General features: G+C 59.9%; 53 protein-coding genes (2 of these 53 running past the window's edge). 32 read left to right on the top strand and 21 right to left on the bottom strand.

The features are described from left to right. Positions 1-455, bottom strand: partial view of a PilM family type IVa pilus assembly protein TapM gene (gene tapM, locus ACB042_RS10115; RefSeq protein WP_005335023.1) — the 5' end (the start) only. Its footprint begins 607 nt before the window's first position; only the first 455 of its 1,062 coding nucleotides appear in the window; its start codon is at positions 453-455; its stop codon lies beyond the left edge, outside the window. A gap of 300 nt (positions 456-755) precedes the next feature. Here tapM and ACB042_RS10110 point away from each other — a divergent pair, with 300 nt between their 5' ends. Next, on the top strand, positions 756-3,227 hold the full coding sequence (locus ACB042_RS10110; protein ID WP_371178341.1) for a penicillin-binding protein 1A: 2,472 nt from the start codon (positions 756-758) through the stop codon (positions 3,225-3,227). 52 nt (positions 3,228-3,279) lie between these two features. Here ACB042_RS10110 and oxyR read toward each other — a convergent pair whose 3' ends face one another. From oxyR to ACB042_RS10090, 4 genes are all read right to left on the bottom strand, one after another. Further along, positions 3,280-4,176, bottom strand: coding sequence for a DNA-binding transcriptional regulator OxyR (oxyR, locus tag ACB042_RS10105; protein ID WP_371178340.1), 897 nt, complete (start codon positions 4,174-4,176; stop codon positions 3,280-3,282). A gap of 156 nt (positions 4,177-4,332) precedes the next feature. Continuing rightward, positions 4,333-5,970, bottom strand: a complete 1,638-nt coding sequence (locus tag ACB042_RS10100; RefSeq protein WP_371178339.1) for a methyl-accepting chemotaxis protein — start codon at positions 5,968-5,970, stop codon at positions 4,333-4,335. 176 nt (positions 5,971-6,146) lie between these two features. Then, entirely contained in the window at positions 6,147-6,791 is a 645-nt protein-coding gene (locus ACB042_RS10095; protein ID WP_371178365.1) for a DsbA family protein, read from the bottom strand. Between the two features lie 75 nt (positions 6,792-6,866). Then, positions 6,867-7,727, bottom strand: a complete 861-nt coding sequence (locus ACB042_RS10090) for a Vmh family MBL fold metallo-hydrolase (protein WP_257124965.1) — start codon at positions 7,725-7,727, stop codon at positions 6,867-6,869. A gap of 126 nt (positions 7,728-7,853) precedes the next feature. Here ACB042_RS10090 and ACB042_RS10085 point away from each other — a divergent pair, with 126 nt between their 5' ends. Continuing rightward, complete coding sequence (locus ACB042_RS10085) at positions 7,854-8,753, top strand: LysR family transcriptional regulator (RefSeq protein ID WP_371178338.1); 900 nt, start codon at positions 7,854-7,856, stop codon at positions 8,751-8,753. Between the two features lie 66 nt (positions 8,754-8,819). On the opposite strand, the gene ACB042_RS10080 is transcribed toward ACB042_RS10085, so the two are convergent. Then, on the bottom strand, positions 8,820-9,599 hold the full coding sequence (locus ACB042_RS10080) for a BPSS1780 family membrane protein (RefSeq protein WP_101529519.1): 780 nt from the start codon (positions 9,597-9,599) through the stop codon (positions 8,820-8,822). Positions 9,600-9,901: 302 nt separating this feature from the next. Here ACB042_RS10080 and ACB042_RS10075 point away from each other — a divergent pair, with 302 nt between their 5' ends. Beyond that, entirely contained in the window at positions 9,902-10,723 is an 822-nt protein-coding gene (locus ACB042_RS10075; protein WP_108541832.1) for a peptidoglycan DD-metalloendopeptidase family protein, read from the top strand. A gap of 88 nt (positions 10,724-10,811) precedes the next feature. Here the strand turns inward: ACB042_RS10075 and ACB042_RS10070 are convergent, their stop codons facing one another. Continuing rightward, positions 10,812-12,149 (bottom strand): MATE family efflux transporter, encoded by a 1,338-nt coding sequence (locus ACB042_RS10070; protein ID WP_371178337.1) that lies wholly within the window; start codon positions 12,147-12,149, stop codon positions 10,812-10,814. Between the two features lie 155 nt (positions 12,150-12,304). On the opposite strand from ACB042_RS10070, the gene mscM reads away from it, so the two are divergent. The 10 genes from mscM to ACB042_RS10020 all read left to right on the top strand — a co-directional run bounded on the left by mscM (position 12,305) and on the right by ACB042_RS10020 (position 24,725). Beyond that, positions 12,305-15,586 (top strand): miniconductance mechanosensitive channel MscM, encoded by a 3,282-nt coding sequence (gene mscM / locus ACB042_RS10065; protein WP_021229779.1) that lies wholly within the window; start codon positions 12,305-12,307, stop codon positions 15,584-15,586. Positions 15,587-15,610: 24 nt separating this feature from the next. Then, positions 15,611-16,294, top strand: coding sequence for a glycerophosphodiester phosphodiesterase (locus ACB042_RS10060; RefSeq protein WP_371178336.1), 684 nt, complete (start codon positions 15,611-15,613; stop codon positions 16,292-16,294). A gap of 155 nt (positions 16,295-16,449) precedes the next feature. Then, positions 16,450-18,327, top strand: coding sequence for a methyl-accepting chemotaxis protein (locus tag ACB042_RS10055; RefSeq protein WP_021229777.1), 1,878 nt, complete (start codon positions 16,450-16,452; stop codon positions 18,325-18,327). 509 nt (positions 18,328-18,836) lie between these two features. Further along, a complete protein-coding gene (gene frdA / locus ACB042_RS10050; protein WP_005335056.1) occupies positions 18,837-20,621 on the top strand; it encodes a fumarate reductase (quinol) flavoprotein subunit in 1,785 nt (594 codons plus the stop codon). After that, positions 20,614-21,348, top strand: a complete 735-nt coding sequence (locus ACB042_RS10045) for a succinate dehydrogenase/fumarate reductase iron-sulfur subunit (protein ID WP_005335057.1) — start codon at positions 20,614-20,616, stop codon at positions 21,346-21,348. Before frdA ends, ACB042_RS10045 begins: the two co-directional genes overlap by 8 nt. Positions 21,349-21,364: 16 nt before the next feature. Then, positions 21,365-21,763, top strand: coding sequence for a hypothetical protein (locus tag ACB042_RS10040; protein WP_005335058.1), 399 nt, complete (start codon positions 21,365-21,367; stop codon positions 21,761-21,763). 10 nt (positions 21,764-21,773) lie between these two features. Further along, on the top strand, positions 21,774-22,130 hold the full coding sequence (frdD, locus tag ACB042_RS10035) for a fumarate reductase subunit FrdD (protein WP_040066869.1): 357 nt from the start codon (positions 21,774-21,776) through the stop codon (positions 22,128-22,130). Positions 22,131-22,382: 252 nt separating this feature from the next. Beyond that, positions 22,383-23,111: a nucleoside recognition domain-containing protein gene (locus tag ACB042_RS10030; RefSeq protein ID WP_005335061.1), complete on the top strand. Its 729-nt coding sequence runs from the start codon at positions 22,383-22,385 to the stop codon at positions 23,109-23,111. Further along, a complete protein-coding gene (locus ACB042_RS10025) occupies positions 23,108-23,575 on the top strand; it encodes a YjiG family protein (RefSeq protein WP_058059223.1) in 468 nt (155 codons plus the stop codon). The genes ACB042_RS10030 and ACB042_RS10025 overlap by 4 nt, the downstream gene beginning before the upstream one ends. A gap of 25 nt (positions 23,576-23,600) precedes the next feature. Next, positions 23,601-24,725, top strand: coding sequence for a M20 family metallopeptidase (locus ACB042_RS10020; protein ID WP_335811858.1), 1,125 nt, complete (start codon positions 23,601-23,603; stop codon positions 24,723-24,725). Positions 24,726-24,814: 89 nt separating this feature from the next. On the opposite strand, the gene ACB042_RS10015 is transcribed toward ACB042_RS10020, so the two are convergent. The 3 genes from ACB042_RS10015 to ACB042_RS10005 are packed head-to-tail and all read right to left on the bottom strand — an operon-like array spanning position 24,815 to position 27,595. Beyond that, the gene (locus tag ACB042_RS10015) at positions 24,815-25,600 is read right to left on the bottom strand and encodes a substrate-binding periplasmic protein (RefSeq protein WP_371178335.1); all 786 of its coding nucleotides are present in this window, start codon (positions 25,598-25,600) and stop codon (positions 24,815-24,817) included. Between the two features lie 55 nt (positions 25,601-25,655). Next, entirely contained in the window at positions 25,656-26,882 is a 1,227-nt protein-coding gene (locus ACB042_RS10010) for a winged helix-turn-helix domain-containing protein (protein ID WP_371178334.1), read from the bottom strand. A gap of 53 nt (positions 26,883-26,935) precedes the next feature. After that, the gene (locus ACB042_RS10005) at positions 26,936-27,595 is read right to left on the bottom strand and encodes a class I SAM-dependent methyltransferase (protein WP_371178333.1); all 660 of its coding nucleotides are present in this window, start codon (positions 27,593-27,595) and stop codon (positions 26,936-26,938) included. Positions 27,596-27,739: 144 nt separating this feature from the next. Between ACB042_RS10005 and ACB042_RS10000 the strand changes: the two genes are divergently transcribed. The 7 genes from ACB042_RS10000 (at position 27,740) to ACB042_RS09970 (ending at position 34,345) form a co-directional block, all read left to right on the top strand. After that, positions 27,740-28,414 (top strand): thermostable hemolysin, encoded by a 675-nt coding sequence (locus ACB042_RS10000; RefSeq protein WP_100645294.1) that lies wholly within the window; start codon positions 27,740-27,742, stop codon positions 28,412-28,414. Continuing rightward, complete coding sequence (locus ACB042_RS09995; RefSeq protein ID WP_371178332.1) at positions 28,411-29,907, top strand: AMP-dependent synthetase/ligase; 1,497 nt, start codon at positions 28,411-28,413, stop codon at positions 29,905-29,907. Before ACB042_RS10000 ends, ACB042_RS09995 begins: the two co-directional genes overlap by 4 nt. After that, entirely contained in the window at positions 29,904-30,557 is a 654-nt protein-coding gene (locus tag ACB042_RS09990; RefSeq protein WP_371178331.1) for a TenA family transcriptional regulator, read from the top strand. The genes ACB042_RS09995 and ACB042_RS09990 overlap by 4 nt, the downstream gene beginning before the upstream one ends. Positions 30,558-30,591: 34 nt before the next feature. Beyond that, positions 30,592-31,461, top strand: a complete 870-nt coding sequence (locus ACB042_RS09985) for an SDR family oxidoreductase (RefSeq protein ID WP_371178330.1) — start codon at positions 30,592-30,594, stop codon at positions 31,459-31,461. Between the two features lies 1 nt (position 31,462). Further along, entirely contained in the window at positions 31,463-32,095 is a 633-nt protein-coding gene (locus tag ACB042_RS09980) for a tetratricopeptide repeat protein (RefSeq protein ID WP_236284757.1), read from the top strand. A 130-nt stretch (positions 32,096-32,225) separates the two neighbouring features. Further along, complete coding sequence (locus ACB042_RS09975; RefSeq protein ID WP_005335091.1) at positions 32,226-32,912, top strand: response regulator; 687 nt, start codon at positions 32,226-32,228, stop codon at positions 32,910-32,912. Then, on the top strand, positions 32,909-34,345 hold the full coding sequence (locus tag ACB042_RS09970) for an ATP-binding protein (RefSeq protein ID WP_371178329.1): 1,437 nt from the start codon (positions 32,909-32,911) through the stop codon (positions 34,343-34,345). Before ACB042_RS09975 ends, ACB042_RS09970 begins: the two co-directional genes overlap by 4 nt. Positions 34,346-34,383: 38 nt before the next feature. Here the strand turns inward: ACB042_RS09970 and ACB042_RS09965 are convergent, their stop codons facing one another. Beyond that, positions 34,384-34,878, bottom strand: coding sequence for a RimK/LysX family protein (locus ACB042_RS09965; protein WP_081990717.1), 495 nt, complete (start codon positions 34,876-34,878; stop codon positions 34,384-34,386). A gap of 381 nt (positions 34,879-35,259) precedes the next feature. Here ACB042_RS09965 and ACB042_RS09960 point away from each other — a divergent pair, with 381 nt between their 5' ends. The 5 genes from ACB042_RS09960 (at position 35,260) to ACB042_RS09940 (ending at position 40,309) form a co-directional block, all read left to right on the top strand. After that, complete coding sequence (locus ACB042_RS09960) at positions 35,260-36,303, top strand: GMP reductase (RefSeq protein ID WP_005348017.1); 1,044 nt, start codon at positions 35,260-35,262, stop codon at positions 36,301-36,303. Positions 36,304-36,501: 198 nt separating this feature from the next. After that, positions 36,502-37,698, top strand: coding sequence for an elongation factor P maturation arginine rhamnosyltransferase EarP (gene earP / locus ACB042_RS09955; RefSeq protein ID WP_371178328.1), 1,197 nt, complete (start codon positions 36,502-36,504; stop codon positions 37,696-37,698). A gap of 45 nt (positions 37,699-37,743) precedes the next feature. Beyond that, on the top strand, positions 37,744-38,310 hold the full coding sequence (gene efp, locus ACB042_RS09950; RefSeq protein WP_005362323.1) for an elongation factor P: 567 nt from the start codon (positions 37,744-37,746) through the stop codon (positions 38,308-38,310). A gap of 134 nt (positions 38,311-38,444) precedes the next feature. Then, a complete protein-coding gene (locus ACB042_RS09945) occupies positions 38,445-39,209 on the top strand; it encodes a DUF3530 family protein (RefSeq protein ID WP_144714433.1) in 765 nt (254 codons plus the stop codon). 143 nt (positions 39,210-39,352) lie between these two features. Next, positions 39,353-40,309, top strand: coding sequence for a D-2-hydroxyacid dehydrogenase (locus ACB042_RS09940; RefSeq protein ID WP_279505654.1), 957 nt, complete (start codon positions 39,353-39,355; stop codon positions 40,307-40,309). Positions 40,310-40,405: 96 nt separating this feature from the next. On the opposite strand, the gene ACB042_RS09935 is transcribed toward ACB042_RS09940, so the two are convergent. Both ACB042_RS09935 and ACB042_RS09930 read right to left on the bottom strand, forming a co-directional pair. Further along, positions 40,406-40,888 (bottom strand): YMGG-like glycine zipper-containing protein, encoded by a 483-nt coding sequence (locus ACB042_RS09935; protein ID WP_323876055.1) that lies wholly within the window; start codon positions 40,886-40,888, stop codon positions 40,406-40,408. A gap of 247 nt (positions 40,889-41,135) precedes the next feature. After that, on the bottom strand, positions 41,136-42,686 hold the full coding sequence (locus ACB042_RS09930; RefSeq protein WP_168797117.1) for a sensor domain-containing diguanylate cyclase: 1,551 nt from the start codon (positions 42,684-42,686) through the stop codon (positions 41,136-41,138). 248 nt (positions 42,687-42,934) lie between these two features. Between ACB042_RS09930 and ACB042_RS09925 the strand changes: the two genes are divergently transcribed. Then, positions 42,935-43,537 carry a nitroreductase family protein gene (locus ACB042_RS09925; RefSeq protein ID WP_005348028.1) on the top strand — a complete coding sequence of 201 codons (603 nt, stop codon included), beginning with the start codon at positions 42,935-42,937 and terminating at the stop codon, positions 43,535-43,537. A gap of 114 nt (positions 43,538-43,651) precedes the next feature. On the opposite strand, the gene ACB042_RS09920 is transcribed toward ACB042_RS09925, so the two are convergent. Then, positions 43,652-44,299, bottom strand: a complete 648-nt coding sequence (locus tag ACB042_RS09920) for an HAD-IA family hydrolase (protein WP_371178327.1) — start codon at positions 44,297-44,299, stop codon at positions 43,652-43,654. Positions 44,300-44,307: 8 nt separating this feature from the next. After that, positions 44,308-44,553, bottom strand: a complete 246-nt coding sequence (locus ACB042_RS09915) for a hypothetical protein (RefSeq protein ID WP_040066840.1) — start codon at positions 44,551-44,553, stop codon at positions 44,308-44,310. Between the two features lie 116 nt (positions 44,554-44,669). Here ACB042_RS09915 and ACB042_RS09910 point away from each other — a divergent pair, with 116 nt between their 5' ends. Continuing rightward, positions 44,670-45,578 carry a LysR family transcriptional regulator gene (locus ACB042_RS09910; RefSeq protein ID WP_371178326.1) on the top strand — a complete coding sequence of 303 codons (909 nt, stop codon included), beginning with the start codon at positions 44,670-44,672 and terminating at the stop codon, positions 45,576-45,578. Between the two features lie 94 nt (positions 45,579-45,672). On the opposite strand, the gene ACB042_RS09905 is transcribed toward ACB042_RS09910, so the two are convergent. The 4 genes from ACB042_RS09905 to ACB042_RS09890 all read right to left on the bottom strand — a co-directional run bounded on the left by ACB042_RS09905 (position 45,673) and on the right by ACB042_RS09890 (position 49,379). Beyond that, positions 45,673-46,611: a diguanylate cyclase gene (locus ACB042_RS09905; protein WP_371178325.1), complete on the bottom strand. Its 939-nt coding sequence runs from the start codon at positions 46,609-46,611 to the stop codon at positions 45,673-45,675. A gap of 199 nt (positions 46,612-46,810) precedes the next feature. Beyond that, positions 46,811-47,467: a cold shock domain-containing protein gene (locus ACB042_RS09900; protein ID WP_371178364.1), complete on the bottom strand. Its 657-nt coding sequence runs from the start codon at positions 47,465-47,467 to the stop codon at positions 46,811-46,813. Between the two features lie 132 nt (positions 47,468-47,599). Continuing rightward, the gene (locus ACB042_RS09895; RefSeq protein WP_371178324.1) at positions 47,600-48,166 is read right to left on the bottom strand and encodes an isochorismatase family cysteine hydrolase; all 567 of its coding nucleotides are present in this window, start codon (positions 48,164-48,166) and stop codon (positions 47,600-47,602) included. 49 nt (positions 48,167-48,215) lie between these two features. Continuing rightward, complete coding sequence (locus ACB042_RS09890; protein WP_371178323.1) at positions 48,216-49,379, bottom strand: FAD-dependent oxidoreductase; 1,164 nt, start codon at positions 49,377-49,379, stop codon at positions 48,216-48,218. 265 nt (positions 49,380-49,644) lie between these two features. Between ACB042_RS09890 and miaB the strand changes: the two genes are divergently transcribed. The 5 genes from miaB (at position 49,645) to lnt (ending at position 55,316) form a co-directional block, all read left to right on the top strand. Further along, positions 49,645-51,078, top strand: a complete 1,434-nt coding sequence (miaB, locus tag ACB042_RS09885) for a tRNA (N6-isopentenyl adenosine(37)-C2)-methylthiotransferase MiaB (RefSeq protein WP_279486658.1) — start codon at positions 49,645-49,647, stop codon at positions 51,076-51,078. 54 nt (positions 51,079-51,132) lie between these two features. Further along, a complete protein-coding gene (locus ACB042_RS09880) occupies positions 51,133-52,182 on the top strand; it encodes a PhoH family protein (protein ID WP_005362369.1) in 1,050 nt (349 codons plus the stop codon). Next, positions 52,179-52,643 carry an rRNA maturation RNase YbeY gene (gene ybeY / locus ACB042_RS09875; protein WP_005354089.1) on the top strand — a complete coding sequence of 155 codons (465 nt, stop codon included), beginning with the start codon at positions 52,179-52,181 and terminating at the stop codon, positions 52,641-52,643. Before ACB042_RS09880 ends, ybeY begins: the two co-directional genes overlap by 4 nt. Positions 52,644-52,738: 95 nt before the next feature. Continuing rightward, complete coding sequence (corC, locus tag ACB042_RS09870; protein ID WP_005354092.1) at positions 52,739-53,623, top strand: CNNM family magnesium/cobalt transport protein CorC; 885 nt, start codon at positions 52,739-52,741, stop codon at positions 53,621-53,623. Between the two features lie 148 nt (positions 53,624-53,771). Continuing rightward, complete coding sequence (lnt, locus tag ACB042_RS09865; RefSeq protein WP_302245438.1) at positions 53,772-55,316, top strand: apolipoprotein N-acyltransferase; 1,545 nt, start codon at positions 53,772-53,774, stop codon at positions 55,314-55,316. 68 nt (positions 55,317-55,384) lie between these two features. Here lnt and ACB042_RS09860 read toward each other — a convergent pair whose 3' ends face one another. Together ACB042_RS09860 and recJ are read right to left on the bottom strand one after the other, a co-directional pair. Then, positions 55,385-56,569 carry a MerR family transcriptional regulator gene (locus tag ACB042_RS09860; protein ID WP_371178322.1) on the bottom strand — a complete coding sequence of 395 codons (1,185 nt, stop codon included), beginning with the start codon at positions 56,567-56,569 and terminating at the stop codon, positions 55,385-55,387. 157 nt (positions 56,570-56,726) lie between these two features. Further along, positions 56,727-57,671, bottom strand: the 3' portion of a protein-coding gene (gene recJ / locus ACB042_RS09855; RefSeq protein WP_371178321.1) for a single-stranded-DNA-specific exonuclease RecJ. It continues 786 nt past the right edge of the window; only the last 945 of its 1,731 coding nucleotides appear in the window; the start codon falls outside the window, past its right edge; its stop codon occupies positions 56,727-56,729.

The following is a 57,671-nucleotide window of genomic DNA, read 5'->3' as shown; positions in this document are numbered from 1 at the left end:
TTGACACTCTCGGTGCGGGCTGCGCTCAGCAGCACATCTTGACGATCTTCGCTATTGTTGGTGCTCAGTACCTCAAAATCGAGACTCACTTCATCGAGGGGGAAGGGAATGATCTGCTCGGCCTCCAGTTGCACCTGATTCTCCAGCTCCTTGTCGCTGAGGCGGGCATCAATCTGGATCACCTTGGTTATCACGTTGGAGCCGGTCACCGCAGTGGCGGCATAGTCGCTGTGAGTTGGGATCAGGCGCTTGAGAGTCTTGAGAGATTGGCTGACGCGCTCGATATCCTGCAATTGATAGTCAACCAGCGTCCCTTTCGGGGTGGCAATATCGGCGACCGATTCGAGATGAAGCTTGCCGGGTCGGCCACTGAGGGTAACGGCCTTGATGGTCTGGCTGCCGAAATCAATGCCCACCAGAGGGAGGAGGGATCCCTTGTTAAAAAGCCCAAACATATACACATCCATGCGTTATTTGGTTTTATTCCTGAACAGAGTGTAGGACACCCGATCAGAGGAGTGCTTCACTCATCCTAAATGCTCTAACTATCAATGTCATAAAGTTTATGTCGAAAAGTGACCCATCTCGCTTTCTTCATGGCAAGTGGCCCTCCTTGGTTATTGCTCCCCGTAGTGCTAACCTCTCGCATCCTTTTGAGGTGGGTGGCTCGCCACAGGAAAACCTCGAATTCCCGATGGCAAAAGGGCTATACTCTGCGCCCGTTGGCTAATTTTAAGACGATTGGTAGTTCTTCCATGCTGAAATGGCTCGTTCGCCTGTTTATTGTCATGATGCTGGGTGCAGTGCTGGGTGTCGCCAGCCTCATCGGTATCTACTTCTATATCAAACCCCAACTGCCCGATGTCACCGCACTACGTGACGTCAAGCTGGCAACCCCGATGCGGGTTTACAGCCGGGATGGAGAATTGATCGCCCAATATGGCGAAATTCGTCGCATTCCGCTGCGTCTGGACGAAATTCCGCAACCCATGATCGATGCCGTACTGGCGACCGAAGATGCACGTTTCTATGAGCACCCGGGCATTGACCCGATTGGTATCATTCGAGCTGCATCCGTCTGGGCTGTTTCCGGCCATGCCCGTCAGGGGGCCAGTACCATCACCCAGCAGGTTGCTCGCAACTTTTTCCTGAGCAATGAGAAGACCATCATCCGCAAGATCAAGGAGGTCTTCCTGGCCTGGCGGATCGAACAGAATCTCTCAAAAGACGAGATCCTCGAACTCTACCTCAACAAGATCCCCCTCGGTTATCGCTCCTTCGGGATCGGTGCTGCGGCACAGGTTTACTTTGGTAAAGAGGTCAAGGATCTGGGACTTGATGAGATCGCCATCATTGCCGGTCTGCCGAAAGCCCCCTCCATGCTCAACCCCATCCGCTCCCCCGAGCGGGCCTTTGCGCGCCGCAACGTGGTGCTGGGCCGGATGCTGGAAACTGGCAAGATCACCCAGGCCCAGTTTGACGAAGCGTCCAAAATGCCGATCAAGGCCCGTTTTCACGGCGCCGAAGTGACCCTGCACGCCCCCTATCTCGGTGAAATGGTGCGCCAGAAGATGGTCGAGCAGTTCGGTGAAGATGCCTACACCATGGGCCTGCACGTCTACACTACCGTCTCTGCCGAACGTCAGCGGGCAGCAAGACAGGCACTGCTGGATGGCGTTTTTGCCTATGACATGCGCCATGGCTATCGTGGCCCGACGACTCAGTTGTGGAAGGCAGGCGAGACAGCCTGGGATTACGAGCAGATCGTCGCTCACCTTGGCAAGCAGCCCACTTATGATCCGCTGATGGCGGCGGTCGTGACCAAGCTCGGTGATCGCAGCGCCACGCTGGTACTGAAGAATGGCAAGGAAGCAGAGCTCGGCTGGAATGGCATCAAATGGGCTCGCTCCTTTATTACCGACGACCGTCAGAGCTATGCCCCTAAATCGGCGCGCGATGTGCTGAAAGTCGGCGCCCAGATCTGGGTGCGGGAAGAAGGCGAAGAGTTGCTGCTGGCCCAAATCCCGGACGTCAACGCCGCGCTGGTTGCCATGAACCCGAAAAATGGCGCGCTGGAAGCGCTGGTCGGTGGTTTCAGCTTCGAACTATCCAAATTCAACCGGGTCGATCAGGCGCGTCGCCAGATCGGTTCCAATATCAAGCCTTTCCTCTATGCGACCGCGCTGGAGCATGGCTATACCCTGGCGTCGCTCATCAACGATGCGCCGATCAACCAGTGGGATCCGTCAAAAGGGCCCATGTGGCAGCCCAAGAACTCCCCGGCCGTTTATGATGGCCCCACCCCGCTGCGTCTGGGTCTGGCCAAGTCCAAGAACGTGATGTCGGTTCGACTGATGCGCGCCATCGGTCTGGATACCTATATCGACGGTCTGACCCGCTTTGGCTTCCCCCGCGACTTCATCTCTCCCCATGAGTCGCTGGCGCTGGGCGCTGCCGAATTCACCCCCCTCGAGGTAGTGCGTGGTTACTCGGTTCTGGCCAACGGTGGCTTCCTGGTGACCCCATACTTCATCGACAAAGTGACCGACAGTCTGGAGAACACCCTCTATCAGGCCAACCCTGCTATTGCTTGCACCACCTGCGAACAGCAGGCCGCACCCGAGCAGAGCACACTGCCGCAGACAACTGTTGATGGAGCCTCACAAGATGGCACACAGACCCCTCTCGCGCCAACCATCGCACCTCATACCATCAGTGCCCAGAGCGCATTCCTGATCACCGACACCCTGAGCACAGCCATCTGGGGTGGCAACGGCTGGCGTGGTACCGGCTGGCGTGCAGCCCGCGACCTGAAACGTCACGACATCTCCGGTAAAACCGGTACCACCAACGAATCGCGGGATGCCTGGTTCTCCGGCTACACCCCGGACATCGTTGCTACTTCCTGGATCGGTTTTGACAACCACCAGCGTGGCCTTGGCCGTGCCGAGTTTGGCGGTGGCGCCGCGCAGCCTATCTGGATCGACTTCATGAAAGTCGCCCTCAAAAAGCTGCCGGAGCACAAAATGCCGGTTCCCGAAGGGATCATGACAGTGAAGATTGATAGCGAAACCGGCCTGCTGGCAACCAGTGGCGGCATCGACGAATACTTCAAGGAAGGGACCGAGCCGACCCGCTATGCAGCACCGAGCTCGGATGGCAATCAGGTCTACGGTGGTGACAACCCCGATGTGGAAGGGCCTGTCTCAACCGACGATATCTTCTAAGCTGCTCTCGCGGCAGAAGCAAAACCGGCAGCCTTGGCTGCCGGTTTTTTTATTAGGCCAACTGCTTGGTCATCAGCGTGGCGATCGAGGCGGCCAGCTCGTTGAAACAGGGGCGACGCACCGAGTAGTGGCGATAGAGCAGCGAGATGGTACGCCCCGGCACAGGGTCAACCACAGGTCGATAGCTCACCCCTCCCTCATCATGATCGGCAGGTACGGCCAACTTTGGCACCAGAGTCATGCCGCTACCGGCGGCCACCATGTTGCGCAGGGTCTCGAGACTGGTGCCCTTGAAGCGTTGATCCTCACCTATCCCGCCGGCGAAACAGAATCCCATCGCCTGATCCCGCAAACAGTGGCCATCGGCCAACATCAGTAATTTCTTGCCCTTGAGATTGCCAAGGGGCACCTGCCTTGCCTGTGCTTCGGGGTGATGGCAAGGCACAGCCAACCACATCGGCTCATGATAGAGCTGGATTGAACCAAACCCCTCCATCCCCGGCATCTCGGCCAGAATGACGCAATCCAGCTCCCCCTCTTCCAACCGCTTGAGCAGGGTTTGGGTCTGCTCCTCATAGAGGTAGAACTCCAGCTGGGGAAAACGCTCACGCAGGGTCTGGATAATGCGGGGCAACAGGTAGGGGCCTACGGTCGGAATAAAACCGATATGGATCTCCCCTGACATCGGCTCGGAGAAGTGCTGACCGATGCTCTTGAGCTCGCGCACCTCCTTGAGCACCCGACGAGCCTGATGGGCCATGGCATCACCAGCCGGAGTAAACAGCACCTTGCGCGAGGTACGCTCGATCAGAATGACCCCGAGTTCATCCTCCAGCTTGCGCAGCTGGCCGCTCAGGGTGGGTTGACTGACAAAGCAGCGTTCAGCGGCTTTGCGAAAATGTTTTTCCTCATCCAGCGCCACCAGATATTCGAGATCGCGAAGATTCATACAGCAAGAGTCCTGCCTGGAAAATGGGCCATCAGCATGCACAATATCGTCCGGCGGGACAAGTCATCAGCTCGCGGTGAACCTCTCTGGCTGCCCCTCCAAAACAGCAAAGCCCGATCACCTTGTGGTAATCGGGCTGTTTGACTCACCGAGGGATTACACCCTGAAACGGCGCACCATATCTTGCAACTGGGTAGCCAGATGGTTCAGCTCGTTACACGCCTGAGCCATCTGGGTGGCACCGGCGGCCACCTCTTCGGAAGCATGACTGATATTGACCACGTTACGGTTGAGCTCCTCGCTCACCGCCCCCTGCTCTTCGGTGGCTGTCGCAATCTGGATATTCATGTGGGAGATGCTGCTGACCGAGCCACTGATCTGGGAGATGGACTCGCCCGCTTCCCGCGCGGTAGCAACCGTGGTGTTCATCAGCTCCTGACTCTGTTGCATGGTACTGCCCGCCTGTTCGGCACGCTGCTGCAACTCGGCAATGATGGTATTGATCTGAGAGGTGGAGTCCTGAGTGCGCTTGGCCAGAGTACGCACCTCATCCGCCACCACCGCAAACCCCCGTCCCTGCTCACCGGCACGGGCCGCTTCAATGGCGGCGTTCAATGCCAGCAGGTTGGTCTGTTCGGCAATACCGCGGATCACCTCCAGCACCATACCGATATTGCGGCTGTCATCGCCCAGTTGGCGGATCACCACCGCCGTGCTCTCGATGGCACCGGCTACCCGTTCAATACGTTGAATGGAGTCATTCACCGTTTGCGCACCAAGTTCAGCCGTTTCACTGGCCGAGGTGGCGGCACTGGCCGCATCGCTGGTGTTGCGCGAAACCTCCTGCACCGTAGCCTGCATCTCGTTCATCGCCGTTGCCAGCTGATTCAGCTCATGTTGCTGGGAGTTCATATTGTCTGCCGACTGCCTTGCTACGGCACTGATCTCTTCTACCGCAGAGCTCATCTGTACAACAGAACCGGATACCTCCCCAACCAGTTTGCGCAAGTTTTCTTGCATCTGCGCAAAGCCTTTCGCCAGTTGTCCTAATTCATCATGATTAAACGCATTCAACTCCACACGATGAGTCAAATCACCAGCCGCGACGCTACCAACAAGTTCCAGCAAGCGATTAACGGGTCGTTTGATTTGCTGACTCAAATACCATGCAATCAACACCACGAAAATGAGAGTCGCTGCGCCAGTCAAGATACTGAGGAATTTGGAGCTGGTGTATGCCTCTTCACCTTGGGCATCCATCTCCTTGCCAATACGCTCATTTATCTCACGCAAATCCATCGTTAATTTTGTTGCCTGCTCCAGCGTGGTTCTGAGATTCCCTTGCAAAATCTCTCTTGTCTTGTCACTACTCTGTTTCACCGCCTGATATAGCGGGTCATGCGCTGTAAAAAAGGCATTTCCGGCAGTCTTCAACGCGTTAAAGGTTTGCTCTTCATCAGCAGCATTAAAAGCCAATCCGCCGTAATTAGCCGCAGCCTGCTCAAAACGTGCCTTTGAATCCATCACACCTTGTTGGGTTCGTTCAATATCCGCACTGTCGTTGTAGCCCATCGCGATCACCATAGATAATTGGAAACGCCGAGCATCAAGCAGTGCGATATGCATCTGACTTGCATAGCGAACAGAAGGGATAAGGTTCTCTGCCAATACAGTGTTTTGTTGATTGAGATACGACAGTCGTGAGACGCCATACCCGGCAAGCAGGCATACGCAAAGTGCCAGCACCGCAAAGCCAGTACTCAACTTCTGGCCTATGGACATATTCTGGAGCATAGATTCATCCTTAACTGCGTGTCATCGTTTAATGTCGGTTTTGATAGGAGCTATGTGTTCATGTTTTTGTAATTGAGCATAGCCGTAGAGCTGTGCTTTTGTAGTTTGCATAAGCACCATATATCGCTATCGACACGCAGAGAGGGCCACTTTAACTACCGCAGACTATTAACTGTTTACTCTATTGCCCGCAACAGTCGTGGGATCAGCAACTCCGGCTCCCCCAGATACTGGTTGACCTCTATCCTTTCGAGTTTTCCCCCTCGCTCTATACCCAAAGTAGGATAACCCTGACCGCCCAGCCGTTTCATCCAGCCCTGGCTATCTGCCAGATGTTGCAGCAAGGGGGCCTGCAGATAGGATTGCTGGAATGCCTCGGCTGCAATTCCCTGCTCTGCTGCCAGCGTGGCGAGAAATGCCGGCTCACCAATCCAGATCCCGTCCCGATAGTGGGATTGCTGGATCCGGTGCAACATGACCAGCCCATCGCCCCCCAATGTCGTGACGGCCAAAACCGCACGGATCGGCGGCTCGGAGTCCAGCAGACAGCCTTCCCGCAGCAGCAGTTCGTTAAAGTAGCGTTCGCCAAAATGCTGGCCGGTCAGCGCTTCGATCCGCTGATCATGGGGGCGCACATAATCACGCAATGCCTCGCCCATCGGCTGACGGCGACTACCCATCCAGAGACCGCCCGCATGCAGCTCGATCTTGAGTCCGGCAATGGTGGCTGCCGCCTGCAACAGGGGGGCGGCACCGTAGCACCAGCCACAGAGCGGGTCATAGACATAATGGAGGGTGGTTTGTTGTTCGCTCATCTTTATTCTCGCTTCGATCTCGGATAAAAAACCGGGCCCTTAGGCCCGGTAAAAAAACACAGGGAAAGCAGGCTCAGTGGCTTACCACTTCATCTCGCCGGTATTGACCTTGGCACCGATGGCCAGACCATCGTCAACCGGCAGTGCCGGATAGGCCTTCTTCAGAGCCTCAATCAGCTCACCAGAGTTTTTCGCCTTGGCCAGCTCCTGTTCGAAACGCTGTACATAGTCACGGGTAAAGCTCACAGCAGCAGTGCCCTTGGGAGCCGTGCCCAGGAAGTGGCCCGGCACCACGCGCTCGGGTTTCAGAGCCAGCAGGTTATCCAGCGCCTTGACCCAGTTGCTGCGAGCCGCCTTGGTCTGGCTGTCCGCCATCCAGACATGCACCCCGTGGTAGACCGGCACACCACCAAAAGCAGTCTTGATGGAAGGGGCCCAGAGGTAGGCATTCGGGGTATTCATCTCTTTGATTTCAATCTTCTCGCCATCCAGCGTCAGGTGGCTGGCGGTCATCACTTGCGGCACGGTCAAGCTCTTCGGTGCGCCCTTGCCGAGGATCGGGCTCCAGTAGCTCAGCTTGGCATCCTTGGTCTGGTTGATATGGTCAACCACATGCTGGTCGGCCAGCACTTTGACATCCGGGAACGCCGCCATGACCGGCTCCAGACCGAAGTAGAAGTCGGGGTCACCGGCACTGATATAGACAGTGGTCAGCTTCTTGCCACTCTTCTTGATCATGTCGACCAGCGCCTGACCATTTTGCACATCGAATTGGGCATCGATCAGGATGGCCTCTTTGTCACCGGTCACCAGTGAGGAGGAGACCGGGAAGATCGCCTTCTCGCCAGGGTTGTAGACGGTCACGCTCAGGGGGGCGGCCAGTGCGGCGCCACTCAGCAGGGTGGTCGCCAGAGTCAGGTTGCGGATCAGGGTGTTGTTCATCATCTATTCCTCATTAAGTATTCGGGGGTTCATTTGATGGACACAGTGTATTGGATCACTTAAGGTGCAAATACAGCATAAAAAGCGCATCACTGTTGCACACATCGAACATATAGAGAGCCAGACATGGATCGACTGACCGCCTTGCGGGTCTTTGTCAGCGTAGTCGAACAAGGGAGCCTGAGCGGCGCCGGAGAGAAACTGGATATGTCGCGCGCCATGGTGTCGCGCTATCTGGCCGAGCTGGAGAGCTGGATGGGTGCCCGCCTGCTGCACCGCACCACCCGTCGTCTGAGCCTGACAGGGCCAGGAGAGGAGGCGCTGAACCGAGCCCGCGCCATGCTGGCACTCGGCGAAGAGATGGAGCAGATCGCCGTGAAGGGGGATGACGCCCCCAAGGGACAACTGCGGATCACCAGCAGCTACTCCCTGTCAGAAGCGCTGCTGGTCGGGGCTGCCAACGACTATCTGGCGCAATACCCGGGGACGGCCATCGACATTCTGCTGCTCGACAGAACCGTCAATCTGGTAGAGGAGCGGATCGATCTGGCGGTGCGCATCACCAACGACCTCGACCCCAATCTGGTGGCGCGCCGTCTCGGCACCTGCCACTCGGTAGTCTGTGCCAGCCCGGCCTATCTGGCCCGTCATCCGATGCCACACAAGGTGCAGGATTTGGCGCTGCACAACTGCCTCACCTACACCTACTTTGGCAAGAGCCTGTGGGAGTTCAATGGACCGGACGGTCCCCAGTCAGTGCCGGTCAGTGGTAACCTGAGCGCCAATATCTCCAACCTGCTGCTGGAAGCAACGCTGGAAGGCGCAGGGATCAGCCTGCAACCCCGCTACTCGGCACAACCCTATCTGGAGCGCGGGGAACTGGTGCCCCTACTGACCGACTGGCAGCCCAAGCGGCTCGGGGTCTACGGGGTATATGCCACCCGCAAGCAGATGTCGCCACTGCTGCGCAGCTTCCTCGATTTTCTGCTGGCCCGCATGGCGGCGGATCCCATCTGGCAGGAGTGAGCACACCTCAAACCCGATCATGGAGAAGGGGCCGCTGCGGGCCCCTTCTTCACTCTGATCCCTTGATCAGGCTTCAAATCCGAATGGTTCTGAGTGCGGCGCTTCCGGCTGCGCACTCTCGTCCAGGAAAATATCCCGATAAGCCACATAGATGGAGTAGTTGAGCGCCGGGATCACCACCAGCAGACCTACCAGCAACAGCACAGCGCCAAACAGCAATAACATGGCTGAGAGCAGCCCCCACCAGAAGAAGGGAAAAATATTGCGCCAGCAGCCGAAGAAGCTCAGCCGTACCGCCTGGATGATGCCGATATCGTGGTGGTAGATCAGCGCCGGAGCAAAGGTGACCCCCATCAGCACGGGAATGATAAGCAGCATCCCCACCAGCAATACCAGCAGCAGTTGTTGCAACTGGCTGGCTGAGACCACCATGCTCTCGGGATCCTGTGTCAGCAGCGGGAGTAGCCCCCACATGGAGAGCAGACCGAGACAGACGAGGCCCACCAGGCTGAACAGCAGCAACACCAGCAGACCGCCTAGCATCAGCGGGGTCAGCTTGTGGCGAAAACCGGCGAAGAGATCGGCAAACTGCAGCGGCTCCCCCCGATAACCCCGAGCGGCGACCGCCACCCAACCCGCGCCCCACACCATGTAGAGCAGCTGGGAGATAAGGCCACCCGCCGGCAGTTGCTCCAGCAGCATGCCTACCATAAACCAGACCAGCACCATGGCTACGCTGATCCCCATCCCCTTGTTGAAGATATCGAACCCGCTGCGAACCCAGAGCCAGCCACGACCTGTCGTGTACCGGGCCGGTGTGGTGCGCAAAGGGGGTAATCCGTTCATATCGTCTCCTCGGAGTGTCGGTGGCATCAGTGCCGGAAGCCGATTCTAGAGCCAGGGCGGGGGCGACTCAATGGCGAAGCGGCCCGACCACGACATAAAACCTGACGCAGCTATGCACAAAAGGGGCGTCAGCCACGCCCCGCCTCTGGCTGCCCCGACCATAACGAGGCACAATCTGCCCCCTTCCCCAGCCGCGCCTGTCGTGGCCTACGTGTCGTGATCACACTTTAGTGATCGACGAATACCGGACAGGGGGTTGTCATCCCGCCATCCCGGGCGCTTTAACATCGAGTGGTATCGTCATGAGAGTTGTTTGTTGTCTGTTGTTGTTACTGGCCAGCCAGTCAGCCCTGGCCGAGGGTTTTATCAGTCGCCTGCTCAACCATCCGGTGCCGGGTGGCGTTGCAGTGATCCCTCTTGGCGCGTCACCCACTGCCCCCACGGCCCGCTATCACGACAAACCCGTGCTGGTGGTGCGCGAAGACAACCAGTGGATCGCCATCGTCGGCATCTCTCTGAAAAGCATGCCCGGCGCCCAACAACTGAGCACAGGTGATGGCCGTACTCTCGGCTTCACCGTGACCCCCAAGCACTACCGCGAGCAGCACATCAAGCTCAAGAACAGCCGTCAGGTCAATCCGCTCGCCGAGGATATGACACGTATCAACCGCGAGCTGGCGGAGCAGACCCGGGCTTACCAGACCTTCAGCCCCAACCAGCCGAGCAACCTGATGTTCGACAAGCCGGTCAACGGCCCCCTATCCAGCCCGTTTGGCCTGCGTCGTTTCTTCAATGGCGAGGAGCGCAATCCCCACTCCGGCCTCGACTTCGCAGTGGGCGCCGGCACCCCGATCAAGTCCCCCGCCGCCGGCAAGGTGATCCTGATCGGCAACTACTTCTTCAATGGCAATACCGTCTTTGTCGACCACGGTCAGGGGCTCATCAGCATGTTCTGCCACATGTCAAAGATCGATGTGAAGCTCGGTCAGAGCCTGCCGCGTGGCGGCATCGTCGGACGAGTCGGTTCGACCGGCCGCGCTACCGGCCCCCATATGCACTGGAACGTCAGCCTCAACGACACCCGGGTCGATCCCGCTATCTTTATCGGCGCCTTCAAGCCCTGAATCGGCAGAGCCCGTTAACAAAACATCCTCTAACGAAACAGGCAGCCCATGGCTGCCTGTCTGCTATCTGCACGTCGAACCTGATTACCTATCCGGCCAGCGCGTGGGCGCCGGACTCCTGACGCATCGCCCGCCACATCACCAACACCAGCAGCGAACTGCACGTTGGCAATGCCAGCCAGACCCCGGGCACGCCCCACAGGGTCGAGAAGCCCCACAAGAAACCGCCGATCAGCACCAGCTTGCCACCGGTGAGCAGGGAAGCGATGCGGGCCCGGTTGATGGCCTGGAAGTAGGTGGCCCCCACCAGCAGCAAACCCTCCATCGGCAGCCCCCAGAAGTAGAGCCAGATCCCGAGGCTCGCCACCGGCAGCAAGGTGGCGTTGTCGCCGGCAAACAGATAGACCGCCGCCTCCGGCCACAGATAAAGCGGGAACATGGCGCACAGGGCGAGCCCCAACGTCACTCCGAGTGCCAGATTGCGGATCCGCAGCACCCGCCGCCAGTGACCGGCGCCCGCGTTGAAGCTGGCGATGGGCTGGATACCCATGGCGATCCCCTCAAACACCAGATAGAAGAAGGCCTCGGTGTAACTGATCACCCCGTAGGCCGCCACATGCAGCGAAGTGCCAACCGCCAGCAACGCCTTGTTGTGCAGCGCCAGCACCACAGAGAGATAGAGGTACATCAGAAAACTGGAGGCCCCGAGGCGCACCGTTTCGCCCATCAGCCGCAGATCAGGGCGCAAGGTGTCCCAGCTTATCCGCAGTTGGCTGCGCGGCGTGAAGAAGTGCCACAGGCAGGCGAGGCCCGTCACCGCCTGGGAGAGCATGGTGGCCGTCGCCACCCCGGCCAGTCCGAACGGAAACACCACCATCAGCAGATAGTCGAGCAGCACGTTGAGCAGCCCCCCGACTACCATGATGAGGGTGACAAATCCGGGGCGGCCATCGTTGCGCAGCAGCGAGCTGAACGCCATCGACAGCACCGCAAAGACGCCCAGCCAGGCGTAGGCCTGCAGGTAGGAGAGTCCGGCGGTGAAGATCTCCCCCTCCGCCCCCATCCAGGCCAGCATGGGCTCGCCATAGCGGATCCCGATAAAACTGAGCAGTGCCGAGGCCAGCAACACCATCACCAGGGCATTACCGACGATATGGCGGGCTTTGGCCGGGTTGCCCTGCCCCAGATAGAAGGAGACCAGCGACGAGGCCCCCATGCCGATCAGCGCCCCCACCGCATAGAGCACGGCGCAGATGGGATAAGCCAGCATCAGACCGGCCATGCCATCCTGACCCAGCACATGGCCAACGAAGATGCCATCGATGGTGACATAGATGCCGGTGATCAGCATGGCCGCCACGGTCGGGGTTACGTAACGCCAGAAAAGGCGAGATAGCGGGGCTGTGCCCAGATCAACAGCTGACATATTCGACTCGGTGGAGAGAAAGCGGCCGGGATCATAGCGAAACGGCAGCACGACTTCCTGTTATTTGTGTTATGAATCATTAATATAGACTGCTTTACCCGCCTCCCTGCCCTGTTTTAGGCTAGGGCCATCTCTTCTGAACGGAAACGAGCCTCATGTTGCAACGCCTGCTCACCCTCTTGCTGCTCTCCCTTATCTTGTTGCCGCCAGCCGTGCGCGCCGACGATGCCATTGCCCAGGCCGAATCCCTGTTGCAGAGCGTGCCCAAGAGCGACACCCCGGAAAACCAGAAGCTGCGGGAGAGCTACCAGCAGGCGCTGCAATTTGCCAGAGAGGCCGAGCGCTACCGTGAACAGAGCAAAGCCTATCAGCAGATCCTTATCGATTACCCCAAGGAGTCGGCACGCCTCAAGGAGAGCCTGCACAACTATCAGCCCGCCGCTCGCCCGCCGCTGGCGAGCCTCAAGGAGGAGGCGCTGCGCCAGGCCATAGGCCTGAGCAGCAACCGCCAGCTCAACCTGCGCAAGGAGCGGCAGGGGGTAATGGACAGCCTCAACCAGCTGGAGAGCACCGGGCAGGAGTATCACCTGCGGGTGGATGATCTGCGCAAACAGCTGCAACTGACCCGCAGCCAGCTGGAGCGACTGAGCTTCAGCAGCGAATCGGATCGCCAGCAGGAGGCACAACTGCTGCTGACCAGAATGAAGGAGCAGAGCCTCTCCGACCGGATCCAGATGCTGGAGCTGGAGCAGCTCTCGGCCCAGCAGCGCAACGATCTCGGCAAGCTGAAACTGCAGGAGCTCAATCTGGCCATCGCCGACGAGGATGAGTGGCAAGCCAGCCTGCTGACCCAGCAGAACCAGCTGCGGCGGGAGAAGACCGAGCAGGCGCTGGAGGAGAGCGAACGGCTGCGCAAACAGCTCACCACCGACATGCCGCTGCTGCTGGAGCAGCAACAGCAGAATCAGGCGCTCTCCATCCAGCTCGGCACACTGGAAGATCAAATTGAGCGGGTGCAGGATGAGCAGCGCAGCGTCGACAAAAATCTGTTTGAGCTGAATGAGCTGGTCAACTCGGTACGCGAACAGCTGGAGTGGCTGCAGATCAGTAATGCCTACGGCGAGAACCTGCGCAGCAAACTCTCCGATCTGCCTCCCCAGTTTCCCCTCGACAAGCTGGAGTCCGCCATCGTCAGCGCCCGCATGGCCAAGTACCAGTACGAGAGCGAGCAGGATGGGCTCAAGGATACCCGCCAGCTGCGCGACAAGCTGATGGCCGAAGAGGAGGTGACGCTCGATCGGCCGCAGCAAGCGGTGCTCGACAACCTGCTCAAGGCCCGGCGCCAGCTGCTGACCCGGCTCAACGACGCCTCCGACACCCTCATTCAGGAGCAGACTCGTCTCAAGCTGCTATACAGCCGCCAGAACAGCAAGATCGACGAGATCCGTGAAATAAGCGCCAGCCACCTGTTCTGGATGCCGGATGTGCGCCCCTTTACCCCACAGGTGATGCTCGGCATTCCCGCCGCGCTGACCCTGGCCTTCAACCCGGACAACTGGTTGCAACTGCCCTATGCCATCGCCGAAAACAGCCCGCTGAGCCTCACGCTGGCCGGTATTGGGCTGCTGGTGCTGGCCTGGAGCTGGTTCAAGCTGGCCCGTCATCTGAGCCTCTATTGCGACCATATTGCGCCGCGGATCGGCAAGGTGACCCAGGACAAATTCAGCCTCACCAGCCGCTTGTTGCTGCGCTCCCTGCTTGCCGCCCTCCCCTTGCCCGCCATGGTGCTGATGGTGCGCGGCCTGCTCGAAGGGGCCTGGCAATACCCGTTTGCAGTGGCGGTGGCGCGCGGCCTTGGCGAGATCTGGTTTCTGCTGCTGGCACTGGTGATGGCCCGCCACCTGACGCTGGAGCGGGGGATTTTGATCCACCACTTCCGCTGGCCCCGGGAACAGGTGCAAAAGGTGTGGGGGCAGTTTCGCACCCTGCTGCTGGTGCTGATCCCGAGTTTCTTCGTACAGGGGATGGCCAACAGCTATCAGGAGCACGCCTTCTACGACTCTCTCGGCCGGATGGCCTTCATGATCGGTGCACTCTGGCTACTGCTCTTCTTTGCCCGCCTCAACCGGGAGCGGCTGCCACTCACCTGGGGCCAGACCGACATGACCAAGCCCCATCTGCTGCACCACTTCATCTGGAACAGCCTGATGCTGGCGCCGCTGCTGGCGGTGATTGGCGCCCTGTTTGGCTACTTCTATACCTCGCGCACCCTGCTGCGCCAGCTGGAGCTTAGCCTGCTGATGGGGCTGGGTTGCCTGCTGGTCTACTATCTGGCCAGACGCTGGATGCTGATCCAGCGCCGCCGCCTCGCCTTCGAGCGTGCCAAGAGCAAGCGGGCCGAGATCCTGGCCCAGCGCGGCCGGGAAGAGGGGCATGACGAGCTCAGCTCCGAGACCCCGGACGTGGTGGAAGAGACTGAGCTGGATCTCGATACCATCAGCGCACAGTCGCTAGGGCTGGTGCGCACCCTGCTGATGCTGGGCTTCACCATGCTGGTGGTGGTGCAATGGTCGGATCTCAACTCCGCCTTCAGCTTCCTCAGCAATATCGAGGTGTGGCAGGTGAGCAGCAAGATTGGCGGCATCGAGCAGCTCTCGGCCATCACCTTGCAGGATCTGATGCTGACCGCCTTCGTTTTCATTCTGACCGTGGTGACTGCCCGCAACCTGCCGGGGCTGATGGAGCTGACCCTGCTGCAACACCTCAGCCTCTCCCCAGGTACCGGCTTTGCCCTCACGACCACCAGCAAGTATCTGGTGATCCTGATCGGTGCCCTCACCGGCTTCTCCATGCTCGGCATCGACTGGTCGAAGACCCAGTGGCTGGTCGCCGCCCTCTCGGTGGGGCTGGGTTTCGGTCTGCAGGAGATCTTCGCCAACTTTGTCTCCGGCCTAATCATCCTGTTCGAGAAGCCGATCCGACTCGGTGACACCGTCACCATCCGCGATCTCACCGGTACCGTCACCAAGATCAAGACCCGGGCCACCACCATAGTGGATTGGGATCGCAAGGAGATCATCGTGCCCAACAAGGCCTTCATCACCGAACAGTTCATCAACTGGTCGCTCTCCGATGCCATCACCCGGGTCAAACTGCGGATCCGGATCGGCCTGACCCGGGATCCGAAACTGGTGCAGCGCATTCTGGAGGAGTCCATCCAGGCATCGACCCTGGTATTGGAGACGCCGACCCCAGAGGTCTTCCTGATCGAATTCACCGACTCGGCACTGATCTACGAGATCCGCCTCTACGTCAACAACATGGATCACCGGATGCCCATCACTCACGAGGTTCACTCGCTGGTGCTGGAGAAGATGCAGCAGCAGGGACTTACCCTGCCCCATCAACAGATCGACATTCACCTGAGCCGCGGCTGATCCGCGAGGTAAAAGGAGCAGAACATGCAGATTATTGCCCATCGTGGCGCCAGCGGTCTGGCACCGGAGAACACCCTAAAGGCGATGGCCAAAGCGCTGGAGCTGGGAGCATCAGCCATCGAGATCGACGTGCAGGCGGCCGATGGCGAGTTGTGGGTCTTCCACGACCGGCGGCTGGAGCGCTGCACCAATGGCAAGGGGGTGCTGACCGAGCAATCGCGCTCCTATCTGGAGCAGCTCGATGCCGGTGAGGGAGAGGTGATCCCGACCCTGTGGCAGGTGATGGAGATCATCGCCGGACGCTGCGAGCTGCATATCGAGCTCAAGGGCGCCCATACCGCCGATGCGGTGGCAGCCCTGACCCGACGGGCAGAAGCCAAGCTGGGCTTTACTCCCGGCCAGTGGGTGGTCTCCTCCTTCCATCACCCGGAGCTGGCCCGATTTGCCGCCTTGCGGCCCGATATCCGGCTCGGTGCCCTGACCGCCAACCTGCCGCTCAACCTGGCGCAGGTTGCCGACGAGCTGGGGGCCTGGTCCATCAATTGCGATGTTGATTTTATCGACGCCGCGCTGGTCGATGATGCACATCGCCGGGGGCTCAAAGTTCTGGTTTATACCGTTGATTATCCAGAAGATTATGAAACGCTCTCTAGCATGGGGGTCGATGGAATCTTCACCAATCGACCAGATCGTTTTCTGACACAGTGAGGGGGCGATACGCGCATGGATAACCACTGATTTAGGCACTAACTTTAAATAGCTGACCGGGATACAAAGAGTTCAACTTCAGCCGATAAACAGAGGCTCATAACAATAACTAGATTCCACACACACTTCAGACTGACGCTCACAAGGATGTAACTATGAACTTATCCATTAAAAACAAGCTTGTTCTGGCTATCGGGGTCATCATTCTGGTGATCACCTGCCTGCAGGTCTGGTACAACACCTCGCAACTGCGCAGCGAGACCCAGCGACTGGTCTGGAACATCATCGACGAAAGCTCCATGGCCAACGTCAAGGGGATCTCCCGCTGGGTCGACTCCCGGATCAGCATGGTCAGCACCACCAAGGAAGCATTCGCCAAAGAAGACGAACCCATCAGTCATCTGGCCCAGTCCATGAATGCCGGTGGCTTCGATCTGGTCTATGCCGGTACCGCAGACGGCAAAATGATCCAGAGCAAACCAACCGATTTGCCCGCCGGTTATGACCCACGTCAACGCCCCTGGTACAAGGACGCGGCCGCGGCAGGCAAGCTGGTCATTACAGCCCCCTATGCCGACATCTCCACCGGCCAGCTGATTGTTACCATTGCCGAGCCGTTCCAGCGCGGCAATACCCAGGGGGTCATCGCCGGTGACGTTTCCATCAGCTCACTGATCTCGGACATTCTGGCGGTCACCACCGAGGGCACCTACGCCATGCTGGTAGACAGCAATGGCACCATCATCGCGCACCCCGATGCCTCCCTGAGCCTCAAATCCGCCACCGCTCTGGCACCGGAACTGACTGCCGCCTACATCAATCAGGTCGCCCATGACGGCATGATCAACGAGCTGGTGATCAGCGGCAAGAAAGAGGTCTACGACTTTAATGCCATTCCCAATACCAACTGGTATTACGGCATGATGGTGGATGAAGAGATCGCCTACCAGTCGGTACGCCGCATGGTTACCTCCTCCCTCATTCAGGGGCTTATCACGATACTGATCGTGGCAGGCTTCTCCTATGTCGCCATCAACGGCTCGCTGGCCCCTCTGAAAACCCTGGGCGAAGCTATTGCCGATCTCTCCCGTGGCAACGGCGATCTGACCCGCCGGATCAAGATTGAACGTGAGGATGAAGTAGGCGCGGTTGCCAAACACGTCAACACCTTCATCGAGCGGATCCATGTGATGGTGCAGGATATCTCCAACTCCTCCGGCCAACTCAACCAGCAGGCCAAGTCCTCCCACAGCATGGCGGAGAAGGCCAATCAGGGGCTGGCACGCCAGCAAAATGAGATCTCCCAGATCGCCACTGCGGTACACGAGATGTCGGCCACCGCGGTCGAGGTTGCCAGCAACGCCGAGCAGACCGCCGAAGCAGCCCGCAGCTCCTCCAGCAGTTGCGAGCATGGCAAGCAGGTGATCGCCCGCAATCAGCGCTCCATCACCGATCTGGCCACCCAGGTGGAACAGGCCTCCAACATCATTCAGGAACTGGAGAAAAACGCTCAGGAGATCAACACCATCCTCTCCACCATTCAGGGCATCGCCGAGCAGACCAACCTGCTGGCACTCAACGCCGCCATCGAGGCGGCACGTGCCGGTGAGCAGGGTCGCGGCTTTGCGGTCGTAGCCGACGAGGTGCGCGTCCTGTCACAGCGTACCCACAGCTCCACCGTCGAGATCCGCAATATGATCGAAACCCTGCAACGCAATACCCAGGGAGCGGTCAGCACCATGCACGAAGGCCAGCTGCTGGCCCAGAACAGCGTGGATGACGCCAACAACGCCACCCATGCGCTGGAGCAGATCACCACCTCGATCAACCAGATCTCCGACATGGCGACCCAGATCTCCAGCGCGGCTGAAGAGCAGCGGGCCGTCACCGACGAGGTAAGTCGCAACATTCAGGCAGTGAAAGATGTCTCGGACGAACTGGCAGTGGATGCTGACAGCTCACGCCATCTCTCTGAACAACTTAAAAATATTTCGGGTGAACTGAGCAATCAGGTCGGCATGTTCCGCATTTGAGCATGAGCAAAAGGGGCCGTAAAGGCCCCTTTTATTTTTCTAAATAGCGCTTAATTTTCAGTGAGTAATCTCACATTACCCGCCAAATCCCCCGCCTTGAAATCCTTGTAATTCGTCTGGAATTATCAGATCACCTCCGTAGTCACCGCAGCATTTCGGATTACCTATTTCTATCCGAATAGATGAATGCCAATAATTCTCATTAAAAAATTACAATAAAAAACTTAAAATTTTTTTCGCGAGTACCTAAAAAGAGAGGTGATTCGCATTTTATTGAAAGAAAACTACGTACAATCCAGAAGTTAAAGTGCTCGTAGCTAGGTGTTCAACTGCTCAGTAACACCAAAAAATGACGATAATAACGACATTTTCATCCAGGGATTTGGGTGTTTTATAGAAAAATAACCAATAAAAAGGGAATAAAACCTAGCAGTTTGACTTGCATCAAGCCTGAATTTTTTTCATAGAGCAAAATCGTGCCCAGCAAATCTATCCCTAAGGAGGCAGATGTGGATATTATCAAGACCGATGTGGCCATCATCGGTGCTGGCGGTACCGGCTTACGCGCCGCTATCGCTATAGCCGAATCACAGCCAGACCTGGACATCGCCCTGATTTCCAAGGTTTACCCGATGCGCAGCCACACGGTTGCTGCCGAAGGCGGCGCCGCCGGTGTCGTCCGTGATGACGACTCCCTCGAAAACCACTTCAACGACACCGTCTCCGGTGGTGACTGGCTGTGCGAGCAGGACGTAGTGGAATACTTCGTCAACAACGCAACCAAAGAGATGATCCAGCTGGAGCACTGGGGTTGCCCCTGGAGCCGCAAGCCGGATGGTAAAGCCAACGTGCGTCCGTTTGGTGGCATGAAGGTTCCCCGTACCTGGTTCGCCGCAGACAAGTCCGGTTTCCATATTCTGCACACCCTGTTCCAGACCTCCGTCAAATACCCGAGCATCAAGCGCTTCGACGAGCATTTCTGTCTTGATCTGATCGTGGACGACGGCCGTGTCCAGGGCGTACTGACCTTCGACATCCAGAACGGTATCACCCGCTTCATCCAGGCCAAATCCGTGATCGTGGCAACCGGCGGTGCTGGCCGTGTCTATCGCTACAACACCAACGGTGGCATCGTCACCGGCGACGGCATGGCACTGGCCTACCGTCACGGCGTACCGCTGCGTGATATGGAGTTCGTCCAGTATCACCCGACCGGTCTGCCGGGCACCGGCATCCTGATGACCGAAGGTTGTCGTGGTGAGGGTGGCGTCCTGCTGAACAAGGATGGCTACCGCTACCTGCAAGACTACGGCTTGGGCCCGGAAACCCCGATCGGCCAGCCGAAGAGCAAATACATGGAACTGGGTCCGCGCGACCGCGTTTCCCAAGCATTCTGGCAAGAGCAGCAGAAAGGCCGCGTCATTCAGGGCCCGATGGGCGATGTGGTTCACCTCGACCTGCGTCACCTTGGCGAGAAGTACCTGAAAGAGCGTCTGCCGTTCATCTGCGAACTGGCCAAAGCCTACGTCAACGTGGATCCGGCCAAAGAGCCTATCCCGGTACGTCCGACTGCCCACTACACCATGGGTGGTATCGAGACTGACAACAAGTGTGCCACCCGTCTGCCCGGCCTCTACGCCGCGGGCGAATGTGCCTCCGTCGGTCTGCACGGTGCCAACCGTCTGGGTTCCAACTCCCTGTCCGAGATCGTGGTATTCGGCAAGCTGGCCGGTGAGCAGGCAGGTGAATTTGCCAAGACTCAGAAGCATGGCAATACCGAAGCGCTGGCCGCCAAGGCCGAGGCGCTCATCAAGCAGCACCTCTCCCTGATGGACGTAGACGGTACCGAAAACCCGGCAGACATCCGCAACGAACTGGGCATGTCCATGGAAGCCGGCGTCGGTATCTACCGTACCGAAGAGCTGATGCAGGGCACCATCGACAAGATCAACGAGCTGAAAGCCCGTTACAAGAAGGTCAAGATCAACGACAAGTCCTCTGTCTTCAACACCGATCTGCTGTACGCCATCGAACTGGGTTACATGCTGGACGTGGCTGAAGCCATGGCGCACTCCGCCATCAATCGTAAAGAGTCCCGCGGTTCCCACCAGCGTCTGGATGGTTACGAAGAGCGCGATGACGTGAACTTCCTCAAGCACACGCTCTCGTTCTACAAAAATGGCGAAACGCCCTCCATCGATTACTCCGATGTGAAGATCACTAAGTCCCAGCCGGCAAAACGCGTGTACGGCTCCGAGGGTGAGAAACAAGACGAGGCTAAGAAGAATGGCTGAGATGATTGAAATTGAGATCCTGCGCTACCGTCCGGAACAGGATAACGAGCCCTGGATGCAAACCTTCCAGGTGCCATACCAGAGAGAGATGTCTCTGCTGGACGCCCTGCAGTACATCAAGGATCACCTGGACTCTACCCTGAGCTTCCGCTGGTCCTGCCGGATGGCGATCTGCGGCTCCTGCGGCATGATGGTCAACGGTGTGCCCAAGCTGGGTTGCAAGGCGTTCCTGCGCGACTATCTGCCGGGCAAGATGACCGTCGAGCCGCTCAACAACTTCCCGATCGAGCGCGATCTGGTGGTCGACATGTCCGACTTCATCGAGAAGCTGGAGAGCATCAAGCCGTACATCATCCCGAGCGAGCCTCGCAGCCTGTGTGATGGCGAGTACATCCAGACTCCGGCCCAGATGGCGCAGTACAAGCAGTTCTCCCAGTGCATCAACTGTGGTCTCTGCTACGCAGCCTGCCCGCAGTACGGCATCAACAAGAAGTTCACCGGTCCGGCGGCACTGGCTCTGGCCTATCGCTACAACGTCGACAACCGTGATGCTGGTGCCAAAGAGCGTATGCGCATCATCAGCCAGGACGAAGGCGTCTGGGGCTGTACCTTCGTGGGCTACTGCTCCGAAGTGTGCCCGAAGGGCGTCGATCCGGCGGCGGCCATCCAGCTTGGCAAGGTCGAAAGCGCCAAGGACTACATGATCGCCATGTTCAAGCCAGATTGAGAGCAGGATTGAGACCATGAACAACACTGATAGCAAACGTAAACCTTACGTCCGCGAAATGAAGAAAGACTGGTGGCTGAAGAACGCCTTCTACACCGGTTACATGATCCGTGAAGGCACCAGTATCTTCGTCTCCATCTACGCCGTTGTGCTGATGTGGGGCCTGATGCGCCTGGTTCAGGGTCAGGAAGCGTTCAACGGCTGGCTGGAATCCCTGCAAAGCCCGATCGCCATCCTGTTCCATGTCGTCGCTCTGGCGGCGTGCCTGTTCCATGCCAAAACCTGGTTCGCCCTGGCGCCGAAAGCCATGCGTATCTTCCGTGGTGAAGACCTGGTACCGGAGAAGCCGATCGTTCTCGCCCAGTATGTGGCGCTGGCGGTGGTGTCCCTGCTTGTCCTGATCATCGTGGCCTGAGGAGAAAACAATGAGACGTTCTGACGAACCAATTTACTGGGGTCTGTTTGGTGCGGGTGGCATGGTCGTTGCCATGCTGCTGCCGGTCATTGTCCTCATCACCGGTCTGCTGGTGCCCATGGGCATCATGGACGTGGAAACCATGAGCTATGACCGCGTGCACGCGTTCGCCAGCTCTTGGTGGGGTGCCTGCATCCTGCTGGTGATCATCGCCCTGCCAGTCTGGCACGGCATGCACCGTATCTACCACGGTCTGCACGATCTGGGGATCCACACCACCAAGCTGCACCACTATGTATTTTATGGCTTTGCCTTCCTGGTATCTGCCATTACCGTCGGCCTGCTGATGGTGCTGGTACTCCAGTAATCACATCTGACTGATTGAGCAAACCGGGCCTCGTGCCCGGTTTTTTATTGCCCCGCTATCCCGCCTCTGCTTTTTACTCACTCAAATAATTCGATAAAAACCAGATTATCGTCCAAGCATATGGCGATCGCAGTCACATAACCCCAATACATTCGTCATTTGTAGCAAACCATTTTGACCACCATCAATTTAGTGATATCCATATCAATTATAATTATTCAGATTAAATAATTATTCATATGGAGCTAGCTAATGACAGACAAAACACGCTCGGTGAGCATAGGCAGTTACCTGGCACTGGCCTTCGCCGTGGTCTTCTTCTCCGGACTGTTGCAATCCGGCGAGTGGTACGGGGTATTCGATTTCACCACGCTGAACGGCTCGTTCGGCACCATGGTCCAGAGCGTCAGCGAGAATGGTGACGGCATCAAGACCGCCATGACCGACATGCGCGGCAAGGGGGGCAACGGGGCGAGAGACGGCTTTCTGTTCGCCCTGACCCTGATCCCCACCGTTATGTTCGCCCTCGGCATGATCAATGTGCTGGAACACTACGGTGCGCTGGAAGCGGCCCGCAAGTTGCTGACCCCGCTGCTGCGCCCGCTGATGGGGATCCCGGGCAACACCGGCCTCGCCCTTATCGCCTCCCTGCAGAGTACCGATGCCGGTGCCGCCATGACTCGTCAGCTCAAGGATGAAGGGCTCATCACCAAGCGTGAAACCGACGTATTCACCATGTTCCAGTTCTCCGCTGGTGCCACCATCGTCAACTTCTTCTCCTCCGGCGCCGTGCTGTTCACCCTGACACTGGCAGATGGCAGCCCGGCGGTCAGCTCCTCCATCGGTCTGGCTGTCATCGTGATGTTCGCCTTCAAATTTGTCGGGGCCAACCTGTTCCGGGTCTACCTCAATATGAGCGAAGGCAAGCAGACCGATAACAACACCCAGCAGACCCTCAACACTCAGGAGCAAGCCAAATGAGCCAGGCCAACATCAAGAAACCCATCGTCACCGATATCTTCGTCGAAGGGGCCAAGAAGGGCTGGGTTATCGCCACCACCTCCACCGTACCCAACGTACTGATGGCCTTCGTCATCATCAAGGCGCTGCAGATCACCGGCGCGCTGGATGCCATGGGCGCCATCTTCTCCCCCATCATGGCCATCTTCGGGTTGCCCGGTGAGGCGGCAGCCGTGCTGATCGGCGCCTGGATGTCGATGGGCGGTGCAGTCGGTGTGGTCATCACCCTGTTCGATCAGGGGATCCTCAACGGCACTCACATCGCCATTCTGGCGCCAGCCATCTACCTGATGGGCTCCCAGGTGCAGTACATGGGCCGCATCCTCGGCTGCATCGGCACCGAAGGGCGTTATATCCCCATCATGGTCGCCATCTCGGTACTCAACGCCTTCGGCGCCATGCTGGTGATGAACATCCTTCTCTGACCCGAACCTGATAGTGGAGCAAGCAATGACTTTTTCTCTGGATCAATACCTGACCGAACTGGCCCCCCTGATCAATCTGGATTGCGGATCCCTGCACCAGCCCGGCATTGCGGCAGTGGCCGACCTGATGGCCGCCAAATATGAGGCGATGGGCGGCTGGCAGATCAAGCGGGTCGATTGCGGCATCGCCGGGGTCGGACTGGAGATCCGCAACCAGCCGCAGGCCGAGCAGATCGACATCATGCTGATCGGTCATATGGATACCGTCTTCCCGGTCGGCACCGCCGCCACCCGCCCGATGAGCATCGATGGTGAGCGCGCTTACGGCCCCGGTGTCTCCGACATGAAATCCGGCCTGCTCAACATCGTCTATGCCCTGCGTGAACTGCCCCGCGAGGTGCGCGATCGCCTGAGCATCTGCGTCTGCATGAACCCGGATGAGGAGATTGGCTCCCTGCACTCCAGCGACTGGCTGGCAACGGTGGCCAAACAGGCAAAACAGGTGCTGGTGGCCGAAGCGGCCCGCGCCGATGGCTCGCTGGTCAAGGCGCGCAAGGGGATGGCCCGTTATCGCATCGACTTCACCGGCAAGGCGGCTCACGCGGGCAACGAACCGCAGAAGGGGCGCAGCGCCATCACCGAGCTGGGCCACTGGATCCTGGCCATCAACGCCCTGACCAACTTCGAGAGCGGCACCACCCTCAACATCGGCATTGTCGAGGGGGGCAATGGCGCCAACATAGTGCCGGCCCATGCCAGCGCTGTGGTAGACGTCCGTTTCTGGGACAATCAGGAGTACCACCAGATCGACGATCATCTGCTGACCCTGGCCGAGCGGCCGCATCTGGACGGTGTCACCATCCAGCTGACCCGCGAGGCCCACAAACCGGCCATGGTGCCGTCAGAGGGCACCCAGGCACTGATGCAGCTGGTGGAGGAGTGTGGCGCCGAACTGGGGCTGCCGATCAGCTGGCAGGAGGTGGGGGGCGGCTCCGATGCCAACCTGACCGCCGCCCTCGGCATCCCCACTCTGGATGGTCTGGGCCCCATCGGTGCCGGTTTCCACAGTGACGAGGAGTATCTGGATCTGGCCAGCATTGCCCCGCGCATCGAGCTGCTGGTGAAGGTACTGACCCGTCTGGCGGCCTGACAGCCTCTCACGTAAAAAAGGGCCAGCCGGTTTGCACCGGCTGGCCCTCTGTTTATCTGCGCCCCCTGAATGACAGCAACCCTTCGCTATTACTCCATCGGCGGCAAGAAGCGGCGCATCACCTCATCCGTATGCCCCCCTTCCTGAAACGCCACCAGCGACTGATTGAGGATGTTCACCAGCTGGTGACCGCGGGGGGAACCCTTGCTCACCAGCAGATAGAATCCCTTGCGGCTGGGCAGGGCGAGATTGAGCAACCCGCTCTCGCTGCGGTAGATGCCAAGGCTGATGCCTGCCACCAGAGGTTCGATTTCGCTTGGCAGAAAGTCGCAGCGATCCCGCTCCAGCATATCGAGCGCCTGCTGCAACTGCTTGACCCTGCGTGGCTCCTGCGCAAGCCCGTAGGGTGTGTAGTTGTAGCCTATCACCCCGCACACCCGGGAACGATTGACCGTCTGCAGATCCGGCGGTTCGGGGTAGCGGCGCTTGAGATAGAAGAAACCGAGGTGTGTGTAGTAGAGGGGCACGCTGTAGAAGGCAAACTCGGCCCGCTCCGGCTTGTAGCTGGCATCCCAGGTCAGCTCGCACAGACCATTCTGGCGATAATCCGCCAGCTCCTGCTGCACCCGCGCCCAGGGCAGATAGCGGATCTGGTGCGAGAGCCCGCTCTGTTGCAATGCATCGAGCACCAGCGTCGTCGCCGAACCGGTCAGGCGGCTGGTATCGGGCACACCGTCCTTGCGCTCCCAGTAGGTAAAGGGGGCCCACTCGTTGCCCTCCCCCAGACAGATCTTCACTGGCGGCTCTTGCCCCCATAGCGCGGGGGACAAGATAGCCATCGCCAATCCCGCCCACCATGTTGCCGCTCGTGTCATCTCCCGCTCCCGGACTGTTTATCACTCTTGCAGCTTAGCCCAGAAGGGATAGATCTCACTTTGCAGGGGCGCTTTCATGCCACAACGCCAGCAAATTGGCCGGAATGGCACCATAACGGAGCTGCGGCGTCTGGTGCCAGTCAGCCAGCTTTTGCAGGGCTTTCGCCAGATCCTGTGCAAGCGTGCGGGTCACTCTCACACCGGCTTCCAGATAGAGGCTCTTGATCTCGAAGATCCCCTGCTGGCGATGGGCCTTGGCATCCATCCTGCCCACCAGCAGGCCACGATGGAGCAAGGGCAACACGAAGTAACCGTATTGGCGCTTGGGGGCCGGGGTATAGCACTCGATGCGATAGTCGAAGTTGAACAACTCACTGGCCCGTTTGCGATCCCACACCAGCGGGTCAAACGGCGACAAGGCGGTGGTATGGGTTGCCTTGAGGGTGCCCGCCTGTGCCCTTGCCAGCTCATCGGCCAGCGAGGCGTGCACAAAGGCGCCGTGCTGCCATCCCTCCACTCGTACCGGCAACAGTTCACCCTCGTCCGCCAGTTGATGGAGCAAGGCGTCATATTTGCCGCGCCGCAGCCGGTAGTAGTCCGCAACCCAGCCAGTTTTGACCAGCCCCAGCGCCCGGCAGCTGGCGCACACCATATCCCGCTGCGCCTGCTCGATGCTCGGCAGATCCCGCTCATCACACCACTCGGGGAGCACCCGCTCGGCCAGGTCATAGACCCGCTGAAAGTTGCACCGCTCCCGCACCATCAGCTGACCGGTGGTAAACAATACCTCCAGATGGCGCTTTTCCGGTTTCCAGTCCCACCAGCCGTTCCCCTTGCCGGTTGTGCGTTCAAAGTCAGCCGCCCGCACCGGGCCGTGCTGACGAATGCGTTCGATAAGCTGGCCAATCTCCTGCTGATGGGTAGCGAGCCAGTTGGCCGAAAACTTCCACCCCATGGCGGCAGGGTCGAGCATCCGGTGGCGCAGCAGCCGGTAATCCTCGCGGGGTACAAAGCAGGCCTCGTGGGCCCAATATTCGAAGATCTCGCCGTCGGCCAGCAGCTGCTCCAGCCAACGCGGTTCGTACTGGCCAAGCCGGCTAAAGAGCACCAGATAGGGGCTGCGCGCCACCACCGAGATGGTATCGATCTGCAGCAGCGCCATGCGGCGAATGGTGGCCAGCAGATCGGCGGGGGTCGCCTTGCTGCGACGGGGGGCCAGCAGCCCTTGCGCCGCCAGTTGCAGATGACGGGCATCCTGCAGTGAGAGGTGGGGTATGGACATGAAAACAGGGCATCCGTTCCAGAAGTCAGGCGATCAGCATGCCCAATCCATGATCAAATGAATACACCCTGTTCAGGTTTGGTGAACACCGCCACATCTGCGTGGGGGAAGCTGAGCTCGGCCTGCCAGCGAGCGGCCAACACCTGAAACGATGCCTCGGCAAAGAAGACGATGTGGGTCGGGTCGTGGCGATAACGCCAGTTTTTAAACCGCTCGTCACTGAGCACCCGCTGGGTTTGCAGCACCAGCACACCGCCCGGCTTGAGGCAATCCCACAACTGCGCCAGCTCCGTGCGCGGCTCGGCGATATGCTCGATCACCTCGGTACTGGTGATGAAGTCATACTGACGCGTCAGCAACTCGGGAAAGTCGGCATAGAACTTATCATATCCAACCATGTCGTAACCCGCCTCACGCCCCATCGCCACCAGCGCAGGGCCGGGACCGCAGCCAAAATCGAGACCACTGGCAGGAGTTGGCACCCGACTCAGTACCTCGCCAAATGCCCGCATCAGAAAGGTGCGATAACGGGGATCATCAACCTGGTTATCGTGGCCGTCGTAGACCGCCTTCTCCGCCGCCTCATCCAGATGATCCGCCTCATCCAGCCAGACCAGCTCGCACGCGAGGCAGCGATGATAGCGTTTGCCCGCCACCGGCAGGGGATAACTGCGATGGCTGGCACACAGGGGGCAGCTGACGGTGGATGACATGGCTATTCCTCTTGGGGGCTTCCTGTTGGATAACAGCGGCGCAGATTGCCTGCCCGTCGCGTCGCTGACAACTTTTTTTGCTCCTTAAGGGTTTCTTAAGTTTGCCCTTTTACTCTCAAACCATCGCAAGAGAAGGAGTCACCCATGACCATCGAGATCCAGGCCCCCTACCGATTGCTGCTAGCCAAGTCCCCGCAGCAGGTCATGGCACTGCAAACCTATATCCAGGCCGCCTATACCCTCGAGTTCAACGCCCGCATCCCCCATTTCCTCCCCTGCCTGCTGGGGCTCTATCGGGCGGACGGGACGCTGGTCGGTGCCTGTGGTCTCAATCATGCCAGTGAGGGGCCTCTCTATCTGGAACAGTATCTGGAGCAACCCATCGAGGCCGCCATCAACACCCGCCTCGGGGTCTATCCGGCACGCAACCGCATTATCGAAGTGGGCAATCTGGCCTGCAGCGAACCGGGCAATGCCCGCCTGATGTTTGCGGCCCTGTGTCGTCTGCTATGTGAAAACGCCCTCGACTACGTGGTCTTTACCGGCACTGCCAAGCTGCGCAACAGCTTTGCCCGTCTGCAACTCAACCCGGTGGAGCTGGCCCCCGCACAGGCCCATCAGGTGGGAGCCGATGCCGATGCCTGGGGTGAGTACTACCGCTGCCAACCCAAGGTGATGGTGGGCGACATCAATCAGGGGCGCGAGGTGCTGGCCCAGCGCAGCCTGCTGCTCAATCTGCTGGCCCCCATGCCAACCCTGTTTGACGATGCTGGCAAGAGCAGTGATAACCAGCCCCATCAAAAAAGGTGCGCCCAATGAGCCTGTTCGACGCCATCGCCAAACATGCCCACGAGCATCCGCAATCCCCTGCGCTGCTGAGCAACCAGCAGCGTCTCGATTACCAGACCCTGTGGCAACAGATCCAGCGTCTGGCCAGCCAGCTGCAACAGCTCGACATCAGCCGTCTGGCGCTGCAACTGGACAACGGCCTGCCCTGGGCGCTGCTGGATCTCGCCTGCACCCGCGCCGGTATCGTGGTCATTCCGGTGCCCCACTTCTTCAGTCAGGCCCAGCAGGCCTGGTTGCTGGAGAGCAGCGGCGCCGATGCGCTGGTGGGCCCACATCATCAGGGGTGGCATGCCGCCGAACCGATCTCGCTGATCACCGGCGAGCTACCGCTCTGGCGCCATACCCCGACCAATCGACCGGCGCTGCCCAAGGGCACCGCCAAGATCACCTACACCTCCGGCACCACGGGCCAGCCCAAGGGCGTCTGCCTGTCACTGACCCAGATGATAGCGGTGAGCCATGCGCTGGCCGAGCGGGTCGCGCCAGCCAAGGTGGAAAAACACCTCACCCTGCTGCCGCTGGCGACCCTGCTTGAGAACATCACCGGCCTCTATGTGCCGCTGCTGACCGGCGCCTGCAGCCGCATTCCGCCCCTCGGGGAGCTCGGTTTCACCGGATCCAGTACGCTCAATCCAGCCATGCTGGGGGAAGGCCTGCTGCGCTGGTCGACCCACAGTCTGGTGCTGGTGCCCGAACTGCTGCGCCTGCTGCTGGCGCTCTGCACCAGCACCCCGACGCTGGCCCAGCAGCTCAAGAGCCTGCGCTTTATTGCCGTCGGTGGCGGCAAGGTGGCCCCCGACCTGATCAAACACGCCCGTCAGCTCGGCCTGCCGGTATATGAGGGGTATGGCCTCTCGGAGTGCGGCTCCGTGGTGGCGCTCAACAGCCCGGATGCTGACAAGCCCGGCAGCGTCGGCCGCCCCCTGCCCCACTGTCAGGTCACCATCGCCAGCGACGGCGAAATTATGGTGAGCGGCAGCGCCATGCTGGGTTATCTCGGCAGCAACGAACCAACTCCCGAACAGATTGCCACTGGCGAACCTTCTGCCATGCAGATCGCCACAGGCGATCTGGGTCATCTGGATGATGAGGGCTACCTCCATATCACCGGGCGCAAGAAGAATGTCCAGGTCACCGCCTTTGGCCGCAACTTCTCACCGGAGTGGGTGGAAGCCGAGGCCCAGCTCTGCCCCGCCATCGCACGCATCGTGGTGTTTGGCGATGGTCAGCCTGCCAACGTGGCGCTGATCCAGCCCCTGCCGGGCAAAGAGGCGGATCTGCCACGCCAGATCGCCGGTCTGAACCAGCGGCTGCCCGATTACGCCCGGCTGCACCACTGGTTGCCGGTGGCGCTGGATCAACATCCCGGCCTGCTGACCGCCAACGGGCGCCCCCGTCGCAACGAGATTTACCAACACTTTTCCCGGCAAATCAGCCAATGCCTTACAGGAGAATCGTCATGAGCTTCTACCAGACTCTGCAACAAGCCACTGCTCAGGAGCGTGAGCATCTGTTCAACGCCCCCATCATCGAAGCCTGCCGCCGTGGCGATATCAGCCGTGACACCTATCTCGCCTTTCTGGCGCAGGCCTACTACCACGTGCGCCACACAGTTCCACTGCTGATGGCAACCGGCGGCAAGCTGGGTCAGGAGTACGAGTGGGTGCGCGGCGCCATTGCCGAGTACATCGACGAGGAGTATGGCCATCAGGAGTGGATCTTAAGCGATATCCGCGCCTGTGGCGGTGATGCCGAGGCGGTGCGCCACGGCCAGCCTGGGCTGCCCATCGAGCTGATGGTCGCCTTCCTCTACGACCAGATCCAGCGCGGCAACCCCATGGGCTTCTTCGGCATGGTGCAGGTACTGGAAGGCACCAGCGTGGCCATCGCCCTCACCGTCGCCGACCAGCTGAAAAAGGGTCTCGGCCTGCCACCCCAGGCGATGAGCTACCTGAGTTCCCACGGCGCCCTGGATCAGGAGCACCTCAAGTTCTTTGAATCCTTGATGGATAAGGTCGAGAGTCCGGCGGATCAGGCCGCCATCATCCACGGGGCCAAGGTGGTCTATCGCCTCTACGGCGAGATGCTCTACAACCTCACCTCCACACCGTAAGTCGGCAGCAGACAGCAAAAAGGGAATCCATACCATGAACCTTGAAGGGAAACTCGTGCTGCTCACCGGCGCCAGCGGTGGCATAGGTGAGGAGCTGGCGCAGGAGCTGGCCGCCCAGGGGGCACACCTGCTGCTGCACGGACGTCGCGGCCCGACGCTGGAGCGGCTGTGCAAGTCACTGCCTCATCCCGAGCGCCATCAGGTGGTGCTCGCCGACCTCGGCTCTGCGCAGGAGCGGGCGAAGCTGTTGCAACACCCAGCGCTGGAGGACGGGATCGACATCCTGATCAATAACGCTGGCTGCAACCAGTTTGCCTGGCTGGAAGATCAGAGCTTCGAGCAAGTGGAGCGCCAGCTGCTGCTCAATATCGAGGCGCCCATCCAGCTCACCCGTGCCCTGCTGCCAACCATGCGCAAGCCGGGGATCATCATGAACATGGGGTCGAGCCTGGGCAGCATCGGCTACCCCGGTTACAGCGTCTACTGCGCCAGCAAATTTGCCCTGCGCGGCTTTAGCGAAGCGCTGGGACGGGAGCTGGAGGGGAGTGGTATCAAGGTGCTGCACTTTGCCCCCCGCGCCACCCGCACCAAGCTCAATTCTGAGGCCGCTTACGAGATGAATGCGGCGCTCGGCACCCAGACCGACAGCCCGCAGGAGGTGGCCGAAGAGGCGGTCATCGCCCTGTGCAACGAAACCCGCCGCAGCTGGCTCGGCTGGCCGGAAAAACTGTTCGTGCGGCTCAATGCCCTGCTGCCCGGCATCGTCGACAAGGCGCTGGCCAGACAGCTGCCGATCATCAAACGTTATGCCCGTCATCTTCAGCCAGGGACGGCTGATGCCGGCGCCAACAGTGCGCCACAACCAGACTTGTCCCACCCGATCCCGACCAAGAAGGAGCATTAATATGAATTTTTTCCGTCAATCCGTGACCTCTTGTGCCATCGCCATCCTGCTGGGATCCACCTCAGCCATGGCCTCGAATGATGCCCTCACCCCCATCCAACAACAGTGGGCCGTCTGCCAGTATCAACAGAGCGGCAAGGCGAAAGAGAGCTGCCTCGAAACCTTGAGCACCCAGGCCGAAGCGGCCAGCGCCAAGGAGCCCTTTCGCGCTGATCTGCTGATCTGGTCGGCCATCGTCAAGAGCACCTGGGCGGGGGCCAAGGGCGGGCTGGGAGCGCTGGGGCTGGTGAAAGAGGCCAAAGCCAAGCTGGAGCTTGCGCTCAAGCAGGATCCCAAGGCGCTGGACGGCTCCGCCTATACCAGCCTGGGCTCCCTCTACTATCAGGTGCCCGGCTGGCCGGTCGGTTTTGGCGATGACGAAAAGGCAGAGCAACTGCTCAAGCAGGCGCTGACCATCAATCCCGATGGCATCGACCCCAACTTCTTCTATGGCGACTTCCTGCTGGATCAGGGTCGCAAGGCCGAGGCCAAAACCTACCTCGACAAGGCGCTGGCAGCCCCGGCCCGCCCAGGTCGCGAAGTGGCCGACGAAGGGCGCAGAATGGAGATCCGCGATCGGCTGGCCAAGCTATAAAACCCTGATGGATCAAAGAACTATTTAAACTCTGCCCACCAGCTTGCATACTGGTGGGCAGGGTTGTTTATGCCACGGCACGCCCTGGCGCTGAGCCAGATCGCCACACCCAACAAACAGGGAGAAAAGAATGCGGATCCTGCTGGTAGAAGATGATGTGATGCTGGGGGATGGTATGCAGGATGCACTGCGCCATAGCGGCTATACGGTGGACTGGCTGCAACAGGGGTTGCCCGCTCTGGCAGCCCTCAAGAGCGACGAGTTCGCCGCCCTGATCCTCGATCTCAACCTGCCCGACATCGACGGCCTCAGCCTGCTGCGCAAGTTGCGGCGTGAAGGACACCAGCTGCCGGTGCTGATCCTCACCGCCCGCGATGCGCTGGACGATCGGGTGGTTGGCCTCGATGCCGGCTCCGACGACTACATGGTCAAGCCCTTCGCCCTGCAGGAGCTCAACGCACGCCTGCGCGCCCTCGTTCGCCGCAGCAAGGGGCAGGCTCAGGCGGTACTGGAGTATGGCGACATCCTCATCTATCCAGAATCCCAGCAGGTCACCTATCAGGGCGAGGCGGTCAAACTCACCCCCCACGAATACAAGTTGCTGCAGGAGCTGATCAGCCAGAGCGGCCGGGTGCTGAGCAAGGATCAGCTGCAACAGAGCCTCTACGGCTGGGATGAAGGCGCCGAGAGCAACGCGGTAGAGGTGCATATCCACCATCTGCGCAAAAAGTTCTACAGCGACCTCATCCGCAATATTCGCGGGGTCGGCTACATCATTCCCCAGCTCGAACAGCCAAGCCGGACACCCGCACGATGAAACGCCCGCGCTCCATTCGCCGCTTTCTACTCACCGGTATCCTGACGCTGGTGAGTCTGAGCCTCACCATCAGCGCCTTTATCGGCTACATGGAGGCGAGCCACGAAATGGAGGAGCTGTTTGATGCCCGCCTCGCCCAGTCGGCCCGCATCACCAACCAGCTGCTGGCCCGCTATATGGCCCAGCAGGAGCAGTTGCCCGCCAACGGCACCGTCTATCAGGAGTGGGAGGCGCAGAACCCCGATGAGTGGCAAAAAGACCCCAGCCTCAACCTGACCGGCGAGGATCGGGAGATCACCCCCTACGGTCACGAGTTCGAACGCAATCTCTACTTCCAGCTGCTCGATGAAAAGGGCGGCTTGCTGCTGCGCGCCCCCAGCGCCCCGGAACAGCCGCTGGTCACCCTGGCCATCGGCTTCGACACGGTCAAAAAAGATAATCACCAGTGGCGCACCTTCACTCTCTACAACCAGCAGGAGCAGACCTGGCTGGTGGTGGCCGAGCGGGACGACGAGCGCAGCGAACTGGCCAGCAAGATGGCCACCCTCACCATGCTGCCGCTGCTGATCACCCTACCCTTCCTGCTGGCCCTGCTCTGGTGGCTCATCACCCGCGGGCTGGCCCCCCTGCGTCAGCTGGCCCAGGCCATCAGTGAACGTCACCCCGCCAACCTGAGCCCGCTCAGCCTCAAGATAAGCGCTCAGGAGCTGACCCCCCTCACCAACGAGATCAACCGGCTGATGCAGGCGCTGGCAGAGACCATAGAGCGGGAGAAGCAGTTCACCAACGAGGCGGCCCACGAGCTGCGCACCCCGTTGGCGGTGCTGCGGATCCACAGTGAAAATGCCCTTGCGGCCGATGATGACGCCAGCCGCCAGCAATCCCTGCACAAGATGCTGCAGGCCCTCGATCGCAGCGATCGGCTGATCCGCCAGCTGCTGACCCAGGCCCGTATCGACAACCAGCAGGGGCTGGTATTGACCGAGCTGGAGATAGGCCATCTGCTGCAAGGCACCCTGGCGACCCTGGCTCCCATTGCCCTCAAGAAGGATCAGCAGCTGTCGCTGGAGTGTGAATTGCCGCAGCTGGTGATGGGGCAGGCCACCCTGCTCGAACTGCTGTTCAGTAATCTCATCGACAATGCGCTGCGCTACACTCAGCCGGAGGGCGAGATCAGGGTGCGGGTTCAGCGAGAGGGCAACCGGGTGAGGGTGGATGTAAGTGACAACGGCCCCGGCATTCCCGCCAGCGCCTTGCCCCGGCTGTATGAACGCTTCTTTCGGGTCAATCCCCAGCAGGGGGATGGCGTGGGTCTCGGCATGGCCATCGTCTCGCGCATTGCCCAGCTGCACGGCGCCGACCTCGATGTCCACAACCGGGCGGAAGGGGGGCTGGAGGTGAGCGTGTTACTCCCACTCCCGCCGGCAAGATAAGCGATAAGTAAAGAGCCCGCGATGCGGGCTCTTTACTTTCAATGACAATCTGGCTGCACGGTAAAGGTTCGACTGGAATCCACTGGGCCCAGCTCCGCCAGCAGGCGGCGGCCCAGCAGCACCGGATAGATCATCTTGCTGCGATCCCGCAGGGTGAACCACTCCTCATACACCTTGTCCCCCAGACAGATGGACATAGTCACCGTTGGCCGCTGCTCCATACCGCCCGCCCCGCGCACCGTCACGCTGCGCTCGACCCGCCGCTCGAACTGCTGTTTGACCAGCTTGCCGCTGTCGGCATCGGTCACCACCAGCATGAAGCGCACCCAGGGCTTGCCATCCCGTTTGAATCTGGTGATGGAGCGTGCATCGAGGGAAGAGGTGAGCGCCCCGGTGTCGAGCTTCATCTTCACCGCCACGCCGGTAGGCAAAATAAGCCCCTTCTCGATCCAGCCATAGCTGGTCGGGGTCTCAGCCAGCGCACTGCCACACAGTGCCAGCATCAGGGTGATCCCCACCATCATCTTGCCCATTTTACTGCCCTGCCTTGTCAATCCTGCGCCCAGATCTACCACAGTCCCATTGTGGGTCAATCCGATTTATTTCAGCTACTTGGATAATATCTGGCGGGTCAGGAGAGAGACGACAAAGAGTGGCCGAACGGCGGCCCAAGCGGGCGGGAATATCGAAGGAGAGCAAGGCACCGAACGGTGCTGGATGAAACTGGTGGTTAACCTCAGGTTGTGACGCCAAAGGCTACCACAAGGATTTACAAATTATCAGTCTTGTTCTGAAGGGATTTTTGCCTACACTGTTGTAAACCGGAGGGCCTGAAAACCACCGGTTTTTTTGCGCCTGCCGAAAATTTGCCACTGCAAAAGTGACTTTCAACAAGGCTCAATAAGGAATTTGTAATGCGTATCGAAGAAGACTTGAAGCTCGGTTTCAAGGATGTCCTGTTCCGCCCCAAGCGCTCTACTCTCAAGAGCCGTTCCCAAGTAAGCCTGACCCGTCAGTTCACCTTCAAACACACTCAGACCCAATGGCAAGGCGTACCCGTTATCGCCGCCAACATGGATACCGTCGGCAGCTTCGCCATGGCGCGCACGCTGGCCGGTTTCGAGATGATGACCGCGGTACACAAGCACTACAGCCTTGAGCAGTGGCAAGCTTTCGTCAACGAGACCGATCCGGCGCTGCTGGGCCATGTGATGGTCTCCACCGGCACCTCGGCTGAAGATTTCGCCAAGACCCGCCAAATCCTCGCCATGTCCGAAGCGCTGCGTTTCATCTGTGTCGACGTGGCCAACGGCTACTCCGAACACTTCGTTGAGTTCGTACGCAAGATTCGTGAAGCCTGCCCCAACCACGTCATTCTGGCGGGCAACGTGGTGACCGGCGAGATGGTCGAAGAGCTGATCCTCTCCGGCGCCGACATCGTCAAGGTCGGCATCGGCCCGGGCTCGGTCTGCACCACTCGCGTCAAGACCGGTGTCGGTTATCCGCAGCTCTCCGCCATCATCGAGTGTGCCGACGCGGCCCACGGCCTCGGCGGCCAGATCGTCGGTGACGGCGGCTGCACCTGCCCGGGCGACGTCGCCAAAGCCTTCGGCGGCGGCGCCGACTTCGTGATGCTGGGCGGCATGCTGGCAGCCCACGAAGAGTGCGGTGGCGAGATCGTCGATGTAGACGGCGAACCCTTCATGAAGTTCTACGGCATGAGCTCCTCCAGCGCCATGGACAAGCACGCCGGTGGCGTCGCCGAGTACCGAGCCTCCGAGGGTAAAACCGTGCTGCTGCCCTACCGCGGCCCGGTCGAGAACGCCGTGCGCGACATTCTGGGCGGCGTGCGCTCCACCTGTACCTACGTCGGAGCCAGCCAGCTGAAAGAGCTGACCAAACGCACCACCTTTATTCGGGTTCGCGAGCAAGAGAACAACGTCTACGGTAAGGAATAAACTTGGTTCATCTGCTTTACAGCCAGCTGAAGAGCTGAACAAAGCACGCACCACCTTTATCCGGGTTCGCGAGCAAGAGAACAACGTCTACGGCAAGGAGTAAGCTGCCGCAGCGACCGTCACGCGCTGACGGTTAGAAGCCAGTCAACCGGTGTGCTACCCTGCGCACCGGTTTTTTTGCATCTGGGATCCCGAGCCATGACCACTCACCTGCCCCCGTTTGACTGGGATATCTTCTGTTGCGTCGTCGATAACTTCGGCGACATCGGTGTCACCTGGCGACTCGCCCGCCAGCTAAAACGGGAGGGGAATATTGCGGCACATGGCGATGAGGTTCAGGTGCGACTCTGGGTGGACGATCTGGCAAGTTTCGCCCGCATCTGCCCCGGGCTCGACCCGGCGCAGGATGGCCAGTGGGTCGAAGGCATCTATATCCAGCACTGGCATGAGACCCTGCCGAGCGACATGGCACCGGCCAAGGTGGTGATCGAGGCCTTTGCCTGCGAGTTGCCCGCCCCCTTCATAGAGCTGATGGCGAGCCAACCCAGCCCCCCATGCTGGATCAATCTGGAGTACCTCTCGGCGGAGAGCTGGGTCGATGATTGCCACGGCCTCGCCTCGCCACAGCGAGCTGGCAACCAGAGCCTCAACAAATACTTCTTCTTCCCGGGCTTTACCGCTAAAACCGGCGGTCTCCTGTGCGAGCACGACCTCATCGCCGAACGGGAGCAGTGGCAGCAAGATGATGCGGGACTGGCAGCCTACTGGGCCAGCCTCGGTTTGCCGCCCAAACAAGAGCACGAGCTGCGGGTCAGCCTCTTTACCTACGAGAGCGATGCGCTGCAAAGTCTGGTCGAGAGCTGGTGCCAGAGCGCCACGCCCGTCACCCTGCTGCTGCCGCTGGGGCGCTCGCTGCAAGATGTGCTGCGCGGCGCGAGCCTTGAAGGGGCCATCACCACCGCCCAAGCGGGGGATCTGCTCCACTCGGGCAACCTCACCATCAAGCTGCTGCCGATGACCGATCAGGCCGGTTACGATCGACTGCTGTGGAGCTGCGATCTCAATCTGGTACGCGGGGAGGACTCCTTCGTGCGGGCCCAGTGGGCCGCCCGTCCTTTCCTCTGGCACATCTACCAACAGGAGGAGGAGGCCCATCTGGTCAAGCTGGAGCAGTTCCTCGACCACTATCTTGCTGATCTGCCTGCCGATTGCGCCCAATGGCTGCGCCGCTTCAATCTGGCGCTCAACCGTGGTGAAGATTGCCGCGTACTCTGGGCCCAGTGGCCGCAATACAGCGCGATTTGGCAGCAACATGGGCGACTCTGGTCACAGAAGCTGCTCCGGGATGGGGATCTCGTCACGAGGTTGGTGAAATTTCTGGAAAGCCGTATATAATCTGGCAGTTTTTATCCGTCCGTTTCACGAACAGGAATTTTTTACATGAAAACCGCTCAGGAAATCCGCGCTGGTAACGTAGTCATGATCGGCACCGAGCCGATGGTGGTCCAGAAGGCTGAATTCAACAAATCCGGCCGTAACTCCGCCGTGGTCAAAATGAAGCTGAAAGGCCTGCTGAACGGCAGCGCCACCGAGACCGTCTTCAAGGCCGACGACAAGCTGGACGTTGTTCAGCTGGAGCGTAAAGAGTGCACCTACTCCTACTTCTCCGACCCCCTGTATGTCTTTATGGACACCGAGTACAACCAGTACGACGTAGAGAAAGACAACCTGGGTGACGTGCTGAACTACCTGGTAGACGGCATGGAAGACATCTGCGAAGTGACTTTCTACAACGAGAAAGCCATCTCCGTAGAACTGCCGACCACCATCGTGCGCGAAGTTGAGTACACCGAACCGGCTGCCCGTGGCGACACCTCCGGTAAAGTGACCAAGCCTGCCCGCCTGAAAGGCACTACCTACGAGCTGGCTGTTGCCGCTTTCGTAGAGATCGGTGACAAGATCGAAATCGATACCCGCACCGGTGAATTCAAGCGTCGCGTCAACTAATTGACCGCTTTGAATTGATTGCAAAAAAGCGAGCCAACGGCTCGCTTTTTTATTGTCTCCGAGTTGCCATCACATCGCCCGCCTTCAGAAAATCCCGCCGCCGCCGCTAACCCAGATAACCGGGGGAGCACACTATGGCCAGATTATCCTTATCACTGCTGTTATTGACCTTGCTGGCTGGCCATGGGGCAGAGGCGAGTGAGGTTGCGCCCCCCGTTGCCGAACCTATGCCCCTCGACCATTGGCAAGCGAGCGACTGGAAAGGGCTACCCGATGCCACCCAGATCGACAAGCAGACGGTGCTGTTCGCCAAACACGACAGTGAAAACTATCTTGGGCTCGCCATTTTACTGCCCGACTGGCAGCGCAGCGGCCAGCTGTGGCAACTGACTCGCGCCCTCGGCCGACTGGGCTTTGATACCCTGCTGCTGCTGCCCTCCCCCCAACAGACCGAACTGGACCCAGCCGCCGAGAAAAAAGCGAAAAACAGCGATGAGTTTCGCAAGCAGTTTGCCGAGCGGATCAGCAAGCTGGCCGATGCCAAGCTGCAGGAGGGGGGCTTCAAGCTGATCCTGGCGCAAGGTACCGGCGCTGCCTGGACTGCCAACCTCATCGCCAGCGAACAGTTGCCCGCCCCCGACGCGCTGGTGCTGCTCGATGGTTTCTTCCCCAATCAGCAGAGCAACCAGACCCTGGCCAAACAGGTGGCTCAGGCGGCCATCCCCACCCTGGACCTCTATCAGGAGGATGGCGGTCGCTGGCCCCTGCTGGCCGCCGAGGCCCGCAGAAGCGAGAGCCGGCGCAGCAACAAGCTCAACTATCGCCCCTACGCCCTGATGGAGCTGGAGGAGACCCCCACCCGCATTCAGGGCTGGCTCAACCATCTGGGCTGGCTCTAAACCGACCGCTAGCGTGGCGCAATAAAGCGCGCAAGCTCACATCTGCCGGATAAAGCCCAGCCATGACACAGCGGCAGGCTGGCCCTGACTGCATCCTCTTTGGCATCATGGCCTCTCGAACCTGAACAATGGCAGGAAGGCCCATGCAGCAGATTGTGTTTCTCGACAGCGATACCCTGGATGCGGGCATCACCCTGCATCACCCCGACTTCCCCCACCACTGGCAGAGCTATCCAAGTACTACCCCGGAACAGGTGGTGGAACGGCTCAAAGATGCCAGCATCGCTATCATCAACAAGGTACGGATCGGCGCCGCCGAACTGGCCCAGCTGCCAGAGCTCAAACTCATCGCGCTGGCCGCAACCGGCAGCGACAACGTGGATCTGGAAGCGTGCCGCGCCGCCAACGTCGGGGTGTGCAATATCCGCAATTACTCGGGCCCCTCGGTGCCGGAGCACGCCATGGCGCTGATGCTGGCCCTGTCGCGCAACCTCTTCTGCTGGCGCCAGTCGCTGCTGGAGGGGCGCTGGCAACAGAGCGGCCAATTCTGCTTCTTCGACCACAACATCATGGATCTGCACGGCAAGCAGCTTGGCATCATCGGCAAAGGAACCCTCGGTCAGGCGCTCGGCGAGCGGGCCAAAGGGATGGGGATGACAGTGCGTTACGCCCAGAGCCAGGTCGGCGCCAGTCACGACGAGGATCGCTTGCCCCTCGACGAGTTGCTGCAAAGTTCGGACGTCATCAGCCTGCACTGCCCGCTCACCCCCTACACCCGCAACCTGATTGGCGAGCGGGAGCTGGATCTGATGAAACCGGGCGCCCTGCTGATCAACGTCGGCCGCGGTGGGTTGGTGGATGAGGAGGCGCTGCTGCAAGCGCTGGCCAATGGCCGCCTCGGTGGTGCCGGTTTCGATGTGGCGAGCGTCGAACCCCCGCCCCCCAACCATCCCTTGATGAAAGCGCTGCAATACCCCCACTTCATTCTGACCCCCCATGTGGCCTGGGCCAGCGAAGAGTCGATGCAGCGTCTCGCCGATCAGCTGATCGACAACATCAACGCCTTTGCCGCCGGTCGCCGCCAGCACCGGCTGGTGTAACCGCACGAACGAGTAACCGTAAAATCGAGTGACCACACCATGCAAAACGGGACCAACAGGCCCCGTTTTGCATCTTCCGCACTCACTGCACACGCATCAATCGTCGTCATGCCATCTGTGCTTCTTATGCTTTTTGTACTTCTTGTGGTGCTTGTGATGGTGATGATCGTCGTCATCATCGTAATAGCGATCCTGGCTCTTGTGGCCATCGCCCGTCTTGGCACCGATGGCCGAACCGCTCGCCCCGCCGACCCCGGCGCCGATCAGCTGCCCGGTATCGCCACCGACACTTTTGCCGATGGCGGCACCACCCAGCGCCCCCACCGCGCCGCCAAGGGCCGCTTCATTCTTGTTGCCCTTGTTGGCCGTCGCAGCCCCACCAGCAGCACCGCCCAATGCCGCCCCCACCAGCGCACCGGTATCGCCACCCAGCTCCTTACCGATCATGGTGCCCGCTACACCGCCTGCGCCGCCACCCAGAATGGTATTGAGGGTCTCGGAAGCATGCACGGGCGTGCTGCCAGCCAGCAAGGCGCCCAGCAGTGCCAGTGCGCGAAGAGCACGCGAATTCATCTCCATGGGTACTCCTGTCAAACCTGATTAATATTCAGCGGCACTATACAAAGCGCCACGGGGTTCGCCAGCCAGCAGAAATGAGGGATGCGACAGTCAATGGCCGCACGGCTACTGCCAAAAATGGAAGAGTAAAATCAAGCGATTGAATTTAAAGATTAAAATCACCAAAAAGCCAAACTATTACGGCAGGGTGACCCACAATCTGGTTGTCGTGTCCCGGCACAGACCCGCCGCGCTGGGACAAAAGCTGTCAGTCAGCAGCCTCATCCGCCAGATGCCAGCAGTCCCGGCCAGCCTCCTTGCTACGATAAAGGGCTGCATCAGCACGCTCGAAGATGGGGTCGGCGACGGGTGAATGGCAGGCGCCGCCGATACTCAAGGTGACCTGCCCCTTGTGCTCACGCCACTGTTGATGTCGCACCACGTCAAGCAGACAACTGAGCTTCTCCGCCAGCTCATCCTCTGGCTGTTGCAGCAGAGCGGCAAACTCATCGCCCCCAATCCGGTAAACCGTGCTCACCCCCAGCACATCAGCAAGACAGTTGGCCACCCGACACAGCACCTGATCGCCGAAGGCATGACCCCGACTGTCATTGAGTCCTTTGAAGTGATCAATATCAAACAGCAGCAGCCAGAAGCGCTCCCCCCTCAGCTCCAGCGCGCTCTTGTGCTGCTCGAAGGCTCGCCGGTTCATGATACCGGTCAGAGGGTCCCGCAACAGCGCATCCTGCCCCTTGAGGAAGCTGGCCCTGACCTGATCGATCTCGTTCAGGCTGCGTCGCACAAACCAGGTATTGGCCTTGGTGATGGGGGGAGAACTCTCCAGATTGCGCACGATGCCGGTCAGTGAACCCGACACCAGCGCCTGCTCCTGGCGGAAGATCCGTACCAGCAGACTCAGCGTGCAACACCAGATGGCAAACAGGGAGATCAATGGCAAAACCACCATCTGCAGCGCCTCATAGAGGCTGTTGCGAAACAGCACGGGCGGCAGATAGATATTGAGATCCCAGCCAATGTCCGCCAGCTCGCGCTTCAGGAAAGTGCCATGACACAACACATCCAGACCGAGCCACTGCTGGCCCTGATGCTGCTCGATGGGGTGATCTGCCAGCAGATCCATATTGCTGCCCACCACCAGCTGGCCGCTGTCGCGCAAGGTAAGATAGAGTGCGGCCTGATTGCCGCCAACCGTCCGTTGTAGCGCCTGCTGCAGCGAGTCGAACGACATGTCGACCATCAGCAGACCCAGCAGTTGCCCCTGATCGTCCCGCACCCGTTTGATCAGGCTGAGTATCAGTTCATTGGTATTGTATTCAGGGTAGGGGCCAAACCAGACGAGCTCGTCGCCCGGCATGGTGGTCACCTGATACCAGGGTCGCAGCGCCGCCTGATAACCGGGGGGCGGTAGCCAGTCCGGGTAGCTGTCGATACGATCCGCGTTCAGGTTGTAAAAGTAGATGTAGTGGTTGCCTGGTTTGATCTTGTGCGCAATGGCCCAGATGGGGGAGTCGGCCAGCCCGCCGCGAGCGATCTTCTCCTTGTCGAGCGAGGCCTCCAGCACCGCCAGTTGCCGCTCATTGACCTTCACCATCTCGTGGATCAGGGACGCTTCAACGGAGGATGCCATGTGGCCGAAGCCGGATACCGTCATGTCGATATCCCTCAGATAGCTGGCAATAGCCATGATGATCGTCACTATCAGGATCATCAAACCAATCAATGCAGAGAGGGGGACCAGCACATAGTAGCGTTTATTGAGATACGAACGGCTCACATCACATCCGAACCAAGAAAACATGCGGGGATTGTGGGAGAGAAAGGAGAGTGAATCATTGATTAATATCACTTTCGCGCCCCTTAAATGACATTTCCAACATTAACGAAACGTCAGGGTTCGCAAACGAATATCAACTGACAGGAAAAACGCTAGTTACCCCGGGTTAACCCCGCTCTGCATCGCGGGTGTTATAGTCTATACCTGATTCGGCAGGCGCTGGACAAACCGTCCATCACCGGCTGCAACGCCAAGCAGAACAAGGAGATGTTATGAGCAGTCCGTTTATCGAACAGATCAAAGCACGTCGTACCATCTATGCCCTGGGCGACCAGGTGTCCCACACGCCGGAGCAGCTGACGGCCCTGATCCAGGATGCCATCAGGCACAGCCCCTCCTCCTTCAACTCCCAGAGCTCCCGTGCCGTCATCCTGTTTGGCGCCCAGCACCACAAGCTGTGGGATATCGTCAAAGCCGAGCTGAAAAAGATTGTGCCGCCGGAGGCCTACGCCCAGAGTGAGGCCAAGGTAGATGGCAGCTTCCGCGCTGGCTTCGGTACCGTGCTGTTCTTCGAAGACACCGACGTCATCAAGGATCTGCAGCAAAAATTCGCCCTCTACGCAGACAACTTCCCCATCTGGTCGGAACATGCCACCGGCATCGCCCAGTTTGCGGTCTGGACGACGCTGGCGCAGGAGAAAGTCGGTGCCTCCCTGCAGCACTACAACCCGCTGATCGACGAGGCGGTACGCAAGGAGTGGAACCTGCCCGCCAGCTGGCTGCTGCGCGCCCAAATGCCCTTTGGCAGCATCAAGCAACCGGCCGGCGACAAGACCTTTATCGACGACGCTACCCGTTTCCGCGTTTTCAAATAACCGTTGAGAAAGCAAAACGCCCCCGCATCTCGGGGGCGTTTTTATTGCGGCATACAGTGTTGATGGCGATGGTTCATACCGCAATCTGCGGTCGTAATACGCTCTATCCACCGCTCAGGTGAGCAGCGTCACCAGCAGGGATGTCTCTCCAATCTCCACCTTCACCTCGCGCCAGTCGCGGATCACCGCCACCACCGCCGGATTGAGCGGCGCATCCCCCCCCACCTGCACCACGGTGCAACCTGCACGCAGGGCGCTCTCGATACCGGCCGATGCATCCTCGAACACCAAGCAACGCTCGGGCGAGACGCCAAGCCGTTCAGCCCCCAGCAGATAGGGCTCGGGCTCGGGTTTGCCATTGATCACAGCTTCGGCCCCCACCAGCACGGCCGGCAGCGGCAAACCGGCACAATTCAGGCGATGGCGGGCAACCCGTTCACTGGCGGAGGTCACAATGGCCCAACGCTCTGACGGCAAGTGGCGCAGCAACTCGCCAGCCCCTGCGATAGCGTCGCCACCGGTATGTTCCATCTCCAGCTCGTCGAGCCGCGCCGCCTCCCGCTCCACATCCAGCTGCGGGGCCAACGCCCGGATCACCTCACGTGAGCGCATACCGTGGCACATAGCCAGTACCGGCTCTGGGGCAAGCTGATGATGCTGGCACCAGAGCCGCCATACCTTCTCCACATCGCCGGTCGAACAGACCAGGGTGCCATCCATATCGAGCAACAGGGCGGATACTGACAGGGTGATCGTGTTCATGCCACCACTCATACAGGCACCCCGGCCAGCTCGGGCAGAGAGCCAGAGAGTGCATCGGCAAAGGCCTGCTGCTGGGCGGCACGCTCATAACAGGCCAGCGCCTGCTCGGCACTGCCAGCCCACACCTGCAAGGGGCCGACCACAAAACCCTGTTGCAGCAGGCTGGCGAGCAGCTCCCCCGTCTCCGGGGCCGCCAATGGCTGGGCCAGCACCAGGGTGCCCTTGATCAAAAAAAGATAACGTTGAGTGGACATGATATGGCTCCTTGTTCCGGTTCAGAGGAGGGCTATTCCCCCCTTGCAGAGCCATTAGAACAAGGCGATTAGATAATTTATAATCAATAAATCGCCACTTTGGATAACCAATTGGAATGAGATTCGACTTGAGGCAACTGCAGGCGTTTGTGACGCTGGCCGACACCGCTAACTACCGGGAAGCGGCCAGCCGCCTCTTTATCACCCAGCCGGCCCTCACCAAGCAGGTCCAGGGGCTGGAGCAGACGCTGGGCTGCACCCTGTTCAAACGGGGCCGCCACGGTGCCGAGCTGACAGCGCTCGGTGCCCAGCTGCTCACTCAGGCGAGTGCGCTGGTCGAGCACGGTCGGGAGTTCGAAAGCCATGCGCTGGCGGTGGCGAGCGGCGTGGCCGGTCGACTCAAAATTGGCTTCGGTCTGTCGAGTTTCGCACTGGCCCCTGCGCTGGTGGCCCGCTTCAAACAGCAGGTCACGGACGTGATGGTCCATCTGCAGGATATGCCCTCCGCCATCCAGCAGGAGCAGTTGCTCTCCGGCCAGTTGCAGCTTGGCTTTATGCGCAGACCTCAGATGCCGCAGTTGCAGGAGCACAGACTGCTGATCGACCGGCTGGTGCTGGCGGTGCCGACACGGATGACCGAGCCAGACCCGGCCGCATTCGACGTCCAGCAGGCACTGATCAGTCAACCCCTGTTGCAGATGGTGGGCCACCGCTGCCCTGGGCTCAGCCAGCAGATCGCCGGTTTTCTCGGCGCCAATCGGCTGACCGGCATGGTTCAGGAGGCCGAAGATATCCAGACGCTGGTGGCATTGGTCGCGGCGGGCATAGGCAACGCCATCCTGCCACGCAGCGTCAGCTTTATCGCAGGGCCCGATGTCACCCTCTATCCCCTCTCTGGTCCCAGCTCCGAGTGGGAAGTCAGCATGGTATGGAATCCGGACTTTGCCGACCCCATCCGGGATCACTTCGTCAGGCAGGTGATCGCCAGCCATCCCCTGCCGGTATCAGCCACGCCCGAACGCTGAAACCAGCACTCGCTGGTGGCTAGCACCGTGATCAACCAAAAAACAGTGCGCCCCCATCAAGGGGGCGCATGCAGGACAAAAGCGGCAATGCGGCTCAACAGCTGGCGCAGTGACTACGGTTTTTACCCGCCCCCTTGGCGCAATAAAGCGCCGCATCGGCCGCAGCCAGCAACGCCCCTTCCCCCTCCAGCAGTTGCTCTGCCGTGTAGGTAGCAATGCCAATGCTGGCGCTAAGCTGAATATTATTTGCCACCACGATGTCGAGATCGTTGATGGCCTGACGGATCTCCTCTCCAATCCGCTGGGCCGCATCTCGATCGGTATTGCCGAGGATCAGGGCAAACTCGTCACCACCAAAACGGCAGGGCAGATCCGCCGGACGCTGGCAGAAGGATTGCAGAAGATGGCCCACCAGCTGGAGGGAGCCATCCCCCATCTGATGACCAAGATGGTCATTGCACGCCTTGAAGTTATCCAGATCCAGCATGATGAGGGAGAGCGGAGTATGTTCACGCATGCTGCGCCGCCACTCGTTATGCAAAAAGCTGTTGAATAGCCGCCGATTGGCCAGTCCGGTCAAGGGATCATGTTGGGAGAGGCTGGCAACTTCCAGCTCCAGCAGCTTGCGCTCGGTGATATTGATATGGGCGATGGAAAAAAACTCGGCATCAAGCCCGGGTACCGGCGCGACTCGCATCATAAACCAGCGCTGGGTGTCGGGGCTGTGGCAGGGGTATTCCAGATAGAACTTCTCCTGCTGATGACGGATAACCCGGAGGATCCCCTCCACGGCAGCCAATCCCGAGGGCTCGGATTCAGCATCACAAGCCCCCATATAATTGACCCCAATCCAGTTATATCCCTTTGGCATACCGTTTTGCTCGGCAAACAGATCCCAGGCGAGATTGGTGTAATGGATCACGCCATCCCGATCTATCACCGATATCTGGTCTTCCAGCGAATCCAGCAGCGCAGCCAGATGATGGGCTCGCTCGGCGAAGTAACTCTGCCGCGTCTGTATATCATCCGCCATGGTGGCCATCCTGTGGCAAAAGTGGCATACCGCCATCTATTAACAATTAAGTCAGCAGATAGAGTAAAGCACCCCATTCCCACTTAGCCAACTGAGACCAAATTTCACCATCGAACACTATCCGGCAAGGTTTCAGGCCAGTTTCCCTGTTCCGGATAACAAGAGCACATCATGAGCATATGTATCTGATAAGTCACATTTAATGACCACACCACTGATTTTCACAGGGGATGCCATCTCCTTCCCCATCCATCTTGGTACCAGGGCAGTTTTGTAAAAACCAGGTTGCCTCCTCGCAGGAGGTCATCTGGGAGCAATGCTGCCGACCATCACACTGGCGAATAAAGGTCGTTGCCTGTGGCGTACTGACCTCCTCCTGATTGAAAGAGGAAACCGGCAATGGCGCCATCGACTCGGCCGAGAAACGGGAATAGATGGAAAAGAGGCCGACGAGCACCAGCAGAGGGATCAATTTGCCACTCCAGCTGCTCTTGCGACGTCGATAGGGGTTACTCCGCTCTCTGGTAGAAGTGGGTCGTGGCGGCTGACTTGCCGCCCGAAACGATGACGCCGCTGATGATGCGGCCGACGGCACGGCATCCGCCAACGTGAGCGGGCGATCGGGGAAAAAGACTTGTAACGCCCTTGGCTTGCCATCCTGGCCACTGCCGATCAGATAGGTGACACGCTCCCCCGGCTCTGGCACTCGGCCATCTGATTGCAGCGCCGTAACATGCACAAACAGCCCCGCACTGCGTGATCCATTGGTTGCCTGCTCGGCGCCATTTTGCTCCGGCGTAATAAATCCAAAGCCGCGCGCCTCGTTCCAGCTCGCGATCCGTCCCTGATAACGCATCTGTCCATCCTTGTTGTTATCCATGTGAGCACTAGATTGCCCGACAATCATGTTGCCCAAAAGCACTGCGGCCCGACAGGGGGCCACAGAGTCAATCTCAACACGGTGCTCGGGTGCTGCCTGCGTTAAGGATCAAGCCAGCCGGGACACCTTGATGATCTCGGCGATGCGCCCCAGCATCCGCAGCGAGGTGTGATGCTCGGTGGCATCTGCGGCGGCGCAGGCATCCTCCAGAATGGTGATGGCGTAGTCGCGATCGTGACCATCCCGCGCTGCCGCCTGAATGGCCCAGCTGGTGCTCACCCCGCACAGATAGAGGTGGTCGATGTGATTGGCCCGCAGCGCAGGCTCCAGCGCCGTGCCATAGAAGGGGCTGACCCTGGGCTTGGCCAGCACCAGATCACCGGGTTGCACATCCAGATCAGGATGAAAGTCGGTGCCACTGTCAGCCAAAGAGAGCGCCCCCAACTGGTGAGCACGACCAAACATGGGAGAGCCCTTGGGCTGCAGCTGATAGCCGCCGTCAAAGCCTACCTTGAGCAGCACAACCAGCCAGCCGTGAGCGCGGGCATGGGCCAGCGCCAGATTGGCATGCGCGATGGCATCCTGCTCCAGCACATGGGCTGCGGAGGCGGCAATGCGCCCATCGGGATGGGCAATATCGTTGATAAAATCGATCACCAGCAGTGCCTTGTTCATCACCTTTGCTCCTTCGCGCATTCAGCCCGTGCTATCTGGTTTCTACCTGTCAAACCAGCCCCAGTGCATAGCGCAGCGCCATCTCCTTTAAGGGGCCAGCTTTATCCGCCAGATTGAGTGCCAGATTACGGGCCAGCTTGAGCGGGCCAATCTCGTTGCTGAATACCCCGTAGAAGAGATCCATTCCCGACTGCATCAGCAGGTTGTCAGGAAGACGGCGCCGCTCGTAACGCTCGGCCAACGCCAGCTGATGCCAGTCGGCTCCGGCCCCTTGCAGCAAGTCGACCCAGCAGGCCACATCCTTGAAACCGAGGTTGACCCCCTGCCCCGCCAGCGGGTTGATGGTGTGGGCAGCATCGCCAAGCAGCACCACCCGGCCGACGTGATAGTCGTTGGCGTGGCGGCGCACCAGCGGGAAGCTCCCCTTGCCGGTGACGGTGAACCCGCCGAGCCGACTCGGGAAGTGGCGGCGCACTTCGGCAGCAAGCCCTTCGTTGCTCATGGCCGCCAGCGCCCGGATCCGGGCCGGGCTGTCATACCACACCAGAGAGCCGTGCTGACCGGGCAGCGGCAGGAAGGCGCGCGGGCCGCTCGGGGTGAACTGCTGCCAGGTGATATCTTCCTGCGCAAAGTCAGTGTCGATATTGATCAGCATGCAGTGCTGGCGGTACTCGAAGCGCGATACGCCGATACCGGCCAGCTTGCGGGTGTGGGATTCGGCGCCGTCGCAAGCCAGCACCCAGCGGGCCGCCAGCTCGGTGCCGTCGTCCAGAGTCAGCACAGCTTCATCTGCACTCTGGCGCAGGCTCATCACAGCCGCCGGGGTGTGGGTCTGGATGGTGGGAAAATCTTCCATCCGCTTGAGCAGGGCGAGCTGCACCAACCGGTTTTCGATGATGTAGCCGAGCTGGGGCAGACCGAGGTCGGCGGAATTGAAGCGGGTGGCAAAACCGTCCAGCTCCCAGGTCTCCAGCCGGCGGTAGGGGCAGAGCCGCATCTGCTGCAGATGGTGCCAGGCACCGGCCTGCTCCAGCAGCGCCACCGAGGCCTGACTGATGGCGGAGACCCGCAGATCCAGCGGCTGCTCCGGCGCGTAATGCTCCGGCAGTTGGGTCTCGATGACCCGCACCGAGAGACCCTGAGCCGCCAGCAGACAGGCGGTGGCGGCGCCCACCATGCCGGCGCCGACGATGGCGATATCACACTGTTCCATACATTTATTCCTGAAAGGGTGCGTCCGGCGACAGCGCCCGGACGTAAACCGGATGGCTGCATGATAGCGCAAGGGCGACTGATAAACAGTGAGACAAACGGGGAATTGCTGCGTCAAATCAAGGAGAAAGCTTATTGAGCTTGCTGGCAACAGGTATCGGGTGAGCACCATTGCCAGCTGGATATTAGCTAGGCAGTATCCAGATTGCGGAGTAAAATGCGCGGTCCTTTGACCATGCCGATTTCAAAACAAGTCAAGAGAAGCAATGAGCAAGAAACTTCACATTAAAACCTGGGGTTGCCAGATGAACGAGTATGACTCGTCCAAAATGGCCGACCTGTTGGATGCCAGCAATGGCTACACCCTTACCGAAGAGCCCGAAGAGGCAGATGTCTTGCTGCTGAATACCTGCTCCATCCGCGAAAAGGCGCAGGAGAAGGTGTTCCACCAGCTGGGACGCTGGAAAAAGCTCAAGGCCAAAAAGCCCGGTCTGGTGATCGGCGTGGGTGGCTGCGTTGCCTCTCAGGAGGGCGATGCGATTCGCCAACGCGCTCCCTATGTGGATATCGTGTTCGGCCCGCAGACCCTGCATCGCCTGCCCGCCATGATCAAGGAAGTGCAAGAGGGCCATGGTGCCCAGGTTGATATCGCCTTCCCCGAGATCGAAAAATTCGACAGCCTGCCCGAACCGCGCGCCGAAGGGGCTACCGCGTTCGTCTCCATCATGGAAGGCTGCTCCAAATACTGTACTTACTGCGTGGTGCCCTACACCCGCGGTGAAGAGGTGAGCCGACCGCTGGACGACGTGCTCTACGAAATCGCCCAGCTCGCCCAGCAGGGCGTGCGCGAAGTGAACCTGCTCGGCCAGAACGTCAATGCCTACCGCGGCCCGACCTTTGATGGCGGCATCTGCACCTTCGCCGAGTTGCTGCGTCTGGTAGCCGCCATCGACGGTATCGATCGCATTCGCTACACCACCAGCCACCCGATCGAGTTCACCGACGACATCATCGAAGTCTACAAAGACACCCCGGAAGTGGTCAGCTTCCTGCACCTGCCGGTGCAGAGCGGCTCCGACCGTATTCTGACCATGATGAAGCGCCCGCACACCATCCTGGAGTACAAATCCAAGATCCGTCGCCTGCGTGCCGCCCGTCCCGACATCACCATCAGCTCCGACTTCATCGTTGGCTTCCCGAACGAGACGGACGAAGACTTTGAAGCGACCATGAAGCTGATCGAGGATGTGGGTTTCGACATGAGCTTCAGCTTCATCTTCAGCCCGCGCCCGGGCACCCCGGCCGCCGACATGCCAGACGATGTCGACATGGAAGTGAAGAAAGCCCGTCTGGCCCGCCTGCAGCACGTCATCAACAACCAGGCGATGCAGATTAGCCGCGCCATGTTGGGCACCACCCAGCGCATCCTGGTGGAAGGGCCCTCCAAGCTCGACCCGATGCAGCTGTGTGGCCGCACCGAGAACAACCGGGTGGTCAACTTTGAAGGCCAGCACACCCTGATCGGCGGCTTTGCCGACGTGGAGATCACCGAGGTACGTCCCAACTCCCTGCGCGGCAAGTTCATCCGCGGCGAGAGCGAGATGAACCTGCGGATCGCCACCGCCCCGAGCGAAATCCTGGCCCGTCGCCCGGATAACGTACCGGACGAGCTGGGCGTGGCCGCTTTCACACCCCATTAATCCCCTCCTCCCCATTCGCCCGGCGGATGGGGAGCGCCTTGAGACGAGGATATTTTGAGCCGACACATCTCGACCCTGAATCTGCATCTGGAGCCCGCCGACAACCAGCGCCTTGCCAGCCTGTGCGGCCCCTTCGATGACAATATCAAGCAGCTGGAGCGCCGCCTCGGCGTCGAGATCAGCTACCGTGACAGCCACTTCCAGCTGGTGGGCAAACCGGCCCAGCTGGATGCCGCCGCCGTCATCCTCAAGCACCTTTATGTGGAAACCCAGCCACTCAAGGGTGGCAAGGTGACCGACATCACCCCCGACATGGTCCATCTGGCCATTCAGGAGTCGCGAGTGCTGGAGCAGGATGACGAACCGGCGCCGAGCATCCCCTATGGCAAGGAAGTGACGGTCAAGACCAAGCGCGGTCTCATCAAGCCACGCAGCCCAAATCAGGCCCAGTACATCGCCAATATCGTGCGCCACGATATCTGCTTCGGCATAGGCCCGGCCGGTACCGGCAAGACCTATCTGGCGGTCGCAGCGGCGGTGGATGCGCTGGAGCGTCAGGAAATTCGCCGCATTCTGCTGACCCGTCCGGCGGTGGAAGCGGGGGAGAAGCTGGGCTTCCTGCCCGGCGATCTCTCCCAGAAGGTGGATCCTTACCTGCGCCCCCTCTACGACGCCCTGTTCGAGATGCTGGGCTTTGAGCGGGTCGAGAAGCTGATGGAGCGCAACATCATCGAGGTGGCGCCGCTCGCCTATATGCGCGGAAGAACCCTCAATGACGCCTTTATCATTCTCGATGAGGCCCAGAACACCACCACCGAGCAGATGAAGATGTTCCTGACCCGGATCGGCTTCAACTCCAAGGCAGTGGTCACCGGTGACATCACCCAGGTAGACCTGCCGCGCAACGCCAAATCCGGCCTGCGCCACGCGCTGGAAGTGCTGCCAGGGGTCGATGGTCTGTCGTTCAACTTCTTCGAGTCCAAAGACGTGGTGCGCCACCCGGTGGTGGCCCGTATCGTGCAGGCCTATGAGGCGTTCGACGCCAAACAGGCCGCCGAGAAGGTGGCCGGCCAAACAAACGCCAGCAAAGAGAGTGAGCAATGAGCGTAACCCTGGATCTGCAGCTGGCCAGTGCCAGCACTGACGGCCTGCCCACCGAAGCCCAACTGCAAGGCTGGCTCGACGGCACCATTCTCGGCTTCCAGCAGGAGGCAGAAGTGACGGTGCGCATCGTCGACGAGGCGGAGAGCAACGAGCTCAACCTCACCTATCGCGGCAAGGACAAGCCCACCAACGTGCTCTCCTTCCCGTTCGAGGCGCCACCCGGTCTGGAGCTGCCGCTGCTCGGCGATCTGGTGATCTGCCGTCAGGTGGTAGAGCGCGAGGCCGAGGAGCAGGGCAAGCCCCTCATGGCCCACTGGGCCCACATGGTTGTGCACGGCAGTCTGCATCTGCTAGGTTATGACCATATCGAGGATGAGGAAGCCGAAGAGATGGAAGCGCTTGAGCGCGACATCATGCAGGAGCTCGGTTTTGCCGATCCTTATCTGAACGACGAAGAGTAAAACGCCGGACGGTCATCGACTTGAAACAGCAGATGGCCATCCTTATATAACCCGAACTATTTCAAGTGTGTTCATACGAGTAACCAAGAGAGAAAATGACCGACGATCACCCTAGTACCGGCTCGCCGAAGAAAACCTGGCTCGACAAACTCAGCCAACTCTTCCAGGGCGAGCCAAAAGACCGCAATGATTTGGTAGACGTGATAGCCGATGCCGAAGAGCGCGACCTCATCGATCAGGACACCAAGGACATGATCGAGGGGGTGCTGGAGATCGCCGATCTTCGCGTGCGCGATATCATGATCCCCCGCTCCCAGATGGTGACCATCGAGAAGTCCCAGCCGGTGGATGCAATCCTGCCGGTGATCATCGAGTCCGGCCACTCCCGCTTCCCGGTGATCAACGAGGACAAGGATCATGTGGAGGGCATTCTGCTCGCCAAGGATCTGCTCCCCTTCGGGTTTGGCGGCCATCACGCCAGCGAGCCGCTGCAGCTCGAGAAAATCTTGCGCCCCACGGTGATCGTGCCGGAAAGCAAACGGGTTGACCGTCTGCTCAAGGAGTTCCGTGAAGAGCGCTACCACATGGCCATCGTGGTCGACGAATTTGGTGGCGTCTCCGGCCTGGTGACCATCGAAGACATACTGGAACTGATCGTTGGCGAGATCGACGACGAGTTTGACGACATCGAGGATGAACCGGACGAAATCCGCCGCCTCAGCAAGCGGGTCTTCTCCATCAGTGCCCTGACCGAGATCGAGGATTTCAACGACTTCTTCGGCACCAAATTCAGCGATGAAGAGGTGGATACGGTAGGCGGTCTGGTGATGCACGCCTTCAGCCACCTGCCCAAGAAGGGCGAGGAGATCGAGCTGGACGGCTACCTGTTCAAGGTGATGCATGCCGACCGGCGCCGTCTGCAGCAGCTGCAGGTGAAGATCCCCGAGCACCACGCGGCGGCGCAATCCGAGCCGCAATAAGCAGATCCGCTCGATGTGTGAAACAACGCCCCAACCTCGGGGCGTTGTGCTCTCTGCCACCGGCATCGAGGCTCGCCGTTGCCCCGCTTACAGGTTAAGATACCGGCCATTCGACCCCAGTTGCACACCAAGACGAGCACCATCGCCCGTGAGATTATCCCCTGTTACTTCCAAAATTCTGTTAAGCCTCAGTGCATTGGCCTCTGGTGCCATCGCCGTGCTGGCCTTCTCCCCCTTCGGCTACTGGCCGCTGGTGATCCCCTCCCTGCTTGGCCTCTACGCCCTGCTGGACAAAGCCACGCCGAAACAGGCCGCCTGGCGCGGTTTTGGCTACGCCATGGGACTCTTTTTACCGGGGCTGTGGTGGATCCATGTCAGCATGACAGAGTTTGGCGGCATCCCGCTGCCGGTCGCCTTCGTGCTGCTGGCCGGGCTCTCCGCCTATCTGGCACTCTACCCGACGCTCGCCTGCTGGGTCTTTGCCCGCTTCTTTGGCGGCCGTCACTGGAGCCGCTGGCTGCTCGCCTTCCCGGCCCTCTGGTTGGTCGCTGACTGGCTGCGCGGCTGGGTGATGACCGGCTTCCCCTGGCTCTGGTTTGGTTACAGCCAAATCGACGGCCCGCTCAAGGGATTTGCTCCCATTCTCGGGGTACAGGGCATCACCCTAGCACTGCTATTCTCCGCCTCCGCCATTTGGCTGGTGTGGAAATCCCGCTCGCCACTGTGGCTGGCGGTGCCCGCCCTGCTGGTGGCCGGTGCCCACGGTCTGATGCAGCTCAACTGGGTGACCCGTGGCGAGCCGGTCAAGGTGGCGCTGGTGCAAGGCAATATCGCCCAATCCCTCAAATGGGATCCGGAGGCGCTGGCCCCCACGGTGCGCACCTATCAGGACTTGAGCCGCGAGAATCAGGATGCTGACATCATCATCTGGCCGGAGTCGGCGATCCCGGCCATCGAGAAGGCGATGGGCCCCTATCTGGAGAATCTGGACAAGGCGATGAAGGTGAACGATACCGGCCTGCTGGCGGGGATTATTCACTACGACGAGCAGCAACAGCGCTTCTACAATACCGTGCTCGGCATGGGGGTGCAGGATGCGGATGGCAAGGAGTCCTACTTCTACAACCACTCCAACCGCTACAACAAGTACCACCTGCTGCCCATCGGCGAGTTCGTGCCGTTTGAAGATCTGCTGCGCCCCATCGCCCCCTTCTTCAACCTGCCGATGTCCTCCTTCAGCCGGGGTGACGAAGTGCAGCCCAACCTGATCGCCAAGGGGCTCAAGTTTGCCGCCGCCATCTGCTACGAGATCATCTTCCCGGAAGAGGTGCGCCGCAACGTCAATACCGATACCGACTTCCTGCTGACAGTCTCCAACGACGCCTGGTTCGGCACCAGCATCGGCCCCTGGCAGCATATGGAGATCGCCCGGATGCGCGCGCTGGAGCTGGCTCGTCCGCTGCTGCGGGACACCAACACCGGCATCACCATCGTTACCGAAATCGACGGCAGCATCATCGGCCAGATCCCGCAGTTTGAAGCGGGCGTGCTGCGCAGCGAGGTGCGTCCCGCCCACGGTGAGACCCCCTACATGCGCTTTGGCAGCTGGCCCCTCTACGGTCTGACCGTACTGCTGCTGGGTCTGGCGCTGGCGCTACGCCCCAAGGCCCACCCCTGGGCCCGCGAGCTGTAATGGCCATCCGCAATCCCTGATAAACAACGAGGCGCCCGCAGGCGCCTCGTTTTTTTTACGACAACTTATCAAGTATCTTTTTGCAGGCAGCAGATCACATAGCCGTAACTGCCCAGATATTGGCGGTGGATGGCCACTTCCCGGCTCAAATCCTGCCAGGCGGCACTCTCCCCCAGCTCGTCTCGATAGCGCAACAGATTGACCTCGATGGGGTCCAGATAATTGTTCCAGGCACTCATCGGCAATGGGGTGTGTGACAGGCAGCGGTAGCCTGCCGCTTGTATCGTCTCAAGCAGGCCCGCCAGCGTCTGCATGGCGGGATAATCCTGCTGCCAGAATGCCAATGCCTCCTCGGGCGGGTTATCGGTCAGCCAGACCGCATCACTCAGCACGATGCAAGCCTGCGGGCTCGCGAGCAGCGGACGCCACGCCTTCAGTGCATTGGCAACCCCCATCACGTAAGCGCTCCCCTCTGCCCAGATGAGGTCGGCCGGGGCCAGATCGTCCGGCAATGCCGCCATGTTGGCGCAGAGGGTGGAGACATGCTCAAAGCCTGCCGCACGGGCGGAGTGCGCCACGGCGGCCAGCGCCTCCTCTTCCAGATCGATGGCCACAATGTCGGCATCAGTCACCTGCGCCAGAGCCATGGTTGAAGCCCCGCGCCCGCAGCCCATGTCGAGGATCCGGCGCGGCCGGATGGGCAAGGCGGCAAACTGCTGCTGAGTGAAGGCGCGATCCCCCGGCCCCCAGTAACTCATGCCATCCAGCAGCTGGATAAAGTCTTTGATGTAACGCTCATGTTCATTCATATCTTTGCTCAACCATTGCAAGTGGTAGCGATCTTTCTCGCTAAAACCCTGTTTCATCACCCACGCGAAGTAGGCCTCCGGTGCCTCGCGCTGCAGTTGCAGCTGCCAGGCCTTGAATTCCTCACCGGAGCGCGGGCGCAGCCCTGCCAGATCCGCCAACAGATCCCGGGCGCGCTGCATCCGCGCCAGCTCCTCATCCAGCTCCCTGACCCGGGCCTGCAATGCCGCCTGATCTATCTCGCCAGCCAGACAGGCAAGGCACTGCTTGAGGCTGAGACCACCTGCCTGCAGGGCCTGCACCATCTGCAGTCGCTGCAGATCCCCCTCGTCATAGTGGCGATAGCCGTTGGCGGCCCGGGTGCCGGCAATCACCCCCAGCTTCTCGTAATAGAGCAGGGTGGAGCGGGCGAGGCCGCAGCGGCGGGCCAGTTCGGATATTTTCATGGCAATCACTCACGGTGCGGGCCCTCAGGTGACCCGATAGAGACGAGCTTAAACTGTAAAGCTATAGACAGGTCAACGCCCTTTTCCAGAGATCCGCCAACAAAAACGGCCACCCGAGGGTGGCCGTTGTCAGCGATAGGGCTGCGATGCTCTTGACTCAGAGACCGGCTGCCTCCAGATGCTCCACCAGCAGCTGCACGCTGCGGTTGCCGCGCCACTCGTTGACGTCAAGCCGGTAGACAAGCCGCACCCGCTTGACCGTGGCATCGGGCCAGCGCTTGAGATCGACGCCAAAGGCGATGGCATCCACCGCGTGACCGGAATCGGTGGTCAGCATCATTTTGAGGTGTTTCTCCCCCACCAGCCGCTGCTGCACCAGCACGAACTCGCCGTCAAACAGCGGCTCGGGGAAGGCCTGACCCCAGGGGCCGGAGGCGCGAATCAGCTCCGCCAGCTCGATATTGAGCTCATCCGGCAACAACTCGCCATCGGTGAGCAGCACCCCGGTCAAGAGCTCCGGCGTCACCAGCTCGCTGATGACCGCCTCAAAGGCCCGACCAAACGCCTCAATGTTGGCCTTGGGCAGGGTCAACCCCGCCGCCATGGCATGGCCACCAAACTTGCCCATCAGGCCCGGGTGGCGGGTATCGAGCAGTTCCAGCGCATCGCGCAAGTGCACGCCGGGGATGGAGCGGCCGGAGCCCTTGAGCTCGCTCTCGCTGCTCTCGGCAAAGGCAATGACCGGGCGGTAGTACTTCTCCTTCACCTTGGAAGCCACCAGCCCCACCACCCCCTGATGCCACTCGTTGCGGTGCAGCACTATGCCCGACGGCACCTCGCCATCGCGAAACCGGATCTGCTCCAGAGTGGCGAGGGCCTCCTGCTGCATCCCCTGCTCGATCTCCTTGCGCTCCTGATTGAGGCTGTCCATCTCGGCCGCAAGCTGGCGCGCCAGATTGAGATCATCGCAGAGCAGACAGGCGACCCCGAGGGACATGTCATCGAGACGGCCCACCGCATTGAGGCGTGGCCCCAGTGCAAAACCGAGGTCGGCGGCGGTGAGGCGACGACCATCGCGGCCCGACACATCCACCAGCGCCTG

It is taken from the genome of Aeromonas sp. S13(2024) (assembly GCF_041402405.1).
Taxonomy (GTDB): Bacteria; Pseudomonadota; Gammaproteobacteria; order Enterobacterales; family Aeromonadaceae; genus Aeromonas; species Aeromonas veronii.
Note: the sequence above shows the minus strand (reverse complement) of the source record. Positions and strands in the feature narration are given on the sequence as shown.

Bases quoted from the DNA above. Each gene is read 5' to 3' on its own strand.
- ACB042_RS09890 (WP_371178323.1), bottom strand. From the start codon at position 49,379: ATGGAACAGTGTGATATCGCCATCGTCGGCGCCGGCATGGTGGGCGCC.
- ACB042_RS09915 (WP_040066840.1), bottom strand. From the start codon at position 44,553: ATGTCCACTCAACGTTATCTTTTTTTGATCAAGGGCACCCTGGTGCTG.
- ACB042_RS10100 (WP_371178339.1), bottom strand. From the start codon at position 5,970: ATGCTCCAGAATATGTCCATAGGCCAGAAGTTGAGTACTGGCTTTGCG.
- ACB042_RS10045 (WP_005335057.1), top strand. From the start codon at position 20,614: ATGGCTGAGATGATTGAAATTGAGATCCTGCGCTACCGTCCGGAACAG.
- ybeY (WP_005354089.1), top strand. From the start codon at position 52,179: ATGAGCGTAACCCTGGATCTGCAGCTGGCCAGTGCCAGCACTGACGGC.
- ACB042_RS09980 (WP_236284757.1), top strand. From the start codon at position 31,463: ATGAATTTTTTCCGTCAATCCGTGACCTCTTGTGCCATCGCCATCCTG.
- ACB042_RS10055 (WP_021229777.1), top strand. From the start codon at position 16,450: ATGAACTTATCCATTAAAAACAAGCTTGTTCTGGCTATCGGGGTCATC.
- ACB042_RS10005 (WP_371178333.1), bottom strand. From the start codon at position 27,595: ATGTCATCCACCGTCAGCTGCCCCCTGTGTGCCAGCCATCGCAGTTAT.
- ACB042_RS09970 (WP_371178329.1), top strand. From the start codon at position 32,909: ATGAAACGCCCGCGCTCCATTCGCCGCTTTCTACTCACCGGTATCCTG.
- ACB042_RS09895 (WP_371178324.1), bottom strand. From the start codon at position 48,166: ATGAACAAGGCACTGCTGGTGATCGATTTTATCAACGATATTGCCCAT.
- ACB042_RS09945 (WP_144714433.1), top strand. From the start codon at position 38,445: ATGGCCAGATTATCCTTATCACTGCTGTTATTGACCTTGCTGGCTGGC.
- corC (WP_005354092.1), top strand. From the start codon at position 52,739: ATGACCGACGATCACCCTAGTACCGGCTCGCCGAAGAAAACCTGGCTC.
- ACB042_RS10015 (WP_371178335.1), bottom strand. From the start codon at position 25,600: ATGACACGAGCGGCAACATGGTGGGCGGGATTGGCGATGGCTATCTTG.
- ACB042_RS10090 (WP_257124965.1), bottom strand. From the start codon at position 7,727: ATGAACAACACCCTGATCCGCAACCTGACTCTGGCGACCACCCTGCTG.
- mscM (WP_021229779.1), top strand. From the start codon at position 12,305: ATGTTGCAACGCCTGCTCACCCTCTTGCTGCTCTCCCTTATCTTGTTG.
- ACB042_RS10085 (WP_371178338.1), top strand. From the start codon at position 7,854: ATGGATCGACTGACCGCCTTGCGGGTCTTTGTCAGCGTAGTCGAACAA.
- ACB042_RS09985 (WP_371178330.1), top strand. From the start codon at position 30,592: ATGAACCTTGAAGGGAAACTCGTGCTGCTCACCGGCGCCAGCGGTGGC.
- ACB042_RS09975 (WP_005335091.1), top strand. From the start codon at position 32,226: ATGCGGATCCTGCTGGTAGAAGATGATGTGATGCTGGGGGATGGTATG.
- miaB (WP_279486658.1), top strand. From the start codon at position 49,645: ATGAGCAAGAAACTTCACATTAAAACCTGGGGTTGCCAGATGAACGAG.
- ACB042_RS09960 (WP_005348017.1), top strand. From the start codon at position 35,260: ATGCGTATCGAAGAAGACTTGAAGCTCGGTTTCAAGGATGTCCTGTTC.
- ACB042_RS10000 (WP_100645294.1), top strand. From the start codon at position 27,740: ATGACCATCGAGATCCAGGCCCCCTACCGATTGCTGCTAGCCAAGTCC.
- ACB042_RS10025 (WP_058059223.1), top strand. From the start codon at position 23,108: ATGAGCCAGGCCAACATCAAGAAACCCATCGTCACCGATATCTTCGTC.
- ACB042_RS09930 (WP_168797117.1), bottom strand. From the start codon at position 42,686: ATGTTTTCTTGGTTCGGATGTGATGTGAGCCGTTCGTATCTCAATAAA.
- ACB042_RS09925 (WP_005348028.1), top strand. From the start codon at position 42,935: ATGAGCAGTCCGTTTATCGAACAGATCAAAGCACGTCGTACCATCTAT.
- ACB042_RS10010 (WP_371178334.1), bottom strand. From the start codon at position 26,882: ATGTCCATACCCCACCTCTCACTGCAGGATGCCCGTCATCTGCAACTG.
- ACB042_RS09965 (WP_081990717.1), bottom strand. From the start codon at position 34,878: ATGGGCAAGATGATGGTGGGGATCACCCTGATGCTGGCACTGTGTGGC.
- ACB042_RS09900 (WP_371178364.1), bottom strand. From the start codon at position 47,467: ATGCGTTATCAGGGACGGATCGCGAGCTGGAACGAGGCGCGCGGCTTT.
- ACB042_RS09905 (WP_371178325.1), bottom strand. From the start codon at position 46,611: ATGGCGGATGATATACAGACGCGGCAGAGTTACTTCGCCGAGCGAGCC.
- ACB042_RS09910 (WP_371178326.1), top strand. From the start codon at position 44,670: ATGAGATTCGACTTGAGGCAACTGCAGGCGTTTGTGACGCTGGCCGAC.
- ACB042_RS10080 (WP_101529519.1), bottom strand. From the start codon at position 9,599: ATGAACGGATTACCCCCTTTGCGCACCACACCGGCCCGGTACACGACA.
- ACB042_RS10020 (WP_335811858.1), top strand. From the start codon at position 23,601: ATGACTTTTTCTCTGGATCAATACCTGACCGAACTGGCCCCCCTGATC.
- ACB042_RS10070 (WP_371178337.1), bottom strand. From the start codon at position 12,149: ATGTCAGCTGTTGATCTGGGCACAGCCCCGCTATCTCGCCTTTTCTGG.
- ACB042_RS10040 (WP_005335058.1), top strand. From the start codon at position 21,365: ATGAACAACACTGATAGCAAACGTAAACCTTACGTCCGCGAAATGAAG.
- ACB042_RS10030 (WP_005335061.1), top strand. From the start codon at position 22,383: ATGACAGACAAAACACGCTCGGTGAGCATAGGCAGTTACCTGGCACTG.
- ACB042_RS09860 (WP_371178322.1), bottom strand. From the start codon at position 56,569: ATGAAAATATCCGAACTGGCCCGCCGCTGCGGCCTCGCCCGCTCCACC.
- ACB042_RS09940 (WP_279505654.1), top strand. From the start codon at position 39,353: ATGCAGCAGATTGTGTTTCTCGACAGCGATACCCTGGATGCGGGCATC.
- ACB042_RS09935 (WP_323876055.1), bottom strand. From the start codon at position 40,888: ATGGAGATGAATTCGCGTGCTCTTCGCGCACTGGCACTGCTGGGCGCC.
- ACB042_RS09920 (WP_371178327.1), bottom strand. From the start codon at position 44,299: ATGAACACGATCACCCTGTCAGTATCCGCCCTGTTGCTCGATATGGAT.
- ACB042_RS09995 (WP_371178332.1), top strand. From the start codon at position 28,411: ATGAGCCTGTTCGACGCCATCGCCAAACATGCCCACGAGCATCCGCAA.
- earP (WP_371178328.1), top strand. From the start codon at position 36,502: ATGACCACTCACCTGCCCCCGTTTGACTGGGATATCTTCTGTTGCGTC.
- ACB042_RS10060 (WP_371178336.1), top strand. From the start codon at position 15,611: ATGCAGATTATTGCCCATCGTGGCGCCAGCGGTCTGGCACCGGAGAAC.
- oxyR (WP_371178340.1), bottom strand. From the start codon at position 4,176: ATGAATCTTCGCGATCTCGAATATCTGGTGGCGCTGGATGAGGAAAAA.
- ACB042_RS10075 (WP_108541832.1), top strand. From the start codon at position 9,902: ATGAGAGTTGTTTGTTGTCTGTTGTTGTTACTGGCCAGCCAGTCAGCC.
- ACB042_RS10110 (WP_371178341.1), top strand. From the start codon at position 756: ATGCTGAAATGGCTCGTTCGCCTGTTTATTGTCATGATGCTGGGTGCA.
- ACB042_RS09990 (WP_371178331.1), top strand. From the start codon at position 29,904: ATGAGCTTCTACCAGACTCTGCAACAAGCCACTGCTCAGGAGCGTGAG.
- efp (WP_005362323.1), top strand. From the start codon at position 37,744: ATGAAAACCGCTCAGGAAATCCGCGCTGGTAACGTAGTCATGATCGGC.
- frdD (WP_040066869.1), top strand. From the start codon at position 21,774: ATGAGACGTTCTGACGAACCAATTTACTGGGGTCTGTTTGGTGCGGGT.